The sequence below is a fragment of the Streptomyces sp. O3 genome (assembly GCF_054788135.1).
The window spans coordinates 57,672-114,370 of sequence record NZ_JBTVYK010000010.1 but is presented as its reverse complement, the minus strand read 5'-3'; the positions used below and the strand labels follow the sequence as shown (position 1 = coordinate 114,370).

Below are 56,699 nucleotides of genomic sequence, written 5' to 3'. Positions count from 1 at the left end.
GTGCGGCGTGTTTCCCGCCTTGTGGGATGTATCCCCCATCGTTTTTGCGCGCGGGGGCGGGGGGGGGGGGTGGGGGGGGGGGGGGGGGCCGGGGGGGGGGGGGGGGGGCCGGACCGACGGTCCGGCCCCGCGTCGGCGTCAGGCTCAGGCCTCGTCGTTGTTGACCCAGCTCATGAGCTTGCGCAGCTCCTTGCCGGTGGTCTCCAGGAGGTGGTTCTCGTCCTGCTTCTTGTACTCGTTGTACTTGGGCAGGCCGTTGTGGTACTCGGCCATCCAGTTCTTGGCGAAGGTGCCGTCCTGGATCTCGGCGAGGACCTTCTTCATCTCGGCCTTGGTGGCGTCGGTGATGATCCGCGGGCCGGTGACGTAGTCGCCCCACTCGGCGGTCTCGGAGACCGACCAGCGCATCTTCTCCAGGCCGCCCTCGTACATGAGGTCCACGATGAGCTTCAGCTCGTGCAGGCACTCGAAGTACGCGATCTCCGGCTGGTATCCGGCCTCGGTGAGGGTCTCGAAGCCCGCCTTGACCAGCGCGGCCGTACCGCCGCAGAGGACGGCCTGCTCGCCGAACAGGTCGGTCTCGGTCTCCTCGGTGAAGGTGGTCTTGATGACGCCGGCGCGGGTGCCGCCGATCGCCTTGGCGTACGACAGGGCCAGCGCGAAGCCGTTGCCCGTGGCGTCCTGCTCGACGGCCGCGATGCACGGAACGCCGCGGCCTTCCTCGTACTGGCGGCGGACCAGGTGGCCGGGGCCCTTGGGGGCGACCATGGCGACGTCGACGCCGGCCGGGGGCTTGATGAAGCCGAAGCGGATGTTCAGGCCGTGGCCGAAGAAGAGGGCGTCGCCGTCCTTCAGGTTCGGGGCGATGGTCTCCTCGTACACCTGGGCCTGGATCGGGTCCGGGACCAGGACCATGATGACGTCGGCCTCGGCGGACGCCTCGGCGGGGGTGACCACGCGCAGGCCCTGCTCCTCGGCCTTGGCCCGCGACTTGGAGCCCTCGTGCAGACCGACGCGGACGTCGACGCCCGAGTCACGCAGGGACAGCGCGTGGGCGTGGCCCTGGCTGCCGTAACCGATGACCGCGACCTTGCGGCCCTGGATGATGGACAGGTCTGCGTCGTCGTCGTAGAACAGCTCGGCCACTTGAGGTCTCTCCTTGGTGATGGCGGCATCGGATGCCGGGTTGCCCACACAGTACGTGGGGGCGGGGGGTGCGGTGACGGTCAGTCTCGGGATGTGGGCCGCGGGTGCGGACACGCACCCGCGGCTCGGGGTCAGGCCGAGCGGTCCAGGGCGCGCAGGCTGCGGTCCGTGATGGAGCGCGCGCCGCGGCCGATGGCGATCGTGCCGGACTGGACGAGTTCCTTGATGCCGAAGGGTTCCAGCATCTTGAGCATGGCCTCCAGCTTGTCGCTCGATCCGGTGGCCTCGATCGTGACCGCCTCGGGCGAGACGTCCACGGTCTTGGCGCGGAAGAGCTGGACGATCTCGATGATCTGGGAGCGGGTCTCGTTGTCGGCGCGGACCTTCACCAGAACGAGTTCACGCGCGACGGCCGCGCTCTCTTCGAGTTCGACGATCTTCAGGACGTTGACGAGTTTGTTGAGCTGCTTGGTGACCTGCTCCAGCGGCAGGTCCTCGACCTGCACCACGATGGTGATGCGGGAGATGTCGGGGTGCTCGGTGACGCCGACGGCGAGCGAGTCGATGTTGAAGCCGCGGCGCGAGAACAGGGCGGCGATCCGGGCCAGGATGCCTGGTGTGTTCTCGACCAGGACGGAGAGTGTGTGCTTGGACATGGGCGGGAAGCTCTCTCTCGGCTCTCTCAGTCGTCTTCGTTGTCGCCGAAGTCGGGGCGGACGCCGCGGGCGGCCATGACCTCGTCGTTGGAGGTGCCTGCGGCGACCATCGGCCACACCTGGGCGTCCTCGTGGACGATGAAGTCGACCACGACGGGCCGGTCGTTGATCTCGTTGGCCTTGGCGATCACCGCGTCCAGTTCGGCGGGGTCCTCGCAGCGCATCGCGACGCAGCCCATGGCCTCGGACAGCTTCACGAAGTCGGGGACGCGGGTGCCCTTGCGGGCGGCCTCGCTGGCGCCGACCTGGCAGCCGGGGTCACCGTGGCCGGTGTCCTCGGCGTGCAGCACGGTGTTGGAGTAGCGCCCGTCGTAGAACAGGTTCTGCCACTGGCGGACCATGCCGAGCGCGCCGTTGTTGATGATCGCGACCTTGATCGGGATGTTGTTGAGCGCGCAGGTGACCAGTTCCTGGTTGGTCATCTGGAAGCAGCCGTCGCCGTCGATCGCCCAGACCGGGGCGTCGGGCTTGCCCGCCTTGGCGCCCATCGCGGCCGGGACGGCGTAGCCCATCGTTCCGGCCCCTCCGGAGTTGAGCCAGGTCGCGGGCTTCTCGTAGTCGATGAAGTGGGCGGCCCACATCTGGTGCTGGCCGACGCCCGCGGCGAAGATCGTGCCTTCGGGGGCGAGCTCGCCGATGCGCTCGATGACCTGCTGCGGGGCCAGGCTGCCGTCGTCGGGCAGGTCGTAGCTGACCGGGTAGGTCTCGCGCCAGCGGTTGAGGACCTTCCACCAGGCCGCGTATCCGTCGGCCGCGGCCTCGCCGACGGCGCCTTCGCCGTGCTCGGCCTGGATGGCCTGCACCAGGTCGGCGATGACCTCGCGGGCGTCGCCGACGATCGGGACGTCGACCGCGCGGTTCTTGCCGATCTCGGCCGGGTCGATGTCGGCGTGGATGACCTTGGCGTGCGGGGCGAAGCTGTCCAGCTTGCCGGTGACGCGGTCGTCGAAGCGGGTGCCGAGCGCGATCAGCAGGTCCGCCTTCTGCAGCGCGGTGACGGCGGTGACGGCGCCGTGCATGCCGGGCATTCCGACGTGCAGCTCGTGGCTGTCGGGGAACGCGCCGAGCGCCATCAGGGTGGTGGTGACGGGTGCGCGGGTGAGTTCGGCGAGCACCTTCAGCTCGGCGGTCGCACCGGCCTTGAGCACACCGCCGCCGACGTACAGGACGGGGCGCTTGGCCTGGCCGATCAGCTTGGCGGCCTCGCGGATCTGCTTGGCGTGCGGCTTGGTGACCGGGCGGTAGCCGGGCAGGTCCTGGGCGGGCGGCCAGCTGAAGGTGGTGGGGGCCTGCAGGGCGTCCTTGGCGATGTCGACCAGGACCGGGCCTGGACGTCCGGTCGAGGCGATGTGGAAGGCCTCGGCGATGGTGCGCGGGATGTCCTCGGCCTTGGTGACCAGGAAGTTGTGCTTGGTGATCGGCATGGTGATGCCGCAGATGTCCGCCTCCTGGAAGGCGTCCGTGCCGATCGCCCTGGACGCGACCTGGCCGGTGATCGCGACCAGCGGCACGGAGTCCATGTGCGCGTCGGCGATCGGGGTGACCAGGTTGGTCGCGCCGGGACCGCTGGTCGCCATGCAGACGCCGACCTTGCCGGTGGCCTGGGCGTAGCCGGTGGCGGCGTGGCCCGCGCCCTGTTCGTGGCGGACCAGGACGTGCCGGACCTTGCTGGAGTCCATCAGCGGGTCGTACGCGGGCATGATGGCGCCGCCGGGGATGCCGAATACCGTCTCGGCGCCGACTTCCTCGAGAGAACGAATGAGGGACTGCGCGCCCGTGAGGTGCTCGACGGGGGCGGACTGCTGTCCTGAGGAACGGGGCCGCGGCTGCGGGTGGTGGGCCCCGGTGGCCTGCTCGGTCATCGGTTTCTCTTCTCGAAGCTAAGGGTGATTTGCGAGGGTATGTGCAGTGCCAGTGCAACAAAAAACCCCCCGTGCCCGGAGGCAAGCGAGGGGAGCGCGTCGGTGCGTTCGCCGAGTGTTCACCACTCGGCTTCAGCCGACGCGCTTTCCAAGTACGAGAATTCGGGTGCGCATGGCACTGACCCTCTCTCCGCGGTTGTGGGACTGTCAAGTGGGTGGGACAGCCGTCTCATTATGTGAGCGATTCCGTGTGCCGTCGATGACCTTGAGCGAGCCGCTGACGGGGCTGTTGAGAACGCCGCTGACCTGGCCGTTCGTGCCGTTGACCGGGGTGGTGACGGGGGTGCCGCCGGTGGGTCCGCCCACGCGTACCGGTTCGGCCGGGCCGTGCGGCAGGGGGTAGTGGCCGCCGGTCAGCGCGCGGCGCAGCCGGTGCTCGTCGAGCGGCCCGGAGAAGGCCAGGCCCTGGCCCTGCGAGCAGCCCATGGCGCGCAGGGCCAGGGCCTGCTCGGGCAGGTCGACGCCGTCCGCGACGGAGCGCAGCCCCAGGTCGGCGGCGATCCGCAGCAGCCCGCTGGTGATCTTGTGCAGCCGGGGCGACTCGACCACGCCCTCGACCAGGGAGCGGTCCAGTTTGAGTACGTCGACGGGCAGGCGGCGCAGCGCGGTGATCGCCGCGTGGCCGCCGCCGAAGCCGTCCAGGGCGATCCGCACGCCCAGGCGGCGCAGGGCGGTCAGGCGGCGCTCCAGGTCGTCCAGGGACACGCGGGGGTCACTGTCGGACAGTTCGATCACCAGGGCGCCGGACGGCAGCCCGTGCCGGGTGAGCAGCGCCTCGATGGATCCGGGCATGGAGCGGTCCAGGAGGCGATGTGCGCTCATCCGGACCGCGACCGGGACGGCGAGGCCGCCGCGGGCGCGTTCGGCGGCCTGCTGGACGGCCTCGTCGAGCGTCCAGCGGCCGAGCTCCGGGGAGCGCTCGGCGGGCTCGGATTCCGCGACGCGCAGGAACTCGGCGGGCGTGAACAGCACGCCCTGGGCCGAGCGCCAGCGGGCCTGGGCGCAGACCGCGGTGATCCGGCCGGTGTCCAGACAGACCACGGGCTGGTGCAGCAGGGCGAACTCGCCGTCGTGCAGCGCGGAGCGCAGCCGGGTCGCCAGTTCGGACTTGCGCACCACTTCGGCCTGCATCTGGGGGGCGTAGAGCACGACACGGCCCTTGCCCGCGGCCTTGGCGCGGTACATCGCGAGGTCGGCGTTACGCAGCAGTTCGCCCGCGGTGACGCCGGGTTCGGCGAAGGCGACGCCGATGGAGGCGGCCACCCGTACGTCGCTGCCGTCGATGACGTACGGCTCGGAGAGCGCGAGCCGCAGCCGGTCGGCGAGCTCGTGGATGTGGAACTCGCGCGCGGTGCGGTCGCGGGTGCCGTCGCCGAGGATGAGCGCGGCGAACTCGTCCCCGCCGAGCCGGGCCGCGGTGTCCCCGGAGCGTACGGATTCGGCCAGTCTGCGCGCGGCCTGCACCAGGAGTTCGTCGCCCGCCTGGTGGCCGATGGTGTCGTTGACGGCCTTGAAGCCGTCCAGGTCGATGAACAGCACGGCGGTGCCCCGGTCGCTGTTGCGGCGGCCGCCGAGCGCCTGGGCGACGCGCTTGGTGAACAGCGCGCGGTTGGGCAGGTCGGTGAGCGGGTCGTGTTCGGCGTTGTGCTGCAACTGGGCTTGCAGCCGGACGCGTTCGGTGACGTCCCGACTGTTGAAGATCAGGCCGCCCTGGTGGCGGTTGACGGTCGACTCGACGTTGAGCCAGTCGCCCGAGCCGGACTTGAAGCGGCATTCGATGCGGGTCGTGGGCTCGTCCAGCGGGCAGGCGGCGAGGAATCTGCGGATCTCGTGGACCACCCGGCCGAGGTCCTCCGGGTGGATGAGCAGGGCCAGTTCGGTGCCGACCAGCGCGTCCGCGTCCCGCCCCCAGACTCCGGCGGCGGCCGGGCTGACGTAGCGCAGGATGCCGCTCGGCGCGGCGATCATGATGACGTCGCTGGAGCCCTGGACCAGGGAGCGGAAGTGGTTCTCCTGCTGGGCCAGTTCCTGGGTGAGCGAGATGTTGTCCAGCAGCATGATGGCCTGGCGGACGACCAGCGCGAGCACCACCGTGCAGGCCGTGACGAGGACGACCCGGTCCACCTGGCGGCCGTTGAGCAGGTTGTTCAGGATGCCCAAGGTGCAGACCGCGGCGGCCAGATACGGCGTGAGCGCGGCCAGGGACCCGCCGATCGGGCGGGTGGCCTGGGCGCCGCGCCGTACCGCGCCGGGCCGCTGCTCGTCGCTCCATTCGGCGTCGCCCGGCACATACGCGGTGTCGCGCGCGTACGCGTACCCGGCGCTGCCCGGCCGTGGGGTGACCCAGGGGGCGTACGCCAGGAGCAGGGAGCCCGCGAACCAGCCCGCGTCCAGGATCTCGCCCGAGCGGTAGGTGTCCCGCAGCAGCGGCGAGGTGAACAGGGTGTCGCACAGGACGGTCAGCGCGAGTGCGGCGATCACGGTGTTGATCGCCGAGCGGTTCGCGGACGTACGCCGGAAGTGCAGCACCAGCACCATGCTGACCAGCACGATGTCCAGCAGCGGATAGGCCAGTGAGAGCGCGGCGTGCGTCACGCTGCGGTCGTCGAACTCGGCGGCGTGCGCGAGCGCCAGGCTCCAGGACAGAGTCAGCAGCGAGCCGCCGATCAGCCAGGAGTCCAGCGCCAGGCAGACCCACCCGGCGCGGGTGACCGGCCGCTTGGCCAGCACCAGCAGGCCGACGATGGCGGGCGGCGCGAAGCACAGGAAGAAGAGGTCGGCCAGGCTGGGCGACGGCACCTGGGTGCGCAGCACGACCTCGTACCAGCCCCAGACGCCGTTCCCGATGGCCGCCATCCCCGAGGAGAGCGCGAACAGCAGCCAGGCGGGTCGAAAGCGGCTCCGCCGGGTGCGGGCGTAGAGGAAGCAGGAGACGGCGGCCGTGGCGGCGGCGAAGCTCAGCCCGAAGTCCCCCATGACGAGGGCGAGTCGGTCGGAGCCCCAGCCGAGGGCGGAGCCCGTGGCATAGCCCGCGCACACCACCGCGAGCGCCAGTTGGGGCACCATGCCCGCCGTCCGGCCGCTCCCCGGATCGGCGCCGACGGTCGGCCACGCACCGGGCGTACTCACCGGGCCGCCTTCTCGCACCGGTGCCGGCTCGTCAGGGCGCGCGAGGGTCGTCGACGGCGTCCCCGCCGTGTCGGATGGTTCGTCCATAGGCCGTGCATCGCCCGTCGCCCCCCTCGCTTTCCGATATCGCCCCGGCGCCGAACTCCGCGCGGCGCTGCCCCAATCGGGACGATACACCAGTCTCGTCACTCAGGGACATAGTCCCTATACAGTCAGTGACGGATGCTAGAGGCGGGAACTGGGGGCGAGGGCACGCGCGTCCGGCCGCTATCCGACGGTGAGGACGACGTTCTCGAGCGGCTCCCCGGCGACGTACCGCGCCACCTGCCGCGCGAGCAGCCGCTTGGCGCGCGGCAGGAAGGCGGAGGAGCTGCCGCCCACATGCGGGCTGATGAGAAGGTTCGGAGCATGCCACAGGGGGTGTCCCGCGGGCAGCGGTTCCGGGTCGGTGACGTCGACCGCGGCCCTGATGCGCCCGGTCTCCAGCTCGGCGATGAGGGCCTTGGTGTCCACGACGGGGCCGCGGGCGACGTTCACCAGCAGCGCGCCGTCCTTCATCCGGACCAGGAAGGCCGCGTTCGCCAGGCCTCTGGTGGCGTCGGTGAGCGGCGTGGAGAGGATCACGACGTCGGCTTCGGGCAGCAGCGCGGGCAGTTCGGAGAGCGGGTGTACGGGGCCGCGCTCCGTGGCGCGTGCGGAGCGCGCGACGCGCGCCACCCGCGCGCATTCAAAGGGAGCGAGCCGGTCTTCGACGGCGGCGCCGATGGACCCATAGCCGACGATCAGTACGGACTTGTCGGCGAGCGCCGGGTAGAAGCCCGAGCGCCACTCCTCGCGCTGCTGCCCGCGGACGAATCCGGGGATGTCGCGCAGTGAGGCGAGGATCAGGGCGAGCGTGAGCTCGGCGGTGGACGCCTCGTGCACCCCCTTGGCGTTGCACAGCCGTACGCCGGGGCGCAGCAGTCCGAGTCCGGGCTGTATGTGGTCGATGCCCGCGGTGAGGGTCTGGACGACGTCGAGCGAGGTCATCGCCGCCAGCGGGCGGATGGAGACCTCGGCGGACTTCATATAGGGAACGGCGTAGAAGCCGCAGTCGGCCGGGTCCGCGGGAAAGTCCTGGTCGCCGTCCCAGTGTCGGTAGGCGGGCCCCTGGGGGAGTCCGGGCACGTCGTCGGCGGGCAGCGGGAGCCAGATCTCGTGGGTCATGTGCGAGAGGTTAGTTTGGGGGGCCTGGCCCCGTCGTCGGGCGAGAGCACGACGACAGGGCCTGAGTCTGGCGGGTGGCGGGTGGCGGGTGGCGGGTGACGGGAGGGCGCGGGCAGGTGGAGGGCAGGACGATCGGCGCGGGGGCGCTCGATGTGGGCGCGATCGGGCTCGGGTGCATGCCGATGAGCTGGGGGTACACCGGATCGCGGCAGCGCGGGGACGAGTCGCTGCGCACCGTGCACGCCGCGCTCGACGCGGGCGTGAACCTGCTCGACACCGCGGACATGTACGGGCCGTTCACCAACGAGCTGCTGATCGGCCGGGTGCTCCGGCAGCGGCGCGCGGACGCCTTCGTGTCGACCAAGGTCGGGTTGCTCGTGGGTGAGCAGCACCTCGTGGCCAACGGCCGCCCCGGATATGTGAAGCGGGCCTGTGACGCCTCGCTCCGGCGGCTGCAGACGGAGGTGATCGACCTGTACCAGCTGCACCGGGCCGACCCCGAGGTGCCCGTCGAGGAGACCTGGGGCGCGATGGCGGAGCTGGTGACGGCGGGCAAGGTGCGCGCGCTCGGGCTGTGCGCGGTGGGGGCGCGCGCGGGCCGCGGAGCGGGGGCGGCACTGCATGACGGAACGATCCGGCAGCTGGAGCGGGTGCAGCAGGTCTTCCCGGTGAGCGCGGTCGAGGCGGAGCTTTCGGTGTGGTCGCCTCAGGCGCTGGACGCGCTGCTGCCGTGGTGTCAGGCGCGCGGTGTCGGCCTGCTGGCGGCCATGCCGCTGGGCAACGGGTTTCTGACCGGGACGCTGACTCCGGGGCAGGGCTTCGAGCCCGATGACCTACGGGCCAGGCATCCGCGGTTCACCTCCGAGATGATGGCGGCGAACCAGCCGTTGGCGGCGGGGCTGCGGCGGATCGCCGAGCGGCACGGTCCCGAGGTGACTCCGGCGCAGGTGGCGCTCGCCTGGGTGCTGACGCGGGGGCGGCAGGTGGTGCCGGTGCCGGGGGCCAAGCGGGAACGGTGGGCCGTGGAGAACGCGCGTGCCGCGTCGCTGGAGCTGACGGCCGAGGATCTGACGGAGATCGCGGAACTCCCCCCGGCGCAGGGGTCGTGGGACTGACGTCGCGGGACTGACCGGGCCGTTCCCCGGCCGGGGAACCTTCGCGGCGGCCACGACGTAGAAAGAGAGAGAACGCAGGACGCGATGGGGTAGAAGAGGGTCACTGGGAGAACAGCCACCGCCGAAGGGATCGCCATCGTGCGACGCACCGCTGTGACAGCCGTGGGAGCCGCCGTCGCGCTGCTGCTCGCGGTGGGCTGCTCGTCGGGCTCGGGCGGCGACGGGGGGCCGGTCCTCCCAGACAGGGACGGGAGCGCGACGCCGACCGGCCCGTCGGCCACGGACGGCTCGACCGCGCAGGCGCCGCCCGCCAAGGGGTCGGCGAAGGTCGTGGACACCGTCGCCGAGGACCTGGAATCGCCCTGGGGACTCGCCCCGCTGCCCGGCGGCGACCTGCTCGTGTCCTCGCGGGACGAGGGGACCGTCACCCGGATCGACGCGGACAGCGGCGAGAAGACCCTGCTCGGCTCGGTGTCCGGCGTCGCCCCCGGCGGCGAGGGCGGTCTGATGGGCCTGGCGCTCTCGCCGTCGTACGCCTCCGACCGCATGGTGTACGCGTACTTCACGACCGCGTCGGACAACCGCATCGCCCGCATGCGGTACGACGAGAAGAAACCCGTCGGCAGACAGCTGGGCGAGCCCTCCACGGTCCTGCGGGGCATCCCCAAGGGCGTCGTGCACAACGGCGGGCGGATCGCCTTCGGCCCGGACAAGATGCTGTACGCCGGGACGGGTGAGACCGGCGACCCGGACCTGGCGCAGGACAAGGAATCGCTGGGCGGCAAGATCCTGCGGATGACCCCGGACGGTCAGCCCGCCGAGGGGAACCCGAACGCCGAGTCGGTGGTGTATTCGTACGGCCACCGCAATGTGCAGGGCCTGGCCTGGGACGGGGACGGGCGGCTGTGGGCGGCCGAGTTCGGCCAGAACACCTGGGACGAGCTGAACCTGATCGAGGCGGGCGGGAACTACGGCTGGCCCGAGGTCGAGGGCGGGGCCGCGGACGGCGGCGGGAGCGGCGGGGCGGAGTTCACCGATCCCGTGGTGCAGTGGCCGACGTCGGAGGCCTCGCCGAGCGGGATCGCCTGGGCCGAGGGTTCGGTCTGGATGGCGGGGCTGCGCGGGGCGCGACTCTGGCGCATCCCGCTGAACGGCGCCGACCCGGTGGCGAAGCCGGAGGCTTTCCTGGAGGGCGAGTACGGCAGGCTGCGCACGGTGGTGTCGGCGGGCGGCGGCGCGCTCTGGCTGGTCACCAACGAGACGGACTCACGGGGCACGCCGGAGGCGGGCGACGACCGGATTCTGCGACTGGAGGTCGAGTAGCGCGATGTTCAACCTGATGGAGGAGATCTTCGCTCCGGGACGCAGGCACACCGAAGAGGAGCGCAAGCGCCTCGAACTGACCCGCGTCGACCTGAACGACGGCGATCCGGGCAAGGGCCCGATAGACCTCACGTCGGGCAAGGTCGTGATACGGCTGCCCGCTCAGGAGTGAGAGGGATGTGAGGTCTCGGGTTCATCGCCCCGCGGCGAGGCCGTCTCCGAGGCCCGACGGGAACAGCCGCAGGCGGTGGGCCAGGGCGGCGGCCTCGCCTCGGCCGGACACGCCCAGTTTGGCGAGGATGTTGGAGACATGGACGCTCGCCGTCTTCGGGGAGATGAACAGCTCCTCGGCTATCCGGCGGTTGCTGTGGCCGACCGCGACCAGCCTCAGCACATCCCGCTCCCGGCTGGTGAGGCCGAGGGAGCGGACCGGGTCGTCGGGAGCCCGGACGGGCACGGGCGGCGACGGCTCGGCCCCGGCCAGGGTGAGCCGGGCGCGCTGGACGAGTTGGCCGATGTCCGCGGCGAGCGGGCGGGCGCCGAGCGCGTCGGCCGTCTCGCGGGCCTGGCCGAGCAGCTGGGCGGCGCGGTGGCGCGCGGCGTCGGCGGGCGCGGCCGCGAGCAGCGCCTCGGCGAGGCGGTACCGCACCTGGGCCAGGTCGTAGGGGCGCTCCAGGGGCTGGAAGGCCGCCAGCACCTCGTCCCAGTCGGCGACCGTGTCGCGGCCTTCCGCGCGCAGGAGTTCGGCGCGGACCCAGCGCTCGTATCCGTGCCAGAGGGGCACCGGGGTCGCCAGGCGTTTGGCGGCGGCCCGGATGCGTTCGACGGCCTCGGCCCGGCCTGGTTCGGCCGCGGGCAGTCCGCGGGCGGCGGCCTCCGTCTGGGCGGCGACGAGCAGCAGGGGCCATACGTAGCGTCGCGCGCCGGAGGGCAGCCCGTCCTGGACGGCCTTGGCCAGGCCGTCCCGGACGTCTAGGACACGCCCCTGAGCCGCGGCGACGGCGAGGGTGACGCGGGCCAGCGGGATCGAGTCCTGCGGCACGGGGTCATGGTGGTTGAAACTCTCCTGGCACGCCGCGAGTTCCGCCGTCGCCGTGTCCCTGTCTCCGCGGGCCAGCGCGATATGGGCGAGCACCCGCGATCCGACGGCCCGCACATGGCGGCTGATGGTCTTGCGGCGGGCCCGGACGGCGGCGGCCGCCGCCTCGTCGAAGCGGCCGAGTGAGTACAGCGACTCGGCCATGTTCGCCCAGAGCCAGCTCTTGGCGTCCAGCATCCGGTACCGCTTGCAGAGCTCGACGCCCGCCGTGGCCACGGCGACCGCATCACCGGAGCGTCCCACGCTCTCCAGCTCGGAGGCGAGGTTGATGTGGCTGCGGCCGATCTGGGAGGTGATCTTCTGCTCGACCACGCGCTCCTTGACCTCGTGCATCTCGGCGAGCCCGGCCTCGATGTCGCCCGCGTCGACCAGGATGCTGCCGTAGGTGAGCCTGGCGTGCAGTTCGATGCGCTCGGCCCCCAGCATCCGGGCGTACTCGACGGCGCGCTCGGCCGCCTGCAGGCTCTCCGCTCCCGGCTCGTGCAGCATGCCCCAGGCGGCGACGGCGGACAGCACCTCGGCGTGCACCTCGGACGGCGGGAGCCCGCGTACCAGCTCCTGCGCGGCGGCGATCTCCTCCCAGCCGTCGCTGCGGCCCATCGCCGAGCACAGCCAGGAGCGCTGCGTCCAGAACCACGCGGCCCGCAGCGGGTCGTCGCCCTCGTCCAGCAGCCGCAGGGCCTGCTTGGCGATCTTCAGGGCCCGCTCGCGCTCGCCACAGCGCCGCCCCGCGACCGTCGCCTCCGCCATCAGGTCCACATAGGCCAGCGGCGGGGCCTGCCCGTCGCAGCCGCAGGGCGGATACGCCTCGGCGTAGTCCGCGGGGCGCAGCTCGTCCCGTACGTCCTTCGGCGCCTCGTCCCACAGCTCCATCGCGCGTTCCAGCATCCGCAGTTGCTCGGAGTGCGCGTGGCGGCGCCTGGCCTCGACGGAGGCGCGCAGTACGGCGGGCAGCGCCTGGGCCGCGTCGTGCGCGTGGTACCAGTAGCTGGCCAGACGGGGGGCGCGCTCGTCGGCGCGGGCCAGCGAGGGGTCGGCCTGAAGTGCCTCGGCGTAGCGGCGGTTCAGCCGGGAGCGCTCGCCCGGCAGCAGGTCGTCGCTGACGGCCTCGCGCACCAGGGAGTGCCGGAAGCGGTACCCGTCGCCGTCGTCGCTGACCAGCAGGATGTTGGCGCCGACCGCCGCGCGCAGGGCCTCGATCAGCTCGTCCTCGCCGAGGCCCGCGACGGCGGCCAGCAGCGCGTACTCGACCGTGGAGCCGCCTTCGGCGACGAGGCGGGCGACGCGCTGGGCGTGCTCGGGCAGCGCCTCGACGCGGACCAGCAGGAGGTCGCGCAGGGTGTCGGGCAGGCCGGCGTCGCAGCCGTCGCGCTGGGCGGCGGCCAGTTCCTCCACGAAGAAGGCGTTGCCGTCGGAGCGCTCGAAGACCTGGTCCACCAAGGCCTGTTCGGGCTCGGCCGCGAGGATCCCGGCCAGTTGGCGGCGGACCTCCGGCACGGTGAAGCGGGACAGCTCGACGCGCTGGACGGTACGCAGCCGGTCCAGCTCGGCGAGCAGGGGCCGCAGCGGATGGCGGCGGTGGATGTCGTCCGCGCGATAGGTGGCGATCACGACGAGACGGCCGCGGCGCAGCGTCCTGATGAGGTAGGCGAGCAGATGGCGGGTGGAGGCGTCGGCCCAGTGCAGGTCCTCGATGACCAGGACGACGGTGCGCCGCGCGGCGATCCGCTCCAGGAGGCGGGCAGTGAGCTCGAAGAGGCGGGCGGTGCCTTCCTCGTCGCTCGGGCCCGACCGTCCGTACAGTCCCCGGCTCACCTCGCCGATCTCGGGCAGCAGCCGGGCGAGCTCCTCCTCCTGGCCGTCGGCTGCGGCGGCCAGTTCGTCGGGCAGCTGTCTGAGCAGGGAGCGCAGGGCGGTGGAGAACGGGGCGAACGGCAGCCCCTCGGCCCCTATCTCCACGCAGCCGCCCAGCGCGACGACGGCGTCCTCGCGGCAGGCGCGCGCGGAGAACTCCTCGATCAGGCGGGTCTTGCCGACTCCGGCCTCACCGCCGACGAGCAACGCCTGCGGCTCGCCCGCGGTACCGCGGGCGAGCGCGTCGTTCAAGGCGGTCAGCTCGCTGGCGCGGCCGACGAACACGGGGCTGAGGGACCTGATCTGCACACCGCCGAGCATCGCACAGGGGTCTGACAGCGCGGCACTCGATTTCGCCGTGCGCGTGGCCGGTCCGGGTGCGGCGGGCCGCGCCCGGACCGCCTGGGGCGGGTTCACGCGGCGCGTACGAAGCGGTTCCGCCAGGACCGGCCGCTCACCCGCCCCTCCGGGTCGTGGTCGGCTGAACCGCGCTGGGCGCGGCGGGCCTTGCGGACCTGGTTGGCCAGCCGCTGCGCCTCGGCCTCGCGGACCAGCTCGGCGTGGCGGATCTCGTGCTGCTGGTAGTCGAACATGTCCGGCTCCCTGGTGGGTTGTCGTATCGCTGTCTGCGATGACTCCACCTTCGTCTCCCAGGGGGTGCCGCCACATCGGGAGATCGCCGCATCTCTGCCGGGACTCAGGCCTTAGGCCGTCCTAGGAGCGGCCCTAGGACGGCCTAAGGCCCCGCGACCCGCCGCCCCAGGGCACGTACGGCTCAGCGGGGCGCGCCCGCCTCGACCGGCTCCGCCTCGGCGGCCCGCTGGCCGGGAAACACCGGGGTACGGCACTCCGGCGGCTCGATGCTGATCTTGGGCAACCAGCGGTCAAGCCACCGGGGCAGCCACCAGTTGGCGCCGCCGAGCATGTGCATCAGGGCGGGCACCAGGAGCGTACGCAGCACGAACGCGTCCAGCGCGACCGCGGCCGCCAGCGCGATGCCGAACATGGCGATCACCCGGTCGCCGCTGAGCACGAAGGCCAGGAAGACCGAGATCATGATCACGGCCGCGGAGTTGATCACCCGGCTGGTCTCGGCGAGTCCGACCCGCACGGCCCGCCGGTTGTCACCGGTCTCCAGCCACTCCTCGTACATCCGGCTGACCAGGAAGACCTGGTAGTCCATCGAGAGCCCGAAGAGCACCGACACCATGATGACCGGCAGGAACGGCTCGATCGGCCCGGCCCGCCCGAGACCGAGCAGCTCGCTCCCCCAGCCCCACTGGAAGATCGCGACCACCACGCCGAAGGCCGCGGCGACCGCGGCGACGTTCATCGCCGCGGCCTTGAGCGGAATCCCGACGGACCGGAACGCGAGCAGCAGCAGAAGGCAGCCGAGACCGATCACGGCGCCCACGAACAGCGGCAGCTTCCCGACGATGACCTCGGCGAAGTCGTCGTAGCTCGCGGTGATCCCGCCGACGTGCGCCTCAAGCGATGCGCCGGAACCGGCCTGCGGCAGCACATCCTCGCGCAGCGTGTCGACCAGGGCGCTGGTGGCCTTCGACTGCGGCGCCGACTCGGGGACGACGGTGAGATAGCCGATCTCGCCGCTCTGGTCGTAGGTGACGGGGGTGACCGCGGCGACCCCGTCCGTGTCCCGCAGGGTCTCGCCGACCCGGTCGAGCGCGAGCCTGCCCTGTGGCCCGTCGATCTTGCCGACGACGGTCAGCGGCCCGTTCACGCCGGGCCCGAAGCCGTCGGCGAGCAGGTCGTAGGCCTGGCGGGTGGTGCTGCCGGTGGGGTTGTTGCCCTGGTCGGAGGTGCCGAGCCGGAGCGACAGGGTGGGCAGCGCGAGCGCCGCCATCAGCACCAGCGCGAGCGCGCCGAGCAGCTTGGGGCGGCGCTCCACGAAGGCCGCCCAGCGGGCCGCGAACCCGGTGGGAAGCTCGGGTTCCGGTCCACGCTCCGCAAGCCTCCTGCGTTCCCGGCGGGACAACGCGCGCGTGCCGATGAACGAGAGCAGGGCGGGCAGCAGCGTCACCGACGCCGCGACGGTGAGGACCACGGTGAGGCAAGCGGCGATCGCGACACCATTCAGGAAACTCAGCCGCAGGATCAGCATCCCCAGGAGCGCGATACATACGGTGGCGCCCGCGAAGACGACCGCGCGCCCCGTGGTGGCGGTCGCGTTCTCGGCCGCCTCGTCCACCGCGAGGCCGCGTTTCAGGCCGCGCCGGTGCCGCGTCACGATGAACAGCGCGTAGTCGATGCCGACGCCGAGGCCGATGAGCATGCCCAGCATGGGGGCGAAGTCGGCGACGGTCATCAGGTGGCCGAGCAGTACCGTGCCCGCGTACGCCGTGCCGACGCTGACCAGCGCGGTGGCGATCGGCAGCAGGCTGGCCGCGAGTGAGCCGAAGGCGAGGAAGAGGACGACGGCGGCGACGGCGACCCCGACGGCCTCGGCGAGATGCCCGCCCGGCGTCTCGGTGGCCCCGATGGCGGTGCCGCCCAGCGCCACCTGGAGGCCGTCCGTCTCGGCGGCCTCCGCCGTGGTGACGACGGCCTGGGCGTGCGCCGGGTCGACCTCGTGTGCGGGCTTGTCGAAGGTGACGGCCGCGTAGGCGGTCTGCCGGTCCTGGCTGACCTGGGACGCGCCCGCCGCCTCGTACGGGCTGATGACGGAGGCGACGCCGGGCAGTTCCGCGACCTTGTCCAGGGTCGCGGACATGGTCTGGCGGACGTCGGCGGCGCGTACCGTGCCCTGATCCGTGTGCCAGACGATGGTGCCGGTGTCGCCGCCCAGGTCGGGGAAGCCGGAGTTCAGCAGCGCGGTGGCGCGGCCCGAGTCGGTTCCCGGTACCTCGTAGTCGTTCGAGTACGCGGACCCGGCGATCTGGGCCGCCACGCTCACGCCACCCAGTGCGAGGAGCCACAGCAGAACGGTGACGAGTCGGTGCCTGAGGCACCAGCGTGCGATGACTGCCACGAGAGCAGCTCCCTGGATGATCGAGGATCTATAGCGGGAACAGCCCGTGACGTACTCGCGGTCGCGCCCCTTCACCGTCCACTTTTACAGCAGGAAAAGATCCTTTGTCCCTTTCGTGTTCCTCTTCACAAGACGAACCCGACGGGAAACACAGAGACGGGGCACCGGATCACCCGGCACCCCGCCCCTGCCCAGGACAAGCCCGAACCAGCTCAGCCCTCGACGCCGAGCTTCTCCAGGATCAGCTCCTTGACGCGCGCCGCGTCCGCCTGGCCGCGGGTCGCCTTCATGACCGCGCCGACCAGGGCGCCGGCCGCGGCCACCTTGCCGCCGCGGATCTTGTCCGCGATCGCCGCGTTGGCGGCGATCGCCTCGTCCACGGCCGCGGTGAGCGCGCCCTCGTCCGAGACGACCTTCAGACCGCGCTTCTCGACGACGGTGTCCGGGTCGCCCTCGCCCTTGAGCACGCCGTCGATGACCTGGCGGGCCAGCTTGTCGTTCAGATCGCCGGCCGCGACCAGCGCGGTGACTCGGGCGACCTGCGCCGGGGTGATCGTCAGCTCGTCCAGCGCACGCCCGGACTCGTTGGCACTGCGGGCCAGCTCGCCCATCCACCACTTGCGGGCGGACGCGGCGTCCGCGCCCGCGTCGATGGTGGCGGCGATCAGGTCGACCGCGCCCGCGTTGAGGATGGACTGCATGTCGTGCTCGGAGACGCCCCACTCCTCACGCAGCCGGTTGCGGCGCACCCGCGGCAGCTCGGGGAGGCCCTTGCGGAGCTCCTCGACCCACGCGCGCGCGGGCGCCACCGGGACCAGGTCCGGCTCCGGGAAGTAGCGGTAGTCCTCGGCGTTGTCCTTGATCCGGCCGGACGTGGTCGAGCCGTCGTCCTCGTGGAAGTGCCGGGTCTCCTGGACGACGGTGCCGCCGCCGTCCAGCACCGCGGCGTGCCGCTGGATCTCGTAGCGGGTCGCGCGCTCGACGCTGCGCAGCGAGTTGACGTTCTTCGTCTCGCTGCGGGTGCCGAAGGTCTCGGAGCCGTGCGGGCGCAGCGACAGGTTGACGTCGCAACGCATCTGGCCCATCTCCATCCGGGCCTCGGACACACCGAGCGACCGGATGAGCTCCCGCAGCTCGGCGACGTACGCCTTGGCGACCTCGGGCGCGCGACTGCCCGCACCCTCGATCGGCTTGGTGACGATCTCGATCAGCGGAATACCCGCGCGGTTGTAGTCGAGCAAGGAATGCGACGCACCGTGAATACGGCCCGTGGCGCCGCCCACATGCGTGGACTTGCCGGTGTCCTCCTCCATATGGGCTCGCTCGATCTCCACGCGGAAGACCTCGCCGTCCTCCAGCTGGACGTCCAGATAGCCGTTGAAGGCGATCGGCTCGTCGTACTGGGAGGTCTGGAAGTTCTTCGGCATGTCCGGATAGAAGTAGTTCTTCCGGGCGAAGCGGCACCACTCGGCGATCTCGCAGTGCAGCGCGAGGCCGATCTTGACGGCGGACTCGACGCCGGTCGCGTTGACGACCGGGAGCGAGCCGGGCAGGCCGAGGCAGACCGGGCAGGTCTGCGAGTTGGCGTCGGCGCCGAGCTCGGTCGAGCAGCCGCAGAACATCTTCGTCTTGGTGCCGAGCTCGACGTGGACCTCAAGGCCCATGACGGGGTCGTACGTCGCCAGGGCGTCCTCGTACGACACCAGGTCAGTCGTGACAGTCACGGTGAAACTTTCCCTCTCAGCCCAGCAGGACGTCGTCGTCGCCAAGGCGCTTCAGCTCGCGGTAGAGCAGAGCGAGTCCCGTGACGATGGCGGCGGCGGAGACGACGGCGTCGACCAGCTGCAGCGTGTCCTGCTCGCTGCGGGCCTTCCTGGCCTGCTTGGCCACGCTGATCGCGCCGAACGCGGTGGTGCCCATGGACAGATACGTACCGGCCTTGGACTTCTTGAAGCCCTTGGCCTTGGCCAGCGTGCTCACAGCGACGGAGCCTCCTCAAGCAGCGGGTGCCCCCACTTTTCCACGAAGGCGGCCTCGACGGCGGCCCCGACCTTGTAGAGCCGGTCGTCCTTCATGGCGGGAGCGATGATCTGCAGACCGACCGGCAGGCCGTCCTCCGGCGCGAGGCCGCAGGGCAGCGACATGGCGGCGTTGCCCGCCAGGTTGGTCGGGATGGTGCACAGGTCGGCGAGGTACATCGCCATCGGGTCGTCGGCGCGCTCGCCGATCGGGAAGGCGGTGGTCGGCGTGGTCGGGCTGACCACCACGTCGACCTGCTCGAAGGCCTTCTCGAAGTCCTGGGTGATGAGCGTACGGACCTTCTGGGCACTGCCGTAGTAGGCGTCGTAGTACCCAGAACTCAACGCATACGTACCGAGGATCACGCGACGCTTGACCTCGTCGCCGAACCCGGCTTCCCGCGTCAGGGCGGTGACGTCCTCGGCGGACTTCGTCCCGTCGTCACCGACACGCAGGCCGTAGCGCATGGCGTCGAAGCGCGCCAGGTTGGACGAGCACTCCGACGGCGCGATCAGATAGTAAGCGGACAGCGCGAGATCAAAAGACGGGCAGTCCAGCTCGACAATCTCCGCGCCCAGCTCCTTCAGCAGCTCGACCGACTCGTCGAAGCGCTGCACCACGCCGCTCTGGTAGCCCTCGCCGCGGAACTGCTTGACGACGCCGACCCGCATCCCCCGCACCGAGCCGTTGCGCGCGGCCTCGACGACCGGCGGAACCGGGGCGTCGATAGACGTCGAATCCATCGGGTCGTGACCGCCGATGACCTCGTGCAGCAGCGCCGCGTCCAGGACCGTACGGGCGCAGGGGCCGCCCTGGTCGAGCGAGGACGAGAACGCCACCATGCCGTAGCGCGAGACGCCGCCGTACGTGGGCTTGACGCCGACCGTGCCGGTGACGGCCGCGGGCTGCCGGATGGAGCCGCCGGTGTCGGTGCCGATGGCCAGCGGCGCCTCGAAAGCCGCCAGCGAAGCGCTCGACCCACCGCCGGAGCCGCCGGGGATACGCGTGAGATCCCACGGGTTGCCGGTCGGCCCGTAAGCACTGTTCTCGGTGCTGGACCCCATGGCGAACTCGTCCATGTTGGTCTTGCCGAGAATGACGACGTCGGCGTCCTTGAGCTTGCGCGTCAGCGTCGCGTCGTACGGCGGCATCCAGCCCTCAAGGATCTTCGAGCCGACCGTGGTGGGCATACCCATCGTGGTGAAGATGTCCTTGAGCGCGAGCGGCACACCGGCCAGCGGGCCGAGCTTCTCGCCCCTGGCGCGCTTCTCGTCGACGGCGCGGGCCTGCGCGAGCGCGCCCTCGCGGTCGACGTGCAGGAACGCGTGCACCTTCTCGTCGACGGCGTCGATCCGGGCCAGGTGGGCCTCGGTGACCTGTACGGCGGTGAGCTCGCCGGAAGCGATCTTCGCGGCGATCTCGGCCGCGGTGAGCTTGATGATGTGGTCCGTCATGGTCAGTCCTCCCCCAGGATCTGCGGCACCTTGAAACGCTGCTGCTCCTGGGCGGGGGCGCCGGAGAGCGCCTGCTCGGGGGTGAGCGACGGACGGACCTCGTCCGCGCGCATGACGTTGGTCAGCGGCAGCGGGTGGGAGGTCGGCGGTACGTCTTGGTCGGCGACCTCGGAGACGCGGGCGACCGCGCCGATGATGTCGTCGAGCTGACCGGCGAAGTGATCGAGTTCTTCGCCCTTCAGCTCCAGACGCGCCAGCCGGGCGAGGTGGGCGACCTCCTCGCGCGTGATGCCAGGCATGCGGATCCTCACGGGGTGACTGTGATGGTGTTGGCCCCAATCCTATGGGGCCGCGCCCCATGCCCGTGAAACGGTTTCACCCCGCCGGGGCGGGGCCCCCGCCCTCACCCCCTGTTTCCACGGGTCACCCCGTGTCCCCCTACGGGGAGGGCGTCGCCCTACGGGCCCTGTCGGGACGGCTGACCGGGGTCGGTGGGTTGTGCCCACCCTCCCCCACTCTCGGCTCCGCTCGAGCGGGAGGTGCCCCCCTCGCCCTGCGGAACGTATGCCCACAACGGGGAAACGGACAGCCGCTCACGGACGTGAGGGGGTGGGGTGGGGGGTGCGAGCGGAGCGGGGACTGTGACCTGGGCAGCACGCGGTTCGCAGCTTCCGGGCAACCAGTCGCCGTGAGCACGTACCCCCCACCCCACCCCCGACCCACAACGAACAGAACGCACGCACGCACCGCGCACGCGGGGCCGGGGCCCCGCCCACCGGGCGGCTAGTTCACAACCTGGTCGGAGGGGCGCTCCACACCCTCCCCCTCCCCCGCCGCAGCCTCCGCCCGCGCCGCCGCCAACAGCTCCGCCGGCCGCTGCCACCCCCGAGACCCCCGCGCCCGCAACCACGCCGTCGTCTCCCCCGCCGGCATCGCCGCCGCGACCAGCCACCCCTGCACCGCGTCACACCCGAGATCCCGCAGCCGCTCCCAGGTCTCGTCGTCCTCGACCCCCTCCGCGACCACCAGCAGCCCCAGCGAATGCGCCAGATCGACCGTGCACCGAACGATCTCCGCGTCCTCGTTGTCGACGGCGAGCCGCGCCACGAACGACCGGTCGATCTTCAGCTCGCTCACCGGAAGCCGCCGCAGATGCACCAGCGACGAGTACCCGGTCCCGAAGTCGTCGAGCGACATCTTCACCCCGTGCCCGGTCAGTCCGGCCATCGTGTCCGCGGCCTGCTGCGGGTCCTCCAGCAGCACATGCTCGGTGATCTCCAGCTGCAGCGCCCCCGCGGGCACCCCGTGCCGGGCCAGCCGCGCCGCCACCGCGCCCGCGAATCCGGGCGTATGGACATCACGCGGGGACACATTGACGGCGACCGGCACCTTCAGCCCCTGCGCCTGCCAGCGCGCGACCTGCGCGAGCGCGGTCTCCAGCACGTACTCGGTGAGGTGCGGCATCAGCCCGGACGACTCGGCGATCGCGATGAACTCGTCCGGCGGCACCCTCCCGCGCTCCGGATGCACCCACCGCACCAGCGCCTCAAGCCCGGCCACCTGCCCGTCGAAGCGGACCTTGGGCTGGTAGTGCAGCTCGACCTCGTTCGCGTCGAGGGCGCGCCGCAGGTCGCCCAGCAGGCCCAGCCGGTCCGGTGTGTTGGAGTCCCGCTTGGACTCGTACACCTCCACGCCCGTACGGTCCCGCTTCGCCTGGTACATCGCCACGTCGGCCCGCCGCAGCAGCCCCTCCGCGTCGAGCGCGTGGTCGGGGAAGACGGCGAGCCCGGCGCTGGCCTCGAGCACCAGGGTGAGCCCGTCCAGGTCGAGCGGCGAGCTGAGCTCGGCGACCAGGGTCCGCGCCGCCCGCTGGGCGCTGGTCGTGGAGTCGCAGGTCGGGAGGAGTACGGCGAACTCGTCGCCGCCGAGCCGCGCGGCCTCCGCTCCAGGCGGCAGGGCCCGCCGCAGCCGGTCGGCTATCTGCAACAGCAGCCGGTCACCGGCGAGATGCCCAAGCGTGTCATTGACCGACCGAAAGCGATCCAGATCAATCAGAACAAGCGCAGACCGCGCCCCCAGCCGCTCAGCGTCATCCAGGGCGGTCCAGATCCGCTCCAGGAGCCACTGCCGATTGGGCAGCCCGGTCAGCGGGTCACGCAGTTGCTCCTCGGCTCTGGCCCTGGCCATCCACAGCGTGGAGTCGAGCGCGATCAGCGGAACCGCGAACAGCGGCAGCAGCACCGGCCGCGCGCTGGCCACCACACAGATCAGCGGGGCGATCCCCAGCAGCGCTACGGCGACGAGCCCCTGCCTGACCAGGGCCGTACGGGCGACGGTCGGCAGCCCCACCGGGTGCGGGGCGTGTACGTACCAGACGAGCAGCCGGGTCACCACGAGGTAGGCGCCCGCGGCCAGCACCACCACGGGAACCGACCAGAGCGTCCAGCTCTCGGGCTCCCAGGGCCGCTCAACGGAGGGGTGCCGCCCGAAGGCGGCCAGCACTAACGCGGCCCCGCCGATCCCGAGGACGTCCACCGCGCCGTGCACCACGCTCCGCCGTCTGCGGCCGCCGCGCACCGCGCCGACCAGGGCGACGACGGTGAGGCTCACCATCATGGCGGGCACCCAGCCGTAAAGCAGCAGCACCGCGAGAGTGAGAGCGGCACCCGACCCTGAACCACCCCACCAGCGCTCGCGGCCGAACGCGACCAGATGGCCGACGACGAGCCCGGCGAGTGTGGCCAACGCCCAGCCGACGGTCGACGCGGGGAACAGTGCGTGGTCACCGGCGAGCGCGCGGACGAACCCCGCGCACAGCACGGCCGCGGCCAGCGCCACCACGACCGCGGGAAACACGGGCGGCGTCAGCCGACGCAGCCAGGACACCGGATCGGCGCTCTCGGTCGGTTTCATTCCCGTCCCTCTCACAGCCGGCGGTGCCCATGCCACGCGGCCTCATGCCAGGAGTCGCCGCGTCTGAAAACCCTCTCCGTGCTCGCGGGGAGCAGGAGATACCCCATACCCGGTGGGGCACGACAGGCGCACACCTCAACAGTAGGGCGCGGAAGGCTTTCGCGGGCGGCGGTCGGCCACGGTTGCCCGATTGCCGCCCGGCCATCCGTATGCATCTGGTATGCGCTGAACGGGTGGCCTTCAACCGCTACTCGCCGGTCTGAATCCTCTATTCGCCGGTCGGTTCCCCGGCCGGTGCCTCGGCCGGTTCCTCGGTCGGCAGCGCCGCTTCCCGCGCGGCGTCCGGCCCCTGCTCCAACAGGACGGTCAGGCCGTCCTCGTCGAGGATCGGGACTTTCGCCTGCACGGCCTTGTCGTACTTCGAGCCGGGGTTGTCCCCCACCACCACGAACGACGTCTTCTTCGACACCGATCCGGTCACCTTGGCGCCCTGGCTCTGCAGCGCGTCCTTCGCGCCGTCCCGCGTGTATCCCTGAAGGGTGCCGGTGACCACGACGGTGAGCCCTTCCAGCGGCCGCGGGCCCTCGTCCTCGGCGCCTTCCTCCTCGAACCGCACGCCCGCCGCCCGCCACTTGCGCAGGATCTCGCGGTGCCAGTCCTCGGCGAACCACTGCTTGAGCGAGGCGGCGATGGTCCCGCCGACGCCTTCGACGGCGGCCAGCTCCTCCTCGCTCGCCTGCTCGATCCGCTCCAGCGAGCGGAACTCACGGGCCAGCGCCTCGGCCGCCACCGGCCCGACGTGCCGGATCGACAGACCGGTGATGATCCGGGCGAGCGGACGCTCCTTGGCCGCCTCGATGTTCTTCAGCATGGCCAGGGTGTTGGCCTTGGGCTCGCCCTTCTGGTTGGCGAAGAAGGTGACGATCTTCTCCTCGCCGGTCTTCGGGTCCCGCTTGGGCAGCCCGCTGTCCTGGTCGAGTACGTACGACTTGATGGGCAGCAGCTGCTCGACGGTGAGGTCGAACAGGTCGCTCTCGTCGCGCAGCGGCGGCTCGGCGGGCTCCAGCGGCTGGGTGAGCGCGGTCGCCGCGACATAGCCGAAGTTCTCGATGTCCAGGCACTTGCGGCCCGCCAAGTAGAACAGCCGCTCACGCAACTGGGCAGGGCACGAACGAGAATTGGGGCAGCGCAGGTCGATGTCCCCCTCCTTCATCGGCCGCAGCGGCGTCCCGCACTCGGGGCACTCGGCGGGCATCACGAACTCCCGCTCGCTGCCGTCCCGGAGGTCGGCGACCGGGCCGAGGATCTCGGGGATGACGTCACCGGCCTTGCGCAGGACCACCGTGTCGCCGATGAACACGCCCTTGGCCTTGACCACTTCCTGGTTGTGCAGGGTGGCGAACTCGACCTCGGAGCCCGCGACCGTGACGGGCTCCACCACCGCGTACGGCGTCACCCGGCCGGTGCGTCCGACGCCGACGCGGATGTCCACCAGCTTGGTGTTGACCTCCTCCGGCGGGTACTTCCAGGCGATCGCCCAGCGCGGCGCGCGCGAGGTGGAACCAAGACGCCCCTGGAGCGGAATCTCGTCGAGCTTGACGACGACACCGTCGATCTCATGCTGCACGGAGTGGCGGTTGTCGCCGTAGTAGGCGATGAACTCGCGTACGCCGTCGAGGTCGTCGACCACCTTGTTGTGCCGGGCGGTCGGCAGCCCCCACTCGCGCAGCAGCTCGTAGGCGTGCGACAGGCAGTCGATGTCGAAGCCCTCGCGGGCGCCGATGCCGTGTACGACCATGTGCAGCGGCCGGGTCGCGGTGATCCTCGGGTCCTTCTGGCGCAGGGAGCCCGCCGCGGCGTTACGCGGGTTGGCGAAGGGCTTGTCGCCGTCGGCCACCAGGCGGGCGTTGAGCTCCTCGAACTTCTCCATCGGGAAGAAGACTTCGCCGCGGATCTCGACGAGGGCCGGTACGCGGTCGCCCTGGAGGCGGTCGGGGATGTCCGCGATCGTCCGGACGTTCGGGGTGATGTCCTCGCCGGTGCGGCCGTCGCCGCGGGTGGCGGCGCGGGTCAGTCGGCCGTTCTCGTAGGTGAGGTTGACCGCGAGCCCGTCGACCTTCAGTTCGCACAGGAAGTGGAAGTCGGAGGTGCCGACGTCCTTGCCGACCCGCTCCGCCCAGGCGGCCAGCTCCTCCTCGTCGAAGGCGTTGTCCAGCGACAGCATGCGTTCGCGGTGCTCGACCGAGGTGAACTCGGTCTCGTACACGCCCGCGACCTTCTGGGTCGGCGAGTCCGGCGTCCTGAGCTCGGGGTGCCGCTCCTCCAGGGCTTCCAGGGAGCGCAGCAGCCGGTCGAACTCGCCGTCGCTGATGACCGGCTGGTCCTTCACGTAGTACCGGAAGCGGTGCTCCTCGATCTGCTCAGCGAGTCGCGCGTGCTCCTCGCGCGCCGCTGAGGGCGCCGCCGTGTGCTGTACGTGCTCGTCGCCGACCACAGTCTCATCCTCCCGTTGTCCCGCGGGCCCATCGCCCCATCGCCCCGCCGTCGAGGGGTCCCGACGCCGGGGTTACGCGCACGCGACTACTCAGGGTTGTCCGCGAGTGATCGCGCGGCCCGGACGCAATGGGCGAGCGCCGCGCGGCCATAGGCGGGCGAAGCGCCTGCGAGACCGCACGACGGCGTGACCGTGACCGACTCCGCGAGACTCCCCGGAGCCAGCCCCAACCTGCGCCACAGCGTCCTGACACCACTGACGTTACTGGCAGGGTCTGACAATGCGGCGTCGGTGGCCGGTACGACGCCCGCGAACAGCTGAGTGCCCGCCTCCACGGCCTCGCCGACCGCCTCCTCGTCACGCTCGGTGAGCAGCGACGCGTCGAAGGACACTCCCGCGGCCCCGGCCTCGCGCAGCAGCGCGAACGGCACGTCGGGAGCGCAGGAGTGCACGACCACCGGCCCGTCGTGCACCGCGACCAGCTCGCCCAGCGCGCTCCGTACGACCTGCCGGTCCACGGCCCGGTGAGTGCGGTACCCGCTGGCCGTCTTGACCCGCCCGCGCAGCACGGCCGTCAGCGACGGCTCGTCGAGCTGCACCACCAGCTCGGCCCCCGGCACCCGCCGCCGTACCTCCGCGAGATGCGCCGCGAGCCCTTCCGCGAGCGAGCCCGCGAGGTCCCGGCACGCCCCGGCGTCGCTGAGCGCCGCCTCGCCGTTCCTGAGCTCCAGCGCGGCCGCGAGCGTCCACGGTCCTACGGCCTGGACCTTCAGCGGTCCCTCGTACCCCTGGGTGAACTCCTCCAGGGCGTCCAGGTCCTCGCCCAGCCAGGACCGCGCCCGCCGGGTGTCCATCCCCGGCCGGTCCCCGATCCGCCACCCGCTCGGCTCCACGCGCGCGTAGACGTCGACGAGCAGCCCCGCGGTCCGCCCGATCATGTCCGCGCCGGGCCCGCGCGCGGGCAGCTCCGGCAGAAACGGCATCCCCTGCTCGGGAGTCTCGAAGCTCCCGGTGACGGTCTTCGCGGCCTCCCGCGCGTCGCCTCCGGGCATCGACCCGACCCCGGTGGCGGGGCCCCAGCTGAACCTGCTCTTGTCACTCACCCCGGAAGCGTACGAAACCTTCCCGGCCCCGGCCTCGCCGGAGCGGGCCCGAGCCGCGCCCCGCCGCCGTACGGCTGACTCACCGTACGGCTGACTCACCGTCCGGGGCGCACCGTCAGGTCGTTGACCTCCGCGTCACGCGGCAGATCGATGGCCATCAGGATCGTCGTGGCGACCGACTCCGGGTCGATCCAGCGCGAGGCGTCGTACTCCTTGCCCTCCTGCTGGTGCACCTTGGCCTGCATCGGGCTCGCGGTCCGCCCCGGATAGACCGAGGTGACCCGGATGCCGTTCGCCTTCTCCTCCTGCCGCAGCGAGTCGGCGAGCGCCTTGAGCCCGTGCTTGGACGCGGCGTAGGCGGACCAGTCGGCGTGCGCGTTCAGCCCGGCCCCCGAGTTGACGAAGACCACATGCCCCTGCGTGAGCCGCAGTTGGGGCAGGAAATGGCGGGTGATCTCGGCCGGGGACACCAGGTTCGCGTTCAGCTGCGCCTGCCAGACCTTCGGGGTCAGCTCGCCGACGGGCGCGAGATCGACGACGCCCGCGATGTGCAGCAGCGAGTCGACCCGCTCCGGGAGGCTCTGGTGCGAGAAGGCCCAGGACAGCCGGTCCGGGTCGGCGAGGTCTCCGACGAGGGTACGAGCGCCGGGGTACTCGGCGGCGAGCTCCTTGGCCCGCCCCGCGTCCCGCGCGAACAGCACCAGCTCGTCCCTCCGCGCGTGCAGACGGCGCGCGACGGCCGCGCCGATGCCCGAACCGGCCCCGGTGATCACATGTGTAGCCATGCCCCCATGGTCGCATCAGCCGAGCACCCCAGCCCCGATGGGGCGTGCCCACACGGGGAGGGGACGCGCCGACGCCTCAGGCGGCCAGCGCGGACGCGGTCGTCGGCGGCGGCGTCGCGGGCAGGTACAGCTCGAACCAGATCGTCTTGCCCCCTGGCCCCCAGTCGCCCTCCCCTATCCCGCAGCCGCCCCACCGGTCGGCGACCGCGTCCAGGATGAGCAGCCCACGCCCGCCGTCCGCGTACGGCGCGGCTCCCGCGGGCCGCGCTCCGGGCATCGGCGGCAGGTCGGGGCTCGTGTCCCAGACGCTGACCCGCAGCACGGGGTGCAGCCATTGGACCCGTACGGACGCCGGACCCCGCGTGTGCCGTACGGAGTTGGTCGCGAGCTCACACGCGAGGAGCTCGGCCCGGTCGGCGAGCTCGGCCAGCCCGTGGGCGTCGAGCACGGCCCGCAACGTGACCCGTGCGATGCCGGGCCCCCTGGGGTCGCACGGAAACTCCAGCTCGTACACCCAGGGCGAGGCGAAGGGAATCGGCGGAGGATGCGCGAGGCCCGTGAGCGGGTCGAGGGCCGGGAGCAGGTACGCGGTGGCTTCTGGTGGCAGGGCCGGGCTCGGCCGTGCTCCCCGGTCCGGATGTAAGGCGTTGGCCTGATGTGGGTCGTGGTTCGGGCTGCCGTTCGGGCGGGTCGTACTCACGTGGCACCTCCCAAGGTGCGCGGTCGTGATGAGGTCAACTGGACGTGCGCCACGGCACGTTAGGTCGCCGTACGCGCGGTGGCTCTGCCACGCCGCGCCTGCCGCCCTTTTGGGCGGGCAGGCGGGAGCGGTGCGCTTCCGACTCCGGCGACGGAACGTGTGGCACGAGTCACACTCTAAGCCCAAGGATTTAACCCGTGCCATCGATTCAACTGGAACGGGTGCATTTTTCTTGGGAGGTAGACCCCGGCCGCTGGTATCGGCACACTGTGCGCGGGCAAGGAGGGCTCCGATGGCACCGAGCAACACCCCGACGATCCGTCAGCGCCGATTCGGCCTGGAGTTGCGCCGGCTACGCGAGGCGGCAGGGATGTCAGCACCTGCGGCGGCCAGCGCACTGGGTACGGACCGGACCAACATCTCGAACATCGAAGCGGGGCGCTACGGCATCAGCGAGGAACGCCTACGGAGACTGGCCAGCATCTACGAGTGCAACGACGAGGCCCTCGTCGACACTTTGGCGTCGATGACAGGCGGGAGGAAGCCGGGCTGGTGGGACGAGTACAGGGGAAAGGTCCCGCCCGGACACCTCGACATCTCCGAGATCGAGCACTACGCCGTGCGACTGCGCACCCTCCAGACTTCCCACCTGCCTGGGTTGTTCCACACCGAGGATCACGCGAGAGCCATCTTCGATCTCGTGGTGCCGAAACTGCCCCGGCTGGAGGTTGAACTACGGATCGCACACCGCCTTGCCCGGCAGTCCGTGATCGCGGGGGACAACCCGGTTCCGTACACCGGGATCGTCCATGAGGCCGCTCTGCGGATGCAGTTCGGGGGTCGTGACCTGGCACGTGCACAGCTCCGGCACTTGCTCGACGAGAACGAGCGTGACAACGTGACCTTGCTGGTCATCCCATTCGCCAACGGCGGATTCCCCATGGCGGGTGACTCCATCCTGTACGCGGTAGCGGACAATCCGCACCTGGACACAGTGCACATGGACTCACCGGCCGGGCCGCTGTTCTTCGACCTGCCAACCCAGTTGGAAAATTTTCGCCTGAGGCTGGACCTGGTCGAGCAGGCAGCGTTGACTGCGGAACAATCGGCAGATCTCATCCACACGATCGCCAAGGAAATGTAAGAGGGAGCACGTCTTGCCTGAGCTGCAATGGCTCAAGTCGTCCTTCTCCGGAGACGGCGGCAACAACTGCGTCGAGCTCACCGCAACAGCGGACGGTCTGGCGCTCCGCGAGAGCGACAACCCAACCGAGGTTCTACGGACCCACCCAGGCACACTGGGTGCGCTCATACGCAGCGTGAAGGCGGGACCGCGCACACTCCGGGCCGAGTAAGCCCGCCCTACGACGGGCGACGGGCGCACAATCGCGAGCCCCACACCGAAATCACCAGAATGCGACACATGCCCACTCTTCAACGCGTACTCCTCATAATGGGCTTCGCGATAACTTCGGTGCAGATCGCACTCGTGGCCGCCTACTCCTTCTGGTTCTTCCCTACGTTCGCCGGAGGGATCGGCCCAGAGGGCGAAACCTATACATCCGATTCGAGTAACTTGATCACCGTCTTCTCGATCGGTGTCGGTGGAGTGATCATCGCTCTCGATGGGTGGGGGTGTCACGGCATGCTGCGATCACTCCGGCACCGAGTCCCGGCAGCACGCCAGCTCATGGCCGTCGGCGTGGCTCAGTTGGCGCTAGCCGCCTGTGCCACCCTGCTGGGATGGGGCCTTCCCGTGGCGGCGTGCGCTCTGGCATTCGCCCTGCTCGCGGCGTGCTACACGCTCGATCGCCGCAATCTCGCACACTGAGCTCCTCCAGCGGTGCCGCTCGGGGGCGAGCACAGCGCACGCGCCCTCGCCGCAGAGTTCGGCGTGAGCCCGCCCTATCGCAGAGGCGGGAAGAACACGGGCGGCGGGCGCACTGTACCGGGTATGACCAAAGACAAAGGGCACCGGATCACCATCGAGCAGGGCACGGCCCCCGTACGGGTCACCCACCAGGGCCAGGTCGACGCGGAGAGCTCCCGCCCGCTACCAAATAGAAGCCCTGGATCAGTAGGCGTCCTGGCTCAACCTCGTCGAGCGCTGGTTCGCGGAGCTGACCTGCCGCAAACTCCGCCGCTCGGCTCATCTCAGCGTCGTCGAACTGGAACGGGACATCCATGGCTGGATCAACGACAGACCCCCCACCGGCCTGGTGCTCCCGAGGCTACGGTGTGTCACGCACGGGCGGCGATGAGCTCGCCGAGTTCGGTGGCGGCCGGGCTGTCGGCGATACCGGGGAGGCGGGCGGCGATGTTGGTCAGGCCGTCGTTGATGCGGACGGACTGCACGCCGTCGGCGCAGTCGAGGAACCCGCCCCAGGTGGCCAGTGCCGTCTCGGTGTTGCCGCGTTTGAGCTGGACGTGTCCGAGGTCGGCGAGCACGATCGCCCGGGTGCGCTTGCGGTCGAGGCCGTGGATGTCGAGGGCCAGGTGCAGGTGTTCCTCGGCGGCGGTGAGGTCGCCGAGCTTGGCGTGGATCATGCCGGACTCGTGGGCCCACCGGCCGTGGCTGTAGTGGGAGGCCCAGGACTGGCCGGGCTGCGTCGGGGCGTGCTCGATCGCGGCCTGCGAGAAGGTCAGCATCTTCCCGGCGGTGGTGCGGTCGCCGTCGGCGGCGGCTGCGCGGGCGAACGTGTTGCGGTAGTACGCCAGGGCCTTGGGGTTGGCGAGCTTGCGGCCGCGCTGCTCGCACGCCTCGGCGAGCCGTACGGCGGTGGGAACGTGTCCGAGGTCGATGGCCTGGTCCGCCAGGCCGCGCAGGGCGGTCGCGGCGAGCTCGTTCTCCCCGGCCTCCGCGGCGAGACGGAAGCTGTGCACGTTGTACCGCTGGCTCAGCCCCTGGTTGCCCTCGTCCCTGGCCATCCAGCCGATCAGGTGCACCAGCTCACTGGTCGCGGCGAACAGCTCCCGGCCGACCTTCTCGGTGTAGCGGCCGTCCAGCCACCGCCTCACGTCGAGGGTCAGGTACCGCACGGCCAGGTGCCGGGCGTGGCCGCCGCCGAGCTCGGAGGCTGCGTCCCCGAGGGTGGTGGTCATGGTGCGGACGGCGGCGACTTCGCCCATGCCGACCCCGACCGGGCCGGACCGGTTCACCCGTCGGGTGACCGCCTCGGCGTCGGGGAGGTCGAGCGCGGCCAGGCCAACGGCGGCGGATGCCGTGAGGAACTGCCGGCGGTCCACGTCGGAGCCTCCCAAAAGCATGACTGAGGTCACGGTATCGACGAACTGGGCCTCATTCTCCCCGGAGAGATCGATGCGTAATGCCTGTTCGATGAACGACAGCCACTCCTCCGGCTCCCGCCTGCCGGTCTCCCACCGGTAGACCTGCTGCCGGTCAAGGAACCCTGCCTTCCCCCAGCGCGCCACCGACAGCTCATCAGCCAGCCGCTGCTGGCTGCATCTGGGGCGCCGTGCTTCGCGTGCCGCGCGGATGCGCTCACCGATGGTCATGTCCGGCCCGATCGTCGGTCGTGCTGGTTCACAACTGGCCTACAGCTGGCAGACATTCTGGCAGCTCCCCACAGTCCGCGTCCGTTTGTTGACTGATGGTCACAGCCTGGCGGACGGAGCCGGGCAGGAGCGGAAGGAAGTCGCCATGGACGCGAACGCCACCCCGGTCTACACCGCCCCGGTCGTGCTGGACGGCGGCGACGTCGTCGAGGTGACGCTGAGCACCAACAACTTCGACACCGCCGACGACTTCTCTGTCAAGTCCAGCGTGTTGAAGATGGCTCCCCCCTCAGAGGTACTACTTGATACTCGGCAGGCAGCGTGTCAGGCCACGGCGCCGACCCGGCGGGCGAACGCTCGTACGCCGGGGAGGGTGCGGTCGTGGCGCAGGAGGCCGGCTGCCATGGTCCGGATGGAGTCGCGGCGGACTTCCTGTGGCGCTGCCTGCTCGGCGGCCAGCAGCGCCCGGTAACAGTGGTCGGGTTTGCTCCACTGGTCGAAGGCGCGGGCGACGTCGATCCAGTAGCGGGCCTGGCGTTCGGTGGTGGGCAGTGCGGCGGCGTCGATACGGCGGGCGTGTTCGATGGCTTGGCCCGCGTCGCCGAGCAGGTAGCTGATCGAGACCTGGTGGAGGAGTACCTGGCTGTGGCCGAAGGTATTGCCGCGCAGGAGTGCGTCGTGGCCGAGTTGTCCGGCGGTGGCCTGGGCTTCGGCGATGAGGGCGTGTGCGGCGTGCCGGTCGCCCTGCTTGGCGGCGGTGTAGGCGGCGGTGGCGTACAGGTTGCCCTGGACGGAGAGCCGTTCGGTCGCGTCGGTGCTCCGGTCGCGGCTCAGCTGCTGTGCGGCGGTGACGGCGACATCGGTGGCGCGGCCGTAGTGTCCTTGGCGGCGCCAGGCGGAGGAGACCATGCGGTGGGCTTCGGCGACGGTGAGGGCGTCGGCGCCGCCCAGCGCTGCGGTGAGGGCCCGGTCGGCGGTGACGGCGGCCAGGCCGTCTTCGCCGAGTTTGATGCACAGGCGGGTCGCTGTGGTGTAGAGCTCGGCGACCGCGGTCGCCGCCTGTTCAGGATGGCCGTCGGCTCCGAGTGCTTGGGCGAGCGCGATTCGGCCGGGGAGGGCGCGGGCGAGCGCGTCGTAGCGGCAGGCGCTGAAGTCCTGCCGGGAGGCATGCACCGCTGCTGTGATGCTGGATGGGTTGGGGTCCGCGTTGAGTGCCCGGTCCTGCTGCCGGTGCAGTAGCAGGTCTTCCAGGCCGGACAGGCTCGGCTGCGCCGGAGCGTGGGCAGCGGCTGGGGAGCTGAGGACCGCGCTGGTGGTGGCTCCGGCCAGGCCGGCCAGGAGTTCGCGGCGTCGCACCGGGTCGTCCCCCTCTGCACCGAACAGGGCTTGCGCGCCCACCCTACCGGCGCCGGGCCCCTCCGGCGCGGCGCGCTGGTGTGGCGGCGCGAGACCGAGCAGGTGCGGCGGGATGGCCAGGCAGGCCGCAAGCCGCTGGAGCAGCAGCATGTCGCGCATCGGCTGCCTGCCGCGTTCCATCCGGGACAGGGAGGCGGCGGTGTAGCCGACCTGCTTGCCGAGATCGGCAAGTGTGATGTCGGCCGCTCGCCGCGCCAGCCGGACGATCGCCCCGGCGTCGCGGCGGCCGAGGGCGTCACGCATGGCTGCTGAGCGCCAGATCGGATGGGTGTTGTCCACGACTCACCTCCTGCCCCGAGGGCTCATTGTCCCGTCAAAACGTCTTGACAGCACCGGAAGTTGTAAGCCGTTTACGCCGCATGCAAACCGTGTGCGTGGTTCGAGGCTGCCTCTCCCCGTGGAGAGCGAGCTGCGGTGTCCTCGTGAACACGGGCGGCCCGTAGCGGAGCGGGCCGCAAGCACCCCAGTGAGGTGAGTGAGATGAGCGCGCTGACGGTCTTCGGCCGTGCCAGGCGCCGGATGCTGGCAGCGGCTGGCCCTTTGTTGATCTTCGCCATCGGGTTCGGCATGGGCTTCACTCTCGCCGCGGCCTGGGCGACCGCTCCGTAAGCGGCGCCCCGCACGGTTGATCCCCTTCGATCAAAGGCAGGTTCCATGGAGAAAGTGCTCGTCACCGGTGGTGCCGGGTTCATCGGCTCGCACTTCGTGAAGCGTCTGCTGCGCTGCGCAGACATCGCTTCGGTGACTGTGTTGGACGCCCTGACCTACGCCGGGCACATCGAGAATCTGGGCGAGGCGTTCCTGTCGCCCAAGCTGACCTTCATCGAAGGCAACATCCTCGACACCCCGTTGGTGGATGACCTCGTCCGCCGACACACGGCGATCGTGCACTTCGCCGCCGAGTCTCATGTGGACCGCTCGTTCTTCCAGGCGGGCAACTTCGTGACGACGAACGTGCTGGGGACGCAGACCCTCCTGGACGCGGCCAGGCGGCTGGGCACCGGGAGGGTGGTCCACGTCTCCACCGACGAGGTGTACGGGCCGCTGGAGACGGGTGCCGCTACGGAGAGCTGGCCGTTGCGACCCACCGTCCCCTACGCCGCGTCAAAGGCCGCCAGCGATCTCGTGGCGCTGTCCTACTTCCACACCTACGACGTTCCGGTATGCGTCACGCGGTCCTCGAACAACTATGGCCCCTGCCAGCATCCCGAGAAGATCATCCCCTTGTTCATCACCCGCCTGCTGAAGGGCGAGAAGGTCACTCTCCATGGCCGGGGGGAGCATGTCCGCAACTGGCTGCACGTGGAGGACAACTGCCAGGGCATCGAGCGCGCCCTGCGCGACGGCGTCCCGGGCGAGGTCTACAACATCGCCGGCGGCACGGACCTGACGAACACCCAGCTCACCGAGATCATCCTGCGCCTGTGCGGCGCCGACTGGGATGCCGTGAAGTACGTGTCGGACCGCCAGGCCAACGACATCCGCTACGCGATGGACTGCTCGAAGATCACCGAACGTCTCGGCTACCGGCCCCGGCGAGCCCTGGACGAAGGGCTGGCGCAGACCGCGCAGTGGTACCGGGCCAACCCCAGCCGCTGGGCGCCGCTGCTGCGGAACCCGCGTGCGCCCATGGCCACACTCACCGTCCCGGCCACCGGCATCGCAGCCGCCCCCCGCTGACCCTCGCCCCGGAACGAGGAACACATGAGCACGCTCTCCTACGGACGAAACGCCCGCCCCTACCTCTACGGCCAGGAGTTGGAAGCTGTCGCCGAGGTACTGGAGACCGGCCAGTATGGCCACGGTGAGGTCACCGAACGATTCGAGAAGGAGATCGCGTACTTCCTGGGCGTCCCGGACGCCGTCGCGGTCTCCTCGGGCACCGCCGCCCTCCACATCGCTCTCCTGGCCGCCGGTATCGGCCCCGGAGACGAGGTGATCGTCCCCTCCTTCACCTTCTGTGCCACCGTCCACGCCATCGTGGCCAGCGGCGCCGCACCGCGCTTCGCCGAAGTCAACCCGGACACCGGCTGCGTGGACAGCCACAGCATCGCCGAAGCCCTCAACCCAGCGACACGCGCGGTGCTGCCCGTCCTCTACGGCGGCCGGGCGGTCGAGCTGTACGGTCTCCGCGACGAACTGGCCGGGCGCGGAATCACCGTCGTGGAGGACGCCGCCCACGCCTTCGGCTCCTACCAGGGCATCCGGCGCGTCGGCGCCACCGGAGCGCTGACCTGCTTCAGCTTCGGGCCGATCAAGAACCTGACCTGCGGGCAGGGCGGCGCGATCATCCCCCGCGATCCACAAGAGGCGGAGCGGGCCCGCGCGATCCGCCTGCTGGGCATCTCCGCCACCGCCGACGACCGCACCCGCACCACCACCTACCGTGTGCAGGGCATCGGGCTGCGGGCCCACCTGTCGCAGATCAACGCGGCCATCGGCCTCGCCCAGCTTCCGCACTTCAGCACCGCCCAGACCCGGCGCAAGCAGCTGTGGCGGAGCTACGCGACCGCGCTCAAGACCGTGGACGCGGCCATCTTGGTAGACGCCGACGTCGAACACGCCGTTCCGTCGCTGTGCGCCGTGCGCGTGCCCGACCGCGACCGGGTCTTCGACTCCGTGCGCGCCCGCGGCATCGGGGCCGGGACGCACTACCCGCCCAACCACCTCCAGCCCGCCTTCGCCCGCTGGCACCGGCCCCTGCCGGTCACCGAACGCCTGGGACAACAGATCCTGACCCTGCCCTTCCACCAGCACATGAGCGACCACGACGTGCAGGTGACCGTGGCCGCGCTGGCTGAGGCGCTCTCGTGAGGCGGGCCGCTGTCCTCGGCAAGGGGGAGCTGGCCCTCCACGCCTGCCACACGATCGCCCAGCTGCCCGGAACTATCCTGGACACCGTCATCCCTAACACCCCCGAACCGACGTGGGACATCCGGCTCTCCGAACACGTCGCCGAGCGCTGGCCAATCGCCCGGATCATTCCTTCGGGTGACTGGCGCGAACTCGAACCGGGACGCTGCGGCCTCATCTTCAGCGTCCTCTACGACAAGATCATCGGCAGCAGTCTCATCGACGCCACCGAGCAGATCATCAACTGCCACCCCGGCCGCCTGCCCGAGTACCGAGGTGCCCGGCCGGTGAACTGGGCCCTGCGCAACGGCGAAAGCCTGCACGGCATCACCATCCACACCATCGACTCCGGCATCGACTCCGGCCCCGTGCTCGCCGAAGCCGTCTTCTCCATCTGGCCCGAGAGCGACGAAGTACGGGACGTCTGGCAGCGGACCATCCGCTACGGCAAGCACCTCATCTCCGACACCCTGCCCCGACTCAACCGCATCACCCCCAAGCCACAGGACGAAGCCCGGGCAGTGACGCACTACCGCCGCGACAACTATGCGCTCGGCGACCGCAGCGACTGGACCAGGAGCCTGTCCACCGGCAGCACCTGAAACGAGCGGCGGCCCGCTGCTATCGTCCGCGACACCCGTATACCGCCAGCGTCGGCGTGGGGCCGGCACCCCGACGAACGGAACAGTCCTCCGCCGTGACCAGCGACCCCCTCGCCACCCGCATCCGCGGCCTTGATCGGCCCTTCCGCCTCCTCGTCACCGGAGGAGGCACCGGCGGCCACACCTACCCCGCGCTCACCGCGATCCGCGAGACCCAGGCTCGCCTCGCCCAGCACGGCAAGGCACTCGATGTGCTGTGGGTCGGCACCGCGAACAGCCTGGAAGCCAGGGTGGCCCCCGCCGAAGGCATCCCCTTCAAGACCGTGGCCACCGGCAAGATCCGCCGCTCCAGCAATCCGCTCAAGCTGGCCTCACCGGCCAATATCAAGGACATGGGCCGCGTCCCCCTCGGCGTTGCCCAGGCCCGCTCCATCGTCTCGGACTTCCACCCCGACGTGGTGCTGTCCACCGGCGGCTATGTCGCCGTCCCCATCGGCCTGGCCGCCAAGTTCTGCCGCCGTCCCCTGGTCCTCCACGAGCAGACCGTCCGTCTCGGACTGGCCAACCGCGCCCTCGCCCGCGCTGCCACCCAGGTCGCCGTCTCCTCCGAATCCACCCTGCCTCTCCTCCCCGAGGCCGCCCGCGCCACCGCGATCGTCACCGGAAACCCCGTCCGCCCCGAGGTCCTGACAGGCAAACCCGACAAAGCCGTCAGCGCCCTCGGGCTCACCGGCTTCGACCGCACCCTGCCCACCGTGTACGTCACCGGCGGCGCCCAGGGCTCCGCACAGATCAACACCCTGCTCCAAGGCGTCCTGCCCTGGCTCCTCCAATCAGCCAACGTGCTCCACCAGTGCGGCGCGGCCTCCCTCGACCAGTGCCGCCAGCACGCAGACACCCTGCCCCCGCACCTGCGCGCCCGCTACTGGGTCAGCGACTTCATCGGTCCTGAACTCCCCGACGTCCTCGCCCTCGCCGACGTGGTGATCTCCCGCAGCGGCGCCGGCACTATCGCCGAGCTCACCGCCCTCGGCAAGCCCGCCATCCTCATCCCCCTCGCGTCCTCGGCCGGGAACGAACAGGCCCACAACGCCCAACACCTGGAACGCTCCGGCGCAGCCATCGCCCTCACCAAAGAGAACGCCACCACCGACCGGCTCCAGGACGCCCTGGAACCAGTCATCACCTCCCCGGAACGGCGTACCCACATGGCCCACCAGGCCCGCGACCTCGGCCGCCCGGACGCCGCCGCACAGCTGACGACCGCCCTACTGCGAGCCGGGCTCAACTGATGAGTAGTCGGTCCTTCCCTTCCTCAGCGGGGCGGCATCGTCGCCGTGCGACAGGGGCAGCGCGTCCAGGAAGCGGCACAGGACTTAACGTCTCTTGGCGTGAAACAGGTCGGTGGGACCGGAAGCGCGCATTCGGCCGGGGAAGCAGGGGAGCCGCGCCGACGATCGCGGATCTCTGCGGGCACTGCGCACACGAAAAGTGCGCCATCGGGCCGAACGGCGACGTATGGCCGTGCGTACTGGGGCGCTTCCTCACGATCGGAAGCGTGCGGGAAACCCCTATCGCTGAAATCTGGTCGGTGAACGTGCCCTCGCCTCACCGCAGAGTTCGGCGTGAGCCCGCCTCATGGTAGAGGCGGGAAGAACACAGGCGGCGGGCGCGCTGTACCGGGTATGACCGAAGACAGAGGGCACCGGATCACCATCGAGCAGGGCACGGACCCCGTACGGGTCACCCACCAGGGCCAGGTCGTCGCGGAGAGCTCCCGCCCGCTGCTACTCCGCGAGACGGGGTACCCCGTGCGCTACTACCTGCCCCCGGACGACGTACGTACAGAGCACCTGACGCCGTCCGAGACCCACACGTACTGCCCCTTCAAGGGCACGGCCTCCTACTGGTCCCTGCCGGGCGCGGCGGACGCGGCCTGGGCGTACCCCGAGCCGAAGCCCGCGGTAGCCCAGATCAAGGACCACTTCTGCTTCTACGACGTCGAAGCCCTGGAGTAGAAGCCGTCTGGGGCCTGTTGCGAAAGTGCTGGTCACAGCCACTCGCTGATGGCCGCGACCAGCACTTTCGCAGCGCTGAAGCTGTTGAGGTACAACGTGGGAATGATCTATCACGTGGTGCCGCTCGCTGAATGGAGCGCCCTGCCCGACCGTCCGTACACGCCTGCTTCCCTCGCGGAGGACGGCTTCGTTCATTGCGCCCCCGACGAGGAGACCACTCTGGCCATCGTCAATGCCTTCTACCGGAACGCGCCGAGGCCGTTGCTGGTGCTGCGTCTTGACGAGGGGATGCTCGCCGCCAGGCTGGAGTGGGAGAAGGCGGTTCCCGCGCCGCCGCCCGAGGTGGCCGAAGATGTTTCGTTCCCCCATCTGTTCGGGCCCGTCAACCGTAATGCCGTCGATCGGATCCTGCAGGTTCAGTGGGACGACGAAGGCCGGGCGACCTGTCTGGCGGAGATGAGCTGAGCGCGGGTGGGCGGCTGCGCTGAGCTGTGAGCCGACGTGCTGGCGTCGCTCCGCCGGATGGACCTGGAGGGTCAGTTCGGCCAGGTGCTCTTGTCCGGGACTGTTGAACAGGTGCAGAAAGGCGGTTCCGACGGGATGGAATCGGCGTCGGACGCAAGCCATGCAAGGCGTCGGCTGTTCGGGCCGTGAGCGGGGTCGGTCAGTGGGTTAAAGGGTTAACGAAAGGCCGGGTGAGCGGACTGTCCCGTGTCCAGCCGCGCCGCGTCCTCGTTGACCTTGCCGAGAGCACGTGACGGGGGCCGGAACGGGGAGAGTACAGGCGGATGTCCTGGGATGAGTGGGAGCGACTGAAGGCCGACGCGGCGGCCGGTCAGCTGCGGCACAGCGGCAAGCCGTGGGCCGACGCCGCGACCGCCGCGCGGGAGCTGCGGGCGAGCATAGCCACGGGCCGGGGTGACCTGCGCCAGGCGCACGGCGGCGTCACCGCCGGGACGCACGGACTCGCCAGCGCGCGTGCCCTGGCAGGCGTACTCGCCTCGTGGGAGAAGCGGCTGGAGTCCGTACGCGACGAGTGCGGGGCGCTGGCACCGAGACTCCGCCAGGCGGCGAAGGACCAGCGCGAAACCGACGCGCGCGTGAAGGCGGGCGTGGACGCGGTGCGGGTTCCGGAAGCCAGCCGGGGACGGTGACGGGGTGCTCACCTGGCAGCAGTTACGGGACCTGGACTGCTCCCGGCTCACGGACGCGGCCGACGGCTGGGGCAAGGTCAGCACCCGCGCCGACGCCGCGCGGGACCGCGTGGACGCGGAGATGACCGGGCGTCTGGCGAAGACCCAGGCGGGCGAGGCCGCGGAGGCGGCGGTGCGACGCCTGCGACGCCTGAACCGGAACTTCACGTACCTGTACACCGAGTGCGGCCTGCTGCGGAGTACCCTGAACGCCCTCGCGCACGAACTCCAGCCGCACCAGCGGCGGCTGAAGGAAGCACTCCAGGACGCCGCGACGCTCAACTTCACGGTGAACCCGAACGGTTCGGTCGACTATCCAGCCGGAGGCCAGAACCTCCTCCCCGGCAGCGGCGGCGCCAAGCACCCCGGCGGCTCGGTCGCGGGCCGCGGTGCCCTCTTCGGCCCGCGCCCCTCGCCAGACGGCGCGCCCCTTCCCGGCGGGAGCGTCCCGCTCCTCCCCCAACTCAACCCCCACCACGGCAAGGCGTCGGACATCGCCGACCGCATCGCCCACGCGGTACGTGAGGCCAACGAGATCGACGCGCGCTTCAGCCGAGCCCTGAACAAGCTCAAGGCCGCGCCGGGTCTCACGGTCAACTCGGCCACGTGGACCGACGCGGCCGGTGACGCGGACGCGGTGCGCGACATCGCGTACGGGTACCTGAAAGACGACTTCCCGCAGGACAAGTCCCCCGCCGAGCGCAAGGAATGGTGGGACAGCCTGCCCCAGGAGCGCCGGGACGAATACCTGGCGGTATACCCCGACCTGATCGGAAACCTCGACGGCATCCCCGCGGAGGTACGCGACGAGGCCAACCGCGACAACCTGCGCCTGCTGATCGGCAAGCTGGAGGACCGGGACGATGAGCGGTCGCAGACCATGCTGGCCGGGCTACGCGTGATCGACCAGAAGCTCCAGGCGGGAGGCGTACCGCCGATGTACCTACTCGGCATCGGCGACGAGGGAAACGGCCGAGCCATCGTGTCTTACGGCAACCCTGACACGGCGAGGAATGTCTCGGCGTTCGTGCCGGGCCTCGGCTCGAAACTGGACACCGAGTTTGCGGGGGATGATGGGCTCAAGCGGGCGTTGGACACTGCACTTGGAGCACAGGAATTCGACGAATCCAGCGCATCAATCGCTTGGCTCGGCTATAACGCACCACAGCTTCCCGCTTCGAACCTGGTCGACAATGCCGCAGTGTCATCAACGAGCTACGCAGACTCTGGAGCATCGTCGTACAACGGATTCATGTCAGGAATCTCGGCCACTAACCAACACCCAGATCCACATATCACCGCGATCGGCCACTCGTACGGCTCCTTGACTGTCGGCCGGGCAGCCCAACAACAAGGCGGAATCCCAGGTGTCGACGACATCATTCTGGTCGGCAGCCCTGGGACTGGTGCGGACTCCGCGGAGGAGTTGAACGTCGGCAAGGGGCATGTCTTCGTCGGAGCGGCCGACAACGACCTGGTCACCCACGTTCCATCCAAGCTACAGGCTGCGGCAGGCCTGGCCTTCCCTGGCCCCATGGGTGCCGCAGCCGCAAAGGTCGCCGATCCAGGTGGTGACGACCTCTGGTTCGGCAAGGATCCAGCTAGCGAAGCCTTTGGTGCCACACGCTTCAAAGTAGACGAGGGTGCACCCGTCATCTCTGGGGGTGTTGAAGCGCATACCAACTACTTCAACCCCGAAGCAGATCGAGTGTCAGCACGGAATATCGCCAAAATCGTCGCTGGATCATCGAGTGAAGTGGAGGGGCAACCGTGGCGCTGAGTCCGAGGCTTCTCATCGTTTGCACATCAGCAATTATCGCGACTGGGTGTGGAACATCAGGGAACTTGACGACAGATAAGCAGAGATGCTCAGACATGGACATGCAGGAGGCAGCTGACCGAGCCGACACCATGCTCGATTCTACATTCGGCGCGATCAAGCCAGAAGTTCAGTGGGCACACCGAGCGACCTCTGAAGGCAACAGGTCCGTCTCGCGGTATCGCACAGTGATGACGATCATCTCGAATGAACGGCGTGGTGCCTTCCTCGGAATTGTTGAGCGATTCTGGAAGAAGAGCGGCTACGTCATCAAGGAGGTGGACGGGAGCGAGGAGCATCCCGCCATCTTCGCCCAGTCCACCGATGGATTCGGCATCACCCTGACCATTGGCGGCAAGGGCCAGGCCTACTTCGTAGTCGACAGCCCCTGTGTCGAGAAGTCCGACGTCGCCGAGCCCACCACTCCGTCAAACTACGAAGGCGAGTACCCGCTCCCCCGCCCCAACATCCACTCCGACTTCTGGTCCGCGGAGACGCCTACACCGCGGCCGTAGTCCTCCGCGTCGTCGCGATCGTTGCTGAGCCGACCACCCTCGTCCCGTCGTACAGGACCACCGCCTGGCCGGGGGCTACGCCGCGGACTGGTTCGGTGAAGGTGACGTTCAGGGTGCCGTCGGGGAGGAGGGACGCCGTTACCGGGGTCTCGTCGCCGTGGGCGCGGAGTTGGGCCGTGTAGGTGCCCTCGCCGGTCGGGGGGGTGCCGCACCAGCGGGGCTTGATCGCGGTGAGGGCGGTGACGTCTAGGGCGGAGGCGGGGCCGACGGTGACCGTGTTGTTCACCGGGGAGATGTCCAGGACGTAGCGCGGCTTGCCGTCGGGGGCCGGGGTGCCGATGCGGAGGCCCTTGCGCTGGCCGATGGTGTAGCCGTACGCGCCCTCGTGGGTGCCGAGCTTCGTGCCTGACTCGTCGACGATGTCGCCCTCCGCCTTGCCGAGGCGGGAGGCCAGGAAGCCGCGGGTGTCGCCGTCCGCGATGAAGCAGATGTCGTGGCTGTCGGGCTTCTTGGCCACCGCCAAGCCCCTGCGCTCGGCCTCCGCGCGGATCTCGTCCTTGGTCGTCACCGTGTCGCCCAGAGGGAACAGGGCGTGGGCGAGCTGGCGGTCGTCCAGGACGCCGAGTACGTAGGACTGGTCCTTGGCCATGTCGGAGGCTCGGTGGAGTTCGCGGGAGCCGTCCTCACGCACCAGGACCTTCGCGTAGTGGCCTGTGCAGACCGCGTCGAAGCCGAGGGCGAGCGCCTTGTCCAGGAGGGCGGCGAACTTGATCTTCTCGTTGCAGCGCAGGCAGGGGTTCGGGGTGCGGCCCGCCTCGTATTCGGCGATGAAGTCGTCGACGACGTCCTCGCGGAAGCGTTCGGCGAGGTCCCAGACGTAGAAGGGGATGCCGATGACGTCGGCGGCGCGGCGGGCGTCGCGGGAGTCCTCGATGGTGCAGCAGCCTCGCGCGCCGGTGCGGAAGGACTGCGGGTTGGCCGAGAGCGCCAGGTGCACTCCGGTCACGTCGTGTCCCGCTTCGGCGGCGCGGGCGGCGGCGACGGCGGAGTCCACGCCGCCGGACATGGCGGCGAGTACGCGGAGGGGGTGCGAGGGGGTCTCAGTCATAACCCATCCAGGGTAAGCGGAACCATCGGGTGGGCCCCAAGCGTTTCTCAGGGGACGGGAGCAGACAGGGCCAGGGGAGGTGCGGGTGTGGGCGGGGTCAGCAGGCGTGCGCTGCTCATCGGGGGCGGCGCCACCGTAGCGGCCGGTACGACGGCCGCCGTGTACGGCGAGGAGCTGTCGCGGCTGTACTGGCGTCTCCCAGGCGTCGACAAGCAGCGCACCGACGGTGAGGTGGATCACCCCGGCGTGAAGTGGGTCGCGGCCTCGCGCGGCAATCTGCGGTACGCGAACCGTCCGTCGGACTACCGGATCGACCGGATCGTGATCCATGTGACACAGGGGAGCTTCGCCACGACGCTGCGGGTGTTCCGCGACCCGCTGCACGCCGCGGCGACGCACTATGTGATCCGCGCCAAGGACGGGCACATCGCGCAGATGGCGCGCGAGCTGGACGTCGCGTTCCACGCGGGGAACCGCGCGTACAACGAGCGCAGTATCGGGATTGAGCACGAGGGGTTCGTCGACAAGCCCGAGTCGTTCACGGATGTGATGTACGAGTCTTCGGCGAAGCTGTCGGCCGACATCTGCCGACGGTACGGGATACCCGTGGACCGGGAGCACATCGTGGGCCATGTGGAGATACCGGGGACCGATCACACGGATCCGGGGCCGCACTGGGACTGGGATCGGTATATGCGGCTTGTGCGGGAGGCTTCGGCCGCGAGTTCGGACGCGAGTTCGGACGCGTAGTCCAGGGCCCGTCAGCCCCCGTCAGCCCCCGTCAGGTCGCCCGGTCAGGACAGGCCTGCCGTCCTCGCTCGTTCCACCGCCGGGCCGATCGCCTGGGCCACCGCGTCGACGTCCGCCTTGGTCGACGTGTGGCCGAGCGAGAAGCGCAGGGTGCCGCGGGCCAGGTCGGGGTCGGTGCCGGTGGCGAGGAGGACGTGGCTCGGCTGGGCGACGCCCGCGGTGCAGGCGGAGCCGGTGGAGCACTCGATGCCCTGGGCGTCCAGGAGCAGGAGGAGGGAGTCGCCCTCGCAGCCGGGGAAGGTGAAGTGGGCGTTGGCGGGGAGGCGTTCGAGCGTCCCCCCGGAGGCCGTGGTCGGCGGGCCGCCCAGGATGGCGTCCGGGACCGCCGCGCGTACCGCCGCGACCAGGTCGTCCCGCAGGCCGCCGATCTCGCGCGCGAACCACTCCTGGCGCTCGGTGGCGATCCGCGCCGCCACCGCGAAGGCGGTGATCGCGGGGGTGTCCAGGGTGCCGGAGCGGACTTGGCGTTCCTGGCCGCCGCCGTGCAGGACGGGGACCGGGGTGTACTCGCGGCCGAGCAGCAGGGCCCCGATGCCGTAGGGGCCGCCGATCTTGTGGCCGCTGACGGTCATCGCGGCGAGGCCGGAGGCCCCGAAGTCGACCGGGAGCTGTCCTACGGCCTGTACCGCGTCGGCGTGCAGGGGGATGTCGAACTCGGCCGCGGCAGCGACCAGTTCCCGGATCGGCTGGACCGTGCCGATCTCGTTGTTGGCCCACATCACGGTGGCCAGCGCCACGTCGTCGGGGTCGCGAGCGATGGCCTCGCGCAGAGCGTCGGGGTGCACCCGGCCCGCGCTGTCCACGGGGAGGTACTCGACGGTGGCGCCCTCGTGCTCGCCGAGCCAGTGCACGACGTCCAGTACGGCGTGGTGTTCGACGGGGCTGGCCAGTACGCGGGTGCGGCGCGGGTCGGCGTCTCTGCGGGCCCAGTACAGGCCCTTCACCGCGAGGTTGTCGGCCTCGGTGCCGCCCGAGGTGTAGACGACCTCGCTGGGTCGGGCGCCGAGTGCGTCGGCGAAGGTCTCGCGGGCCTCTTCGACGGTGCGGCGGGCCCGGCGTCCCGCGGCGTGCAGCGAGGAGGCGTTGCCGACGGCGGTGAGCTGAGCGGTCATCGCCTCGACCGCCTCCGGCAGCATCGGAGTGGTCGCGGCGTGGTCGAGGTAGGCCATGGTGGGCGTAATTCTACTGACCTCGCGCGACCGGTCGGCTCCCCGTCGGCCCCGCGCCCTCGCCAGCCCCACGCCCCCGTCGGCCCCGCGCCCTCGCCAGCCTCACGTGCCCGTCGGCCTCGCGCCCTGTCAGCTCTTCGGCGCTCGGGCCAGTTGGCGGGACTGGGCTACCAGGCGGTCCGCGGTGTCCCAGACCTCGGCGTCCTCCTCCAGGAAGCCGCCCGCCAGGTTGCGGGTGGTGATGGAGACGCGCAGCGGGCCGGGGGCCGGGCGGCAGCGGATGTGGGTGGTCAGCTCGACCGTGGGCACCCAGCCCTTGAGGCCGAGTTCAAAGGCGGTGGGCGGGAGCGCGTCCACCGCGAGAAGGAGGGAGAGCGGGTCGTGGTCGCGGCCGTCCGCGAGGCCGAACCAGGCGCGCATCTCGCCCTTGCCGGAGGGGGCTCCGAGCGCCCAGCCGAGCGTCGCCGGGTCCAGTTTCAGCCACAGGCGGTCGGTGATCGCGGAGGATCCGGGGATGGGGGCGGGGGCGTCGTCCGGGCCGAAGCACTGGTCGACCGGGGGGATGACGGGCGGGGTCGCGGTGGTGCGGACGTCGTCGGTGAGCGCGTCCAGGTCGCCGTAGGAGGCGACGGCCCGGATGCGCTCGACCTCGCGGCCCTGCTCCTCGTCGTACTGGAAGAGGGACGCCTGTCCGGTGGACAGGGTGCGGCCAGTGCGGACCGTCTCGGTGCGGATGACGGCGGGGCCCGGCTGGGACGCCGTCAGATAGTGCGCCGAGATCGTGAACGGGTGCGGGTGCGGCAGTGCCTCGCCCAGCGCGCGGCCGAGCAGGGCCAGCAGATAGCCGCCGTTGACGGCGGTGATGATCGTCCAGCCAGCGGAGAGGTCGGCGTCGTAGACGCCGGGCTCGCGCAGGGTCACCGCGGTGTCGCGGTCGAACTCGCTGTCGCCGATGGCTGCGCTCGTCGTCTTGGCCGCCGCCTCAGTTATGCCCTGGGTCATGCCGTGTACGGTACAAGAAGAAACTACTAAGCGGTAGCTTTTTGTTGAATCTCACGCCTCGCCCTCCACTCCGGCCGACCTTCGGTTCCAGGCACGCGGGGCTCGCCAGTGGTAGCGGATCGCGAGCAGCCGCAGCAGGAACGTGGTGACCACGGCCAGCCCGTTGGTGGCCGGGTTCAGCGCGTCGAAACGGATGCAGACGACCACGATCACCGCTCCGACGATCGCCGGTACCGCGTACAGGTCGCGGTCCCAGCGCAGCAGCGACGGCGTCTCGTTGGCGAGTACGTCGCGCAGCACACCGCCGCCCACGGCCGTGGCCAGGCCCAGCGAGGCGGACGCGGTCAGGCCGAGCCCGTGTTCGTACGCCTTGACGGTGCCGGTGACGCTGAAGAGGCCGAGCCCGGCCGCGTCGAAGACGTTCACGGCGCCGTTGATCCGCTCCACCTCGGGGTGCAGGAAGATCACCAGGGTCGCCGCGACCAGCGGGGTCACGAAGTAGCCGAGCTCCGTGAACGCGGCGGGCGGCACCGCGCCGATCATCAGGTCGCGGAAGATGCCCCCGCCCAGGGAGGTGACCCCGGCCATGACCGCGATGCCGAACACGTCGAAGTTCTTGCGGACGGCGAGCAGCGCCCCGGAGATCGCGAAGACGAAGATCCCGGCGAGGTCGAGCCAGTGCTGGACGGACGGCGAGAAGAGGTCGGAGAGGTCGGTGAACGCGGTGAGCGCGGAGGCGTCAGCGAGCACGGAGGCGTCAGCGAGGGAGCTGACGGCAGTGAGGGAGGCGAGGGCGGGGATGTCCAGGGGCACCCGGTCATTGTGCCGGGTGCCCCTGGAATCTCACGGCGCGGCTGCGCCCGCCTTCTCCACCGGCTCGTCGCCGTTCCCGGCCCGCGTCCCGGCGGCCGCCTCACCGGCGCGCTTCACGGTCCCGGCCGCGATCTCGGCGGCGTAGTGGCAGGCGACCTTGTGCCCGCCGCCGAGGTCGGTGAGCGCCGGGCGCTCGGTGGCGCACAGCGTGTCCTGCTTCCACGGGCACCGCGTGTGGAACCGGCAGCCCGCGGGCGGGTTGGACGGCGACGGCAGGTCGCCGTGGAGCAGGATCCGCTCCCGGCTGTCCTCGACGGCGGGGTCGGGGATCGGCACGGCCGACATCAGCGCCTTGGTGTACGGGTGCTTGGGCTCCGCGTACAGCGCGTCGCTCGGCGCCTCTTCCACCAGTGAGCCCAGGTACATCACGCCGATCACGTCGGAGATGTGCCGCACCACGGCGAGGTCGTGGGCGATGACGACATACGTCAGGCCCAGTTCCCGCTGGATCTCCTCCAGAAGGTTGACCACCTGCGCCTGGATGGACACGTCGAGCGCGGAGACCGGCTCGTCGCAGATGATCACATCGGGTTCCAGGGCGAGCGCACGGGCGATGCCGATGCGCTGGCGCTGGCCGCCGGAGAACTCGTGCGGGTAGCGCGACAGGGCGTTCTCGGGCAGGCCGACCTTCTCCAGGATGCGCAGGATGCGCTCCCGCCGCTCCTGCTTGTCGGCGCCGATGCCGTGCGCCTCCATGCCCTCGGCGAGCGTCGACTCGATGTTCTGCCGCGGGTCCAGGCTGCCCAGCGGGTCCTGGAAGACCATCTGCAGCCGTCGCCGGTACTGGCGCATCTCCTCGGGGGGCAGCTTGGCCAGGTCGGTGCCGTCGAAGACGACCTCGCCGCCGGTGACGTCGACCAGCCGCAGGACGGCCCGGCCCAGCGTGGTCTTGCCGCAGCCGGACTCGCCGACCAGGCCGTACGTCTGGCCCGCCTCGACGGAGAGCGAGACGCCGTCGACGGCGTACACATGGCCGACCGTGCGGTCGAAGAAGACGCCCTTCTTGACCGGGAAATGGACCTGGACACCGTTGAGTTCGAGCAGACTCACGACGTGGCCTCCGTCTTCTTGAGATCTGCCTTCGCGGGATCCGCCTTCTCGGGATCCGCCTTCTCGGGATCCGCCTTCTTGGACTCGGCGGCCGCCGACTCGGGCTCCGCGGTCGTCGGCTCACTCGCCGACCCGGCCTCAGGCAGTACGGGGTTGACGCACCGCACATGGTGGGCGGGCACCCGCGGTTCGGTCAGTTCGACGGCGCCGCTGAGGCACTCCAGGGTGTAGGAGTCGCAGCGGGGCGCGAAGGCACAGCCGTCCGCCCAGTCGATCCGGTCGTTGATGGAGCCCCGGATCGGCTTGAGCGGCTCGCCGCGCGGCGCGTCCAGGCGCGGGATGGAGCCGAGCAGCCCGTGCGCGTACGGGTGGGTCGGCGCGTCGAACAGCTCACGCCGCCCGGCCGACTCGACCACCTTGCCCGCGTACAGGACGTTGACCTGGTCGCACAGCCCGGCGACCACCCCGAGGTCGTGGGTGATCATCAGCAGTGCGGTGCCCTCCTCGTCGACGAGTTCCTTGAGGAGTTCCAGGATCTGCGCCTGGATCGTCACGTCGAGCGCGGTGGTCGGCTCGTCCGCGATCAGCAGCCGGGGCGCGCAGGCGACGGCCATGGCGATCAGCGCGCGCTGGCGCATGCCGCCGGAGAGCTGGTGCGGGTATTCCTTGAGCCGCCTGGTCGGGTCGGGGATGCCGACGCGGTCCAGGAGCTGGGCGGCCTCCTTGCGGGCCGCGTCGCCCTTCAGGCCCCGGTGCCGGGAGAGGATCTCGGTCACCTGAACGCCGATCGGGACGACCGGGTTCAGCGAGGACAGCGGGTCCTGGAAGATCATGGCCAGTTGGGAGCCGCGCAGGTCGCGCAGCTGGCTCTGGCTCATGGTGAGCAGGTCGCCGCCGTCGAAGTCGGCCCGTCCGCCGAGCCGTACGCCACGGCTGGGCAGCAGGCCCATCAGCGCGAGCGAGGTGACGGACTTGCCGCAGCCGGACTCGCCGACCAGGCCCACGACCTGGCCTTGGTCGACGTCGAAGGACACCCCGGACACGGCCTGGACGTCCTTGCGGCCGCGCCCGGTGAACGTGATGGACAGTTCGTCCACAGAAAGCAACGCCATGTCATCAGCTCCGCAGTTTCGGGTCGAGCGCCTCGCGCATGGCCTCGCCGAGCAGGGTGAAGCCGAGGGCCGTGATGATGATGCCCACCGCCGGGTAGACCGCGAGCATCGGCGCCTGGTCGAAGTACTTCTGCGACTGGGCGAGCATCACGCCCCACTCCGGAATCGCGGCGTCCGGGTTGCCGAGGCCCAGGTACGACAGCGCCGCGGCCTCGATGATCGCGGTGGCCAGGCTCAGCGTCACCTGGACGATCACCGGGCTCAGCGAGTTGGGCACGATGTGCGCGAGCACGATACGCCGTCTGCGCACTCCGAGCGCCCTGGTGGCGAGTACGTAGTCGGAGCCGCCCTGGGCGAGCATCGAGCCGCGCAGCAGCCGGGCGAAGATCGGGATCTGCACCACGCCGACGGCGATCATGACGGTGGTGAGGCTCTGTCCGAGCACCGCCGCGATGCTGACCGCGAGCAGCAGCGAGGGCAGCGCCAGCATCATGTCGATGAAGCGCATGATGACGGAGTCGATACGGGCGCCCGCCTTGCCGCCGAGCGTGGCGGCGGCGCCGGACGCGGTGCCGATGAGGACGCCGACGGTCAGGCCGAGCAGCGTGGAGACGATGCCGACGAGCAGCGTCTGCCGGGCGCCGACCAGGATGCGGGAGAACTCGTCGCGGGCCAGGTGGTCGAGGCCGAACCAGTTCTCGGCGCGCATGCCGACGAAAACGCCCTGGTTGGTACGGACTTCACCGCGCCACAGCTGGCCGGTGGGGTCGTGCGGGGCGACCCAGGGTCCGATGACGGCGAGGATCACGAACATGGCGATGATCACGGCGCCGATGAGGGCCATCTTGCTGGCCTTGAGCCGCCGCATCGCCTCGACCCAGAGGCTGGAGCCCATGCTGGTCTCGTTCTGGGCGGTGAGTTCCGCGAGGCGGTCGATCTTGTCGGTCTTGGTGCTCATCAGTGCACCCGCACTCTCGGATCGATGAGGCTGTAGGCCAGGTCGACGAGCAGGTTGATGAGGACGAAGACCAGGGCGATGAAGAGGATGAAGCCCACCAGGACGGGGTAGTCACGGCCGTCGATGGCGCGCTTGAGGAAAGAGCCGATGCCGCCGAAGGCGAACACCGACTCGGTGAGGACCGCGCCGGAGAGCAGGCTTCCGGTGAGCAGGCCGACCGAGGTGACCACCGGCAGCAGCGCGTTGCGCAGGACGTGCCGGCCGCGTACGACGCGCTGGTGCAGGCCCTTGGACTCGGCGGTGCGGATGTAGTCCTCGCCGAGCACCTCCAGGACGCTGGCGCGGGTCATCCGGACGATCACGGCGAGCGGGATCGAGGAGAGCGCGACGGCGGGCAGCACCAAGTGGGTGATCGCGTCCCAGGACGCGTCGAACTCCCCGGTGAGGACGCCGTCCAGGACGAAGAAGCCGGTCACCTCGGTGGCGTCGATGCCGGTGGACTGGCGGCCGAAGCTGGGGAACCACCCCAGTTCGACGGCGAACAGGGCCCGGAGCAGGAAGGCCAGGAAGAAGACCGGGATGCAGATGCCGAGCAGCGATCCGGATACGGCTGCCACGTCGAGCCAGCCGCCGCGCCGCCGGGCGGCGAAGTAGCCGAGCGGCACGCCCACGGCCACGGCGATCAGGATGGCCGAGACGCCGAGTTCCACGGTCGCCGGGAAGCGCAGGACGAACTCGTCCCACACCGGCTGGCCGGTCTGTGCCGAGGTGCCCAGGTCAAGCTGGACCAGCCGCTTCAGGAAGCGGCCGTACTGGATGTACCAGGGCTGGTCGAGTCCCAGCGCGGCCTCGATCTGCCGTACGTCCTCGGCCGACGCCCGTTCGCCCAGCATGGCCGCGGCGGGCCCGCCGGGGAGCCTGTTCAGCCAGATGAACAGCAGGACGGACAGGCCCAGCAGGGTGGGTATCAGCTGTAGCAGTCTTCGTACGACGAGTCGCAGCACCCCGCATGCCCCTTTCTCGCTCTAAGCAGCGCGTCCGCCCGGCCGCCGGGGTGGCCGGGGCCGGACGGACGCGTGCTGATCGGGTGGTACGTGTATTTCGTGTGGCGCCTGTTTCGTGTGGCGCCGTTCGGCGCTTACTTCTTGAAGGTGATCTCGCCGAAGTTCTCCTGCGTCAGCGGGGAGACCTTGGGCGGGTTCACGTTCTTGGCGAACGCGAGGCCGGGCGGGGACGAGGAGATCGGGACGCCCGGAATGTAGTCCATGACGACCTCGTTGGCGGCCTTGTAGAGCTCGGTGCGCTTGGCGGCGTCGGGCTCGGCGGAGGCCTTCTTCAGGGCGCCGAAGACCTTGTCGTCCTTGAAGCCCCACTGCTTGTCGTAGCTGTCGAACCAGGTGCCGATGAAGTTGTAGGCGTCGTTGAAGTCACCGGTCCAGCCGAACAGGTACATCGGGCACTCACCGGTGGTGACGGCGTTGACGTAGTCCGGGTTCCACTTCATGGCGCGCGGCTTGACCTTGATGCCGGCCTTCTCCAGGTCGGCCTTCATCAGCTCGTACATGTCGGCCGGGGCGGGCATGTATGGGCGGGTGACCTCGGTCGGGTAGCAGAACTCGATCGTCGGGCTCTTCTCACCGGCCTTGGCGAGCAGGTCCTTGGCCTTCTTCACGTCGTAGTCGTACGTGGTGACCTTGTCCGAGTAGCCCGCCACCGTGTCCGGGATGAACTGGGTGGCGACCACGCCGCCTTCGGGCAGCTGGGTGTCGACGACGTTCTTCCGGTCGATCGCGTGCGCGATCGCCTGCCGGACCTCCTTCTTCCGCAGCGGCCCGGCGCCCTCGTTGTCCTGGGTGAAGCCCAGGTAGAAGATGTTGAAGACGTCGCGGACGGGCGTCTGGAAGCCGTCCTTGCTCAGCGTCTCGACGTCGGCGGGCGCGACCAGGTCGTAGCCGTGGATGTCACCGGCCTGGAGTGCCTGGCGGCGGCCTTCCTCGGTGTCGATGGTGCGGAAGACGAGCTTGTCGACGCCGGCCTTGTCGCCCCAGTAGTCGTCGAAGCGCTCAAGGGTGATCTCCTTGTTGCCCTTGTTCCACTTCGAGATCTTGAACGGTCCGGTGCCCGCGACGTCCCCGGCCTTCTGGCTGTACTCGGGGCGCGTGATCGAGTCGCCCTCGCCCTTGGCGCCCTGCGCGGCGTAGACGTCGATCGACTTCGGCGAGTGGATGGCGAGCGCCTGGAGCGAGAAGCCGCCGGGCAGGTTCGCGGTGGCTTCCTTCACCTTGATGACGGCCGTCAGCTCGTCGTCGGCGGTGCAGCCCGCGTAGTTGGCGGGCGGGGTGTCCTCGTCCTCGTTCTTGGCGAAGCCGCCCATGATGGCGCGCCAGTAGTAGGCGAGGTCGGCGTTCTGGTCCGCACCGGTCTTGTTGAACCAGAAGTCGTAGTTCTTGCAGACCGCTTCGGCGGTGAGCTTCTCGCCGTCGTGGAACTTCACGCCCTTGCGGAGGTTGAACGTCCACTCGGTGCCGGCGTCGTTGGACGACCACTTCTCGGCGAGTCCGCCGACCAGCTTGGTGCCGCCCGGCTCGTGCTCGATGAGGGCCTCGAAGGCCTGGCGGGTGATGCGGAAGGTCTCGCCGTCGGACGCCAGCGCCGGGTCGAGGGAACTCGGGTCGCCGGCCGCGCCGAAGACGAAGGTGTCACCGCCGCCGCTCGTGTTGCCGTCGTCGCCGCCGTCCTTGTCACGCTCGCTGGCGCATCCGGTGGCGATCACGGCGACCGCGAGGGCCGCGGTGACCGCGCGCGCAGCGCTCTTTCTCAGTATTCGCATGGTTTCCCCTGATCGGCGGAGCCGAGAGACAGTCAACTTCGCCGCACCATACAGTCACCGCTCACCATGGTGAACGGTCCGCATAGCGGTGATATCCATCTGAGACCCAGGAGCCCAACAAACCGGACATGCAAGGGATATGACCCCCAGAACGGGTCAGTACCCGCCGGGATCAGTACGTACTGGGCGCGGCGGGAGGATAGCCGTACCCCGCGGCGGGCGCGGGCGGCGCCGGGGCGTGCGCCTCGCGATCGTAGAACGGGCGGGCGCTCGCCCGCAGCCACATCACCACCGGGTCGTACGCGTCCGACATCGCCACGGTCGACACCGGCAGCCCGTCCGGGACCGCCGCGACCGACTTCCGCATCATCGCGCGCACCGCGTCCACCGACGCGGGCCGGGTGTCGTACACATCGAGTCCGATGGCCAGATACGGCTGGCCGAGCGCGGGCTGCACCCAGGCGCGCCGCAGCGAGCGGACCGCCGGGGTGTGGTGCGCGTGCTGGCTGAGCTGGGCGTAGAACTGCGGGAGGTCGATGGCCGGTTCGGACAGCCGCAGCGGGCCCGCGGGCAGCCGGTCGAGGCCCGCCGCGACACGGCGCAGGTCGGGCCAGGGGACGCCGACGCCGCCGCCCGGTGCGTGCGGGTTGAGCCAGAGGCCGTAGTGCTCGGGGTAGAGGGCGCGGGCGACGTCCAGGCCGCGGACGACCTCGTGCGCGCGGCTCCAGCCGGAGGCCGCGAGTTCCCGTGCGGAGGTCACACAGGGGGCGTAGCCGACGCCGTCGACCTCCATGTGCCCGTACTGGGCGTCGGGCGATCCGGCCTGGCCGTGCCAGAGCAGCATCCAGAGCTGTCCGTCGGCGGGGTCGGCGAGCGCCCCGAGGAGCGCCTCGTACGCGTCGTAACGCCCAGGCGTCACCTGGCGCAGCATCTGCTCGATCCGCCCGGCCGCAGCCGCGCCCGACGCGCTCACCGTCGACCGGCCCCCTTCCGCCACAGTCTCGTAGTCCCGCTAGTCCCGTACACCATCGACGCTTCTCCCCGCACCGGGCGACCCGGTCAGCCCCTGGGTGACCTCTGGCGAGGGAACCAGCTTATGCGGCCCCACCGACAGCGGCTCAGGACTCCCGGTGCTCCCGGTGCTCCCGGTCGTAGAACGGCCGTACCTTGTCCCGCATCCAGTCGCCGACGGGGTCCTGGGTCATGTCGAGCAGCACCAGGTTCACCGGCCAGGTCACCGGGACGCGGCCCAGCGCGCGGCCGAGTGCGTCCATGGGGAGGTTACGGGCGGGACCGTCCCACTGCGAGACCTCCACGCCGACGAACAGCACCGGATCGTCGCCCTCGACGCTCGCCAGGCAGCGGCGCGCGGTGCGCACCACGCCGGTCGCGGCGAACTCCTCGGCGGCGGCGGACAGGAAGTCCACCGGGTCGACCTGCCAGTCCGGCTCGAAGAGCCGGACCCGGCCGCCACTGGCCGGGCCGTCCAGCGGGGTGCGCCCGACCCGGCACAGCTCGGCCACGCCCGCGGGCGGCAGCGGGACGCCGACCGCGCCGTCCGGGTTGACGGCGATCCCGACCTGCGGCGGCAGCCCGCGGGCGAACTCGACGGCGGGCGCGACGGTGAAGCTCATATGCTCGCCGACGACCTGCCGGAACTGCCGCTCGGAGCTGAAGACCGGGACGTAGGCGGCACCGCCCAGCTCCATCATGGGCAGGTCGAGGTCCGGGCTGTCCGGGCCGCCGCCGCTCGGCAGCGGCACCCAGAGCTGGCTGCGCCCGAGTACTTCGACGAGGCTGCTGACCACGGAGGGTGACGGCTCGGCGTCGACCGAGGCCGCGAGGACCTCCTCCAGCTCGTTGCCCGGCCAGCCCTCGCCGGGAAGGCCGTACGCGTCCGCTGCGCCCTGCGCCGGAATGTCCATCTCCGTAACCTGCCCGCTCGCCCTTGCTCACTCCGCGCCGCCCGAGGGCCGGGGGCGCGATCCAGCCCTCGCCCGCGCGATCTCGGGCGCGGGTGACCTAGACCTTAACGCCGGGGCGGGACGGCTCGCGGGGGGACGTGCAATGATGTGCCCGCCAACTGCATACCGGCCGCTTGAATCCGCGCGGGAGAGTTCCTGGCCTTGACCGGCCGGGGCGCCGAAGGAGCAAGATCCTCCCTTGAATCTCTCAGGCCCCGTACCGCGTGGACGAGGCAACTCTGAAAAGCGGGTCGGACCGTACCTGGTCCGGCTCCACCCAAGGTGCAAGCCCCTGTCCGCGCGTCCGTGTGGCCGGGGCGAACCTCTCAGGTTTTGATGACAGATGGGGAGGATTCTCGTCCTCGCCCGTCATGCCCTGGGAGCTCTCACCATGACCAACGCCCCACGCCTCACCGCACTCGACGCCCTGCACCGGTCGCTGGGCGCGACCATGACCGACTTCGCGGGCTGGGACATGCCGCTGCGGTACGCCAGTGAGCGCGACGAGCACAACGCCGTGCGCACCAAGGCCGGACTCTTCGACCTGTCGCACATGGGCGAGATCACGGTCACCGGCCCCGAGGCCGTCGACCTGCTGAACTACGCCCTGGTCGGGAACATCGGCTCGGTCGGCGCCGGACGCGCCCGCTATACGATGATCTGCCAGGAGGACGGCGGGATCGTCGACGACCTGATCGTCTACCGCCTCGGCGACGCCGACGCCGCCCCCGCGTACATGGTCGTGGCGAACGCGGGCAACGCCCAGACGGTCCTGGACGCGCTGACCGCCCGCGCCGAGGGCTTCGACGCCGTCGTACGGGACGACCGGGACGCGTACGCGCTGATCGCCGTGCAGGGCCCCGAGTCCCCCGGCATCCTGAAGTCGGTCACCGACGCCGACCTGGACGGCCTGAAGTACTACGCGGGCCTGCCGGGCACGGTGGCCGGGGTGTCCGCCCTGATCGCCCGCACCGGCTACACCGGCGAGGACGGCTTCGAGCTGTTCGTGGCGCCCGCCGACGCCGAGCAGCTGTGGCAGGCGCTGACCGAGGCGGGCGCGCCCGTCGGGCTGATCCCCTGCGGCCTGTCCTGCCGTGACACGCTGCGCCTTGAGGCGGGCATGCCGCTGTACGGGCACGAGCTGACCACCGCGCTGACGCCGTTCGACGCGGGCCTGGGCCGGGTCGTGAAGTTCGAGAAGACCTCGCACGGCGACGACTTCGTCGGCCGTGCCGCGCTGGCCGCGGCCGCCGCGAAGGCGGAGACCGCGCCGCCGCGCAAGCTGGTCGGCCTCATCGCCGAGGGCCGCCGGGTGCCGCGCGCCGGATACCCGGTGGTCGCGGCCGACGGCACGGTGATCGGCGAGGTCACCTCGGGCGCCCCGTCGCCGACGCTGGGCAAGCCGATCGCGATGGCGTACGTGGACGCCACGCACGCCGCGCCGGGCACGGCCGGGGTGGGCGTGGACATCCGCGGCAAGGCGGAGCCGTACCAGGTGGTGGCTCTGCCGTTCTACAAGCGCGAGAAGTAACGCTTCTCCCGTCCCCTTGGGCATCTCTTGAGTACCTCTCGGGCACTTCTTGAGGACCTCTGGGTGCCTCTGGGCGCCTCTTGAGTACCTCGTTCACCACCACTCCCCCGCGTACAGGAGAATTCAGGCCATGAACAACCCCCAGCAGCTGCGTTACAGCAAGGAGCACGAGTGGCTGTCGGCCGCCGAGGACGGCGTGTCGACGGTCGGCATCACGGAGCACGCGGCGAACGCGCTCGGTGACGTCGTCTTCGTCCAGCTCCCGGAGGTCGGGGACACCGTCACCGCGGGCGAGACCTGCGGCGAACTGGAGTCCACCAAGTCGGTCAGCGACCTCTACTCGCCGGTCACCGGTGAGGTCACCGAGGCCAACCAGGATGTCGTGGACGACCC

Annotated in this window: 51 protein-coding genes, 1 pseudogene and 1 riboswitch (1 of these 53 only partly in view); of the genes and pseudogenes, 22 read left to right on the top strand and 30 right to left on the bottom strand. The window is 70.5% G+C overall.

Annotated features, from left to right (window positions below; translation table 11 throughout):
* Positions 1-144 precede the first annotated feature (144 nt).
* The 5 genes from ilvC to ACX6XY_RS07880 form a co-directional block, all read right to left on the bottom strand.
* The gene (gene ilvC, locus ACX6XY_RS07900; RefSeq protein WP_460327831.1) at positions 145-1,146 is read right to left on the bottom strand and encodes a ketol-acid reductoisomerase; all 1,002 of its coding nucleotides are present in this window, start codon (positions 1,144-1,146) and stop codon (positions 145-147) included.
* Between the two features lie 131 nt (positions 1,147-1,277).
* The gene (ilvN, locus tag ACX6XY_RS07895; RefSeq protein WP_460327830.1) at positions 1,278-1,802 is read right to left on the bottom strand and encodes an acetolactate synthase small subunit; all 525 of its coding nucleotides are present in this window, start codon (positions 1,800-1,802) and stop codon (positions 1,278-1,280) included.
* A gap of 26 nt (positions 1,803-1,828) precedes the next feature.
* Positions 1,829-3,724 carry an acetolactate synthase large subunit gene (locus ACX6XY_RS07890; RefSeq protein ID WP_460327829.1) on the bottom strand — a complete coding sequence of 632 codons (1,896 nt, stop codon included), beginning with the start codon at positions 3,722-3,724 and terminating at the stop codon, positions 1,829-1,831.
* Positions 3,725-3,931: 207 nt separating this feature from the next.
* Positions 3,932-7,000 (bottom strand): putative bifunctional diguanylate cyclase/phosphodiesterase, encoded by a 3,069-nt coding sequence (locus tag ACX6XY_RS07885; RefSeq protein WP_460327828.1) that lies wholly within the window; start codon positions 6,998-7,000, stop codon positions 3,932-3,934.
* Positions 7,001-7,180: 180 nt separating this feature from the next.
* Positions 7,181-8,119 (bottom strand): 2-hydroxyacid dehydrogenase, encoded by a 939-nt coding sequence (locus tag ACX6XY_RS07880; protein ID WP_460327827.1) that lies wholly within the window; start codon positions 8,117-8,119, stop codon positions 7,181-7,183.
* 116 nt (positions 8,120-8,235) lie between these two features.
* Between ACX6XY_RS07880 and ACX6XY_RS07875 the strand changes: the two genes are divergently transcribed.
* From ACX6XY_RS07875 to ACX6XY_RS07865, 3 genes are all read left to right on the top strand, one after another.
* On the top strand, positions 8,236-9,234 hold the full coding sequence (locus ACX6XY_RS07875) for an aldo/keto reductase (RefSeq protein ID WP_460327826.1): 999 nt from the start codon (positions 8,236-8,238) through the stop codon (positions 9,232-9,234).
* A gap of 138 nt (positions 9,235-9,372) precedes the next feature.
* A complete protein-coding gene (locus ACX6XY_RS07870; protein WP_460327825.1) occupies positions 9,373-10,557 on the top strand; it encodes a PQQ-dependent sugar dehydrogenase in 1,185 nt (394 codons plus the stop codon).
* A gap of 4 nt (positions 10,558-10,561) precedes the next feature.
* Positions 10,562-10,729 (top strand): DUF6191 domain-containing protein, encoded by a 168-nt coding sequence (locus tag ACX6XY_RS07865; RefSeq protein WP_460327824.1) that lies wholly within the window; start codon positions 10,562-10,564, stop codon positions 10,727-10,729.
* A gap of 21 nt (positions 10,730-10,750) precedes the next feature.
* Here ACX6XY_RS07865 and ACX6XY_RS07860 read toward each other — a convergent pair whose 3' ends face one another.
* The 12 genes from ACX6XY_RS07860 to ACX6XY_RS07805 all read right to left on the bottom strand — a co-directional run bounded on the left by ACX6XY_RS07860 (position 10,751) and on the right by ACX6XY_RS07805 (position 27,967).
* The gene (locus tag ACX6XY_RS07860; RefSeq protein ID WP_460327822.1) at positions 10,751-13,831 is read right to left on the bottom strand and encodes a helix-turn-helix transcriptional regulator; all 3,081 of its coding nucleotides are present in this window, start codon (positions 13,829-13,831) and stop codon (positions 10,751-10,753) included.
* Between the two features lie 92 nt (positions 13,832-13,923).
* Entirely contained in the window at positions 13,924-14,103 is a 180-nt protein-coding gene (locus ACX6XY_RS07855) for a hypothetical protein (RefSeq protein ID WP_460327821.1), read from the bottom strand.
* A gap of 182 nt (positions 14,104-14,285) precedes the next feature.
* Entirely contained in the window at positions 14,286-16,499 is a 2,214-nt protein-coding gene (locus ACX6XY_RS07850) for an MMPL family transporter (protein ID WP_460327820.1), read from the bottom strand.
* A gap of 212 nt (positions 16,500-16,711) precedes the next feature.
* The gene (gatB, locus tag ACX6XY_RS07845; protein ID WP_460327819.1) at positions 16,712-18,223 is read right to left on the bottom strand and encodes an Asp-tRNA(Asn)/Glu-tRNA(Gln) amidotransferase subunit GatB; all 1,512 of its coding nucleotides are present in this window, start codon (positions 18,221-18,223) and stop codon (positions 16,712-16,714) included.
* A gap of 16 nt (positions 18,224-18,239) precedes the next feature.
* Entirely contained in the window at positions 18,240-18,419 is a 180-nt protein-coding gene (locus ACX6XY_RS07840; RefSeq protein ID WP_460327836.1) for a hypothetical protein, read from the bottom strand.
* A 56-nt stretch (positions 18,420-18,475) separates the two neighbouring features.
* Positions 18,476-19,972 (bottom strand): Asp-tRNA(Asn)/Glu-tRNA(Gln) amidotransferase subunit GatA, encoded by a 1,497-nt coding sequence (gene gatA / locus ACX6XY_RS07835; protein WP_460327817.1) that lies wholly within the window; start codon positions 19,970-19,972, stop codon positions 18,476-18,478.
* Positions 19,973-19,974: 2 nt separating this feature from the next.
* Positions 19,975-20,271, bottom strand: a complete 297-nt coding sequence (gene gatC / locus ACX6XY_RS07830; RefSeq protein ID WP_015036350.1) for an Asp-tRNA(Asn)/Glu-tRNA(Gln) amidotransferase subunit GatC — start codon at positions 20,269-20,271, stop codon at positions 19,975-19,977.
* Between the two features lie 484 nt (positions 20,272-20,755).
* Complete coding sequence (locus tag ACX6XY_RS07825) at positions 20,756-22,885, bottom strand: putative bifunctional diguanylate cyclase/phosphodiesterase (protein ID WP_460327816.1); 2,130 nt, start codon at positions 22,883-22,885, stop codon at positions 20,756-20,758.
* 268 nt (positions 22,886-23,153) lie between these two features.
* Complete coding sequence (ligA, locus tag ACX6XY_RS07820) at positions 23,154-25,379, bottom strand: NAD-dependent DNA ligase LigA (protein WP_460327815.1); 2,226 nt, start codon at positions 25,377-25,379, stop codon at positions 23,154-23,156.
* Between the two features lie 86 nt (positions 25,380-25,465).
* Positions 25,466-26,482, bottom strand: coding sequence for a methionine synthase (locus ACX6XY_RS07815; protein ID WP_460327813.1), 1,017 nt, complete (start codon positions 26,480-26,482; stop codon positions 25,466-25,468).
* A gap of 95 nt (positions 26,483-26,577) precedes the next feature.
* A complete protein-coding gene (locus ACX6XY_RS07810) occupies positions 26,578-27,267 on the bottom strand; it encodes an SDR family oxidoreductase (protein ID WP_460327811.1) in 690 nt (229 codons plus the stop codon).
* 76 nt (positions 27,268-27,343) lie between these two features.
* Positions 27,344-27,967: an ATP-binding protein gene (locus ACX6XY_RS07805; protein WP_460327810.1), complete on the bottom strand. Its 624-nt coding sequence runs from the start codon at positions 27,965-27,967 to the stop codon at positions 27,344-27,346.
* Positions 27,968-28,259: 292 nt separating this feature from the next.
* Between ACX6XY_RS07805 and ACX6XY_RS07800 the strand changes: the two genes are divergently transcribed.
* The 5 genes and pseudogenes from ACX6XY_RS07800 to ACX6XY_RS07780 all read left to right on the top strand — a co-directional run.
* Positions 28,260-29,111: a helix-turn-helix domain-containing protein gene (locus ACX6XY_RS07800; protein WP_460327808.1), complete on the top strand. Its 852-nt coding sequence runs from the start codon at positions 28,260-28,262 to the stop codon at positions 29,109-29,111.
* 13 nt (positions 29,112-29,124) lie between these two features.
* Entirely contained in the window at positions 29,125-29,322 is a 198-nt protein-coding gene (locus ACX6XY_RS07795; RefSeq protein ID WP_460327806.1) for a DUF397 domain-containing protein, read from the top strand.
* A gap of 30 nt (positions 29,323-29,352) precedes the next feature.
* Positions 29,353-29,421, top strand: coding sequence for a hypothetical protein (locus ACX6XY_RS07790; protein ID WP_460327835.1), 69 nt, complete (start codon positions 29,353-29,355; stop codon positions 29,419-29,421).
* A 20-nt stretch (positions 29,422-29,441) separates the two neighbouring features.
* The gene (locus ACX6XY_RS07785) at positions 29,442-29,798 is read left to right on the top strand and encodes a hypothetical protein (protein ID WP_460327805.1); all 357 of its coding nucleotides are present in this window, start codon (positions 29,442-29,444) and stop codon (positions 29,796-29,798) included.
* Positions 29,799-30,048: 250 nt separating this feature from the next.
* Positions 30,049-30,174: pseudogene (locus ACX6XY_RS07780) on the top strand (IS630 family transposase); the annotation flags it as partial.
* Positions 30,175-30,208: 34 nt separating this feature from the next.
* Here the strand turns inward: ACX6XY_RS07780 and ACX6XY_RS07775 are convergent.
* Both ACX6XY_RS07775 and ACX6XY_RS07770 read right to left on the bottom strand, forming a co-directional pair.
* Positions 30,209-31,483: a tetratricopeptide repeat protein gene (locus tag ACX6XY_RS07775; protein WP_460327804.1), complete on the bottom strand. Its 1,275-nt coding sequence runs from the start codon at positions 31,481-31,483 to the stop codon at positions 30,209-30,211.
* 324 nt (positions 31,484-31,807) lie between these two features.
* Positions 31,808-33,178, bottom strand: a complete 1,371-nt coding sequence (locus ACX6XY_RS07770; RefSeq protein ID WP_460327803.1) for a helix-turn-helix domain-containing protein — start codon at positions 33,176-33,178, stop codon at positions 31,808-31,810.
* A gap of 192 nt (positions 33,179-33,370) precedes the next feature.
* Between ACX6XY_RS07770 and ACX6XY_RS07765 the strand changes: the two genes are divergently transcribed.
* The 11 genes from ACX6XY_RS07765 (at position 33,371) to ACX6XY_RS07715 (ending at position 41,899) form a co-directional block, all read left to right on the top strand.
* Complete coding sequence (locus ACX6XY_RS07765; protein WP_460327802.1) at positions 33,371-33,508, top strand: hypothetical protein; 138 nt, start codon at positions 33,371-33,373, stop codon at positions 33,506-33,508.
* A 45-nt stretch (positions 33,509-33,553) separates the two neighbouring features.
* Positions 33,554-34,579: a dTDP-glucose 4,6-dehydratase gene (rfbB, locus tag ACX6XY_RS07760; protein ID WP_460327801.1), complete on the top strand. Its 1,026-nt coding sequence runs from the start codon at positions 33,554-33,556 to the stop codon at positions 34,577-34,579.
* Between the two features lie 24 nt (positions 34,580-34,603).
* Positions 34,604-35,713, top strand: coding sequence for a DegT/DnrJ/EryC1/StrS family aminotransferase (locus tag ACX6XY_RS07755; protein WP_460327800.1), 1,110 nt, complete (start codon positions 34,604-34,606; stop codon positions 35,711-35,713).
* On the top strand, positions 35,710-36,354 hold the full coding sequence (locus ACX6XY_RS07750) for a formyltransferase family protein (RefSeq protein WP_460327799.1): 645 nt from the start codon (positions 35,710-35,712) through the stop codon (positions 36,352-36,354). Before ACX6XY_RS07755 ends, ACX6XY_RS07750 begins: the two co-directional genes overlap by 4 nt.
* A gap of 95 nt (positions 36,355-36,449) precedes the next feature.
* Entirely contained in the window at positions 36,450-37,646 is a 1,197-nt protein-coding gene (locus tag ACX6XY_RS07745) for a UDP-N-acetylglucosamine--N-acetylmuramyl-(pentapeptide) pyrophosphoryl-undecaprenol N-acetylglucosamine transferase (RefSeq protein WP_460327798.1), read from the top strand.
* Entirely contained in the window at positions 37,646-37,999 is a 354-nt protein-coding gene (locus tag ACX6XY_RS07740; RefSeq protein WP_460327797.1) for an SPASM domain-containing protein, read from the top strand. Before ACX6XY_RS07745 ends, ACX6XY_RS07740 begins: the two co-directional genes overlap by 1 nt.
* Before the next feature lie 40 nt (positions 38,000-38,039).
* On the top strand, positions 38,040-38,372 hold the full coding sequence (locus ACX6XY_RS07735; protein ID WP_460327796.1) for a DUF427 domain-containing protein: 333 nt from the start codon (positions 38,040-38,042) through the stop codon (positions 38,370-38,372).
* Positions 38,373-38,474: 102 nt separating this feature from the next.
* Positions 38,475-38,837 (top strand): DUF952 domain-containing protein, encoded by a 363-nt coding sequence (locus tag ACX6XY_RS07730; RefSeq protein WP_460327834.1) that lies wholly within the window; start codon positions 38,475-38,477, stop codon positions 38,835-38,837.
* A 323-nt stretch (positions 38,838-39,160) separates the two neighbouring features.
* Complete coding sequence (locus ACX6XY_RS07725) at positions 39,161-39,526, top strand: hypothetical protein (RefSeq protein ID WP_460327795.1); 366 nt, start codon at positions 39,161-39,163, stop codon at positions 39,524-39,526.
* Between the two features lie 4 nt (positions 39,527-39,530).
* Positions 39,531-41,345, top strand: a complete 1,815-nt coding sequence (locus ACX6XY_RS07720; RefSeq protein ID WP_460327793.1) for an alpha/beta hydrolase — start codon at positions 39,531-39,533, stop codon at positions 41,343-41,345.
* A 95-nt stretch (positions 41,346-41,440) separates the two neighbouring features.
* Entirely contained in the window at positions 41,441-41,899 is a 459-nt protein-coding gene (locus ACX6XY_RS07715; RefSeq protein WP_460327792.1) for a hypothetical protein, read from the top strand.
* Here ACX6XY_RS07715 and mnmA read toward each other — a convergent pair.
* Positions 41,883-43,007, bottom strand: a complete 1,125-nt coding sequence (gene mnmA / locus ACX6XY_RS07710; RefSeq protein ID WP_460327791.1) for a tRNA 2-thiouridine(34) synthase MnmA — start codon at positions 43,005-43,007, stop codon at positions 41,883-41,885. The two genes, ACX6XY_RS07715 and mnmA, sit on opposite strands and share 17 nt — an antisense overlap.
* An 87-nt stretch (positions 43,008-43,094) precedes the next feature.
* Between mnmA and ACX6XY_RS07705 the strand changes: the two genes are divergently transcribed.
* Positions 43,095-43,757, top strand: coding sequence for an N-acetylmuramoyl-L-alanine amidase (locus ACX6XY_RS07705; protein ID WP_460327790.1), 663 nt, complete (start codon positions 43,095-43,097; stop codon positions 43,755-43,757).
* Positions 43,758-43,801: 44 nt separating this feature from the next.
* On the opposite strand, the gene ACX6XY_RS07700 is transcribed toward ACX6XY_RS07705, so the two are convergent.
* The 10 genes from ACX6XY_RS07700 to ACX6XY_RS07655 form a co-directional block, all read right to left on the bottom strand.
* Positions 43,802-44,986, bottom strand: a complete 1,185-nt coding sequence (locus tag ACX6XY_RS07700; RefSeq protein ID WP_460327789.1) for a cysteine desulfurase family protein — start codon at positions 44,984-44,986, stop codon at positions 43,802-43,804.
* 129 nt (positions 44,987-45,115) lie between these two features.
* Positions 45,116-45,988: a thioesterase family protein gene (locus ACX6XY_RS07695; RefSeq protein ID WP_460327788.1), complete on the bottom strand. Its 873-nt coding sequence runs from the start codon at positions 45,986-45,988 to the stop codon at positions 45,116-45,118.
* Between the two features lie 51 nt (positions 45,989-46,039).
* A complete protein-coding gene (locus ACX6XY_RS07690; RefSeq protein WP_460327833.1) occupies positions 46,040-46,738 on the bottom strand; it encodes a trimeric intracellular cation channel family protein in 699 nt (232 codons plus the stop codon).
* A 93-nt stretch (positions 46,739-46,831) separates the two neighbouring features.
* Entirely contained in the window at positions 46,832-47,911 is a 1,080-nt protein-coding gene (locus tag ACX6XY_RS07685; RefSeq protein ID WP_460327787.1) for an ABC transporter ATP-binding protein, read from the bottom strand.
* A complete protein-coding gene (locus ACX6XY_RS07680; protein ID WP_460327786.1) occupies positions 47,908-49,023 on the bottom strand; it encodes an ABC transporter ATP-binding protein in 1,116 nt (371 codons plus the stop codon). Before ACX6XY_RS07680 ends, ACX6XY_RS07685 begins: the two co-directional genes overlap by 4 nt.
* A gap of 4 nt (positions 49,024-49,027) precedes the next feature.
* Positions 49,028-49,981, bottom strand: a complete 954-nt coding sequence (locus tag ACX6XY_RS07675) for an ABC transporter permease (protein WP_460327785.1) — start codon at positions 49,979-49,981, stop codon at positions 49,028-49,030.
* Positions 49,981-50,985, bottom strand: coding sequence for an ABC transporter permease (locus tag ACX6XY_RS07670; protein WP_460327784.1), 1,005 nt, complete (start codon positions 50,983-50,985; stop codon positions 49,981-49,983). The genes ACX6XY_RS07675 and ACX6XY_RS07670 overlap by 1 nt, the downstream gene beginning before the upstream one ends.
* Positions 50,986-51,119: 134 nt before the next feature.
* Positions 51,120-52,811 carry an ABC transporter substrate-binding protein gene (locus ACX6XY_RS07665; protein ID WP_460327783.1) on the bottom strand — a complete coding sequence of 564 codons (1,692 nt, stop codon included), beginning with the start codon at positions 52,809-52,811 and terminating at the stop codon, positions 51,120-51,122.
* A gap of 172 nt (positions 52,812-52,983) precedes the next feature.
* Positions 52,984-53,784: an enhanced serine sensitivity protein SseB C-terminal domain-containing protein gene (locus tag ACX6XY_RS07660; RefSeq protein WP_460327781.1), complete on the bottom strand. Its 801-nt coding sequence runs from the start codon at positions 53,782-53,784 to the stop codon at positions 52,984-52,986.
* A gap of 145 nt (positions 53,785-53,929) precedes the next feature.
* Positions 53,930-54,736 (bottom strand): enhanced serine sensitivity protein SseB, encoded by an 807-nt coding sequence (locus ACX6XY_RS07655; RefSeq protein ID WP_460327780.1) that lies wholly within the window; start codon positions 54,734-54,736, stop codon positions 53,930-53,932.
* Between the two features lie 174 nt (positions 54,737-54,910).
* Positions 54,911-55,008, top strand: a riboswitch (glycine riboswitch).
* A gap of 158 nt (positions 55,009-55,166) precedes the next feature.
* Here ACX6XY_RS07655 and gcvT point away from each other — a divergent pair.
* Together gcvT and gcvH are read left to right on the top strand one after the other, a co-directional pair.
* Complete coding sequence (gcvT, locus tag ACX6XY_RS07650) at positions 55,167-56,306, top strand: glycine cleavage system aminomethyltransferase GcvT (protein WP_460327779.1); 1,140 nt, start codon at positions 55,167-55,169, stop codon at positions 56,304-56,306.
* A gap of 130 nt (positions 56,307-56,436) precedes the next feature.
* On the top strand, positions 56,437-56,699 hold the 5' portion of the coding sequence (gene gcvH, locus ACX6XY_RS07645; RefSeq protein ID WP_460327778.1) for a glycine cleavage system protein GcvH. 115 nt of this gene lie beyond the right edge of the window; the window shows 263 of its 378 coding nt (coding positions 1-263); it begins with the start codon at positions 56,437-56,439; its stop codon lies off the right edge, out of view.

What these genes read in the sequence shown, in the direction of transcription:
- ACX6XY_RS07725 (WP_460327795.1), top strand. Translation starts at nt 39,161, where the DNA reads ATGTCCTGGGATGAGTGGGAGCGACTGAAGGCCGACGCGGCGGCCGGT.
- ilvN (WP_460327830.1), bottom strand. Translation starts at nt 1,802, where the DNA reads ATGTCCAAGCACACACTCTCCGTCCTGGTCGAGAACACACCAGGCATC.
- ACX6XY_RS07715 (WP_460327792.1), top strand. Translation starts at nt 41,441, where the DNA reads ATGGACATGCAGGAGGCAGCTGACCGAGCCGACACCATGCTCGATTCT.
- gatC (WP_015036350.1), bottom strand. Translation starts at nt 20,271, where the DNA reads ATGCCTGGCATCACGCGCGAGGAGGTCGCCCACCTCGCCCGGCTGGCG.
- ACX6XY_RS07655 (WP_460327780.1), bottom strand. Translation starts at nt 54,736, where the DNA reads ATGGACATTCCGGCGCAGGGCGCAGCGGACGCGTACGGCCTTCCCGGC.
- mnmA (WP_460327791.1), bottom strand. Translation starts at nt 43,007, where the DNA reads ATGACTGAGACCCCCTCGCACCCCCTCCGCGTACTCGCCGCCATGTCC.
- ACX6XY_RS07665 (WP_460327783.1), bottom strand. Translation starts at nt 52,811, where the DNA reads ATGCGAATACTGAGAAAGAGCGCTGCGCGCGCGGTCACCGCGGCCCTC.
- ACX6XY_RS07860 (WP_460327822.1), bottom strand. Translation starts at nt 13,831, where the DNA reads ATGCTCGGCGGTGTGCAGATCAGGTCCCTCAGCCCCGTGTTCGTCGGC.
- ACX6XY_RS07885 (WP_460327828.1), bottom strand. Translation starts at nt 7,000, where the DNA reads ATGGACGAACCATCCGACACGGCGGGGACGCCGTCGACGACCCTCGCG.
- ACX6XY_RS07740 (WP_460327797.1), top strand. Translation starts at nt 37,646, where the DNA reads ATGAGTAGTCGGTCCTTCCCTTCCTCAGCGGGGCGGCATCGTCGCCGT.
- ACX6XY_RS07675 (WP_460327785.1), bottom strand. Translation starts at nt 49,981, where the DNA reads ATGAGCACCAAGACCGACAAGATCGACCGCCTCGCGGAACTCACCGCC.
- ACX6XY_RS07865 (WP_460327824.1), top strand. Translation starts at nt 10,562, where the DNA reads ATGTTCAACCTGATGGAGGAGATCTTCGCTCCGGGACGCAGGCACACC.
- ACX6XY_RS07695 (WP_460327788.1), bottom strand. Translation starts at nt 45,988, where the DNA reads ATGACCCAGGGCATAACTGAGGCGGCGGCCAAGACGACGAGCGCAGCC.
- rfbB (WP_460327801.1), top strand. Translation starts at nt 33,554, where the DNA reads ATGGAGAAAGTGCTCGTCACCGGTGGTGCCGGGTTCATCGGCTCGCAC.
- ACX6XY_RS07825 (WP_460327816.1), bottom strand. Translation starts at nt 22,885, where the DNA reads ATGAAACCGACCGAGAGCGCCGATCCGGTGTCCTGGCTGCGTCGGCTG.
- ACX6XY_RS07730 (WP_460327834.1), top strand. Translation starts at nt 38,475, where the DNA reads ATGATCTATCACGTGGTGCCGCTCGCTGAATGGAGCGCCCTGCCCGAC.
- ACX6XY_RS07755 (WP_460327800.1), top strand. Translation starts at nt 34,604, where the DNA reads ATGAGCACGCTCTCCTACGGACGAAACGCCCGCCCCTACCTCTACGGC.
- gatA (WP_460327817.1), bottom strand. Translation starts at nt 19,972, where the DNA reads ATGACGGACCACATCATCAAGCTCACCGCGGCCGAGATCGCCGCGAAG.
- ACX6XY_RS07840 (WP_460327836.1), bottom strand. Translation starts at nt 18,419, where the DNA reads ATGGGCACCACCGCGTTCGGCGCGATCAGCGTGGCCAAGCAGGCCAGG.
- gcvT (WP_460327779.1), top strand. Translation starts at nt 55,167, where the DNA reads ATGACCAACGCCCCACGCCTCACCGCACTCGACGCCCTGCACCGGTCG.
- ACX6XY_RS07855 (WP_460327821.1), bottom strand. Translation starts at nt 14,103, where the DNA reads ATGTTCGACTACCAGCAGCACGAGATCCGCCACGCCGAGCTGGTCCGC.
- ACX6XY_RS07700 (WP_460327789.1), bottom strand. Translation starts at nt 44,986, where the DNA reads ATGGCCTACCTCGACCACGCCGCGACCACTCCGATGCTGCCGGAGGCG.
- ACX6XY_RS07810 (WP_460327811.1), bottom strand. Translation starts at nt 27,267, where the DNA reads ATGGCTACACATGTGATCACCGGGGCCGGTTCGGGCATCGGCGCGGCC.
- ACX6XY_RS07775 (WP_460327804.1), bottom strand. Translation starts at nt 31,483, where the DNA reads ATGACCATCGGTGAGCGCATCCGCGCGGCACGCGAAGCACGGCGCCCC.
- ACX6XY_RS07880 (WP_460327827.1), bottom strand. Translation starts at nt 8,119, where the DNA reads ATGACCCACGAGATCTGGCTCCCGCTGCCCGCCGACGACGTGCCCGGA.
- ACX6XY_RS07680 (WP_460327786.1), bottom strand. Translation starts at nt 49,023, where the DNA reads ATGGCGTTGCTTTCTGTGGACGAACTGTCCATCACGTTCACCGGGCGC.
- ACX6XY_RS07800 (WP_460327808.1), top strand. Translation starts at nt 28,260, where the DNA reads ATGGCACCGAGCAACACCCCGACGATCCGTCAGCGCCGATTCGGCCTG.
- ACX6XY_RS07890 (WP_460327829.1), bottom strand. Translation starts at nt 3,724, where the DNA reads ATGACCGAGCAGGCCACCGGGGCCCACCACCCGCAGCCGCGGCCCCGT.
- ACX6XY_RS07735 (WP_460327796.1), top strand. Translation starts at nt 38,040, where the DNA reads ATGACCGAAGACAGAGGGCACCGGATCACCATCGAGCAGGGCACGGAC.